Consider the following 57671-nt stretch of genomic DNA (forward strand, 5'->3'; position numbering starts at 1 on the left):
GTTGAGCTGGGAAACCACCCATCGGCCCGATGGAACCGGCCCACGATAACGGGCTCGGGCCAGCGTGCGCACCACCGAGCGCGCACGTATTACGGTGTGCGCCGTGACCGATCTCTTGAAACGCCTCGCCGCAGCCCCCGGCGTGTATCGCGGCCGCGGCGACGGGCTGGAGTCCGGCCCCTTCGTGGCCCGCATCAAGGTGACCTCCGTGGTGCGCGGCAACGCCATCACGCTGGACTACGAGGCGGTCAGCGACAGCAAGGGACTGCAGCACGTCGAGCACACGATCCTCACCGCAAGCGAGGCCGGTCGGCTGGAACTGCACGTCACGTGCCTCGAGCTGCCCGGCGTGACCCGGTTCGTGCAGAGCGAGCCGGGTGTGTTCAACGCCTACGAGGGCGCACTGCTCGCCAAGATCATTATCACGATGCCCAGCGACGGCGTGCTCACCTACGGCTGGTGGTGGTCCCGCGACGACGCGGAGCCGCGCGAGCAGTCGCGCGCCGAGGTGCGTCGCACGGGGTGATCGTCTCCAGGTGATCGCCCTTATGTCAGCGACAGTGCGATGCCGTCGAGGATGTCCGACTCGGAGGCGATCACCGAACCGGCGCCCGAGCGCTCGACGATGACCCGCAGGATCAGCGCCCCCGCGCCGATGACGTCGGCACGGCCGGGGTGCATGACGGCGCTGGCGAGCCGCTGCTCGGCGCTCTTCGCGAGCAGGTCGGCGGTGACCTTGGCCACGTCCTCCGCGGAGATCCGGGCGCGGTGGATGCGCTGCGGGTCGTACTCCGGCAGCCCCAGCGCCAGCGCGGCCACGGTCGTCACCGAGCCGGCCAGCCCGACCAGCGTGCGCGCCCGGCCACCGTCGACGGCGGCGAGCGCGCGCTCGACGGACGCGGCGATGTCGGCCTCGGCCGCGGCCACCTGCTCCGGCGTCGGCGGGTCGGCGCGCAGGTGCCGCTCGGTCATCCGCACGCACCCGATGTCCACGCTCAGCGCGGCGTCGACGTCGTTGGTTGTCGAGGGCGAGCCGACCACGAACTCGGTCGAGCCGCCGCCGATGTCCACCACCAGGAACGGCGCCTCGGCGTCCAGGCCGCGCACGGCGCCGGCGAAGGACAGCCGGGCCTCCTCGTCGCCGGTGATCACCTCGGGCGCGAACCCGAGCGTGTCGAACACCATGGCCTGGAAGTCGGCCGCGTTCTCGGCGTCGCGCGACGCACTGGTGGCGACCATGCGGGCCGCGTCGACGCCCGCCCGGGCGATGTCGCCGGCGTAGTCGGCCAGCGCGACCCGGGTGCGCTCGATGGCCGCCGGTGACAGCCGCCCGGTCCGGTCGACGCCCTCGCCGAGCCGGACGATGCGCATCTGCCGGGTGACGTCCACGACCCCCGCGGACTCGGACACGTCGGCGATGAGCAGCCGGACGGAGTTGGTGCCGCAGTCGATGGCCGCCACACGTTTCGCGGGATGTTCGCGGTTCACGGTGTGGAGCCTACAAATGCAGCAGCATGCGGTGGTTGCCGAGGGTGTTGGGCTTGACCCGCTCGAGGTCGAGGAACTCCGCGACGCCCTCGTCGTAGGAGCGCAGCAGCTCCTCGTACACCTGATGGGTGACCGGCGTGCCGTCGATGGGCACGAAGCCGAAGGAGCCGAAGAACTTCGTCTCGAACGTGAGCACGAAGACCCGGCGCACGCCGATCTGCCGCGCCGCGTCGAGCAGCTCGGCGACGATCCGGTGGCCGATCTTGTGCCCGCGCAGCAGCGGGTCGACGGCGACCGTGCGCACCTCGGCGAGGTCCTCCCACATCACGTGCAGGGCGCCGCAGCCCACGATCGTGCGGTCGCTGTCGCGCTCGGCCACCCAGAACTCCTGGACCGCCTCGTACAGCGCCACGGTCGGCTTGGACAGCAGCCGGCGGTCCGCGACGTACATCGCGACGAGCCGCCGGATACCCCGCACGTCGGCGGTTCGCGCCCGCCGAACGGTTACCTCCATGGGCGTAAGGGTAGTGGCGCGCGGATGTGGCATCTGACACGCGACCGGGTGCTGATGATCACCGCAGCGGTGATGACGGTGGTGGCCGGCACGATGACCGTTCTCTACGTGACCAAGGGTGACGACTCCAGCCGGCCGATGACGACGATGGCCGGGACGAGTGGGCCGCCCGCGTCGCCGCGGGGAGGGCCGAGCGCGAAGGGTACCGCACCGCCGGGCACGGTGAAGGCGGCCTACGCGGTGCGCAGCAAGTGGAAGGACGGCTTCAACGCCGAGGTGACGCTCACCAACCTGGGCAGCCAGCCGTTGACGGGCTGGATGGTCCAGCTCGAGCTGCCCAAGGGCGTCGACGTCACCTCGACGTGGGGCGCGAAGGCCGAGTCGCAGCCGGGCAGGCTCGTCCTGCGGTCCCAGGCGTACAACACCTATCTCGAGGCCGGTGGTGCGATACGGATGGGGTTCGAGGCCAAGGGCGACGCGGCCCAGCCGACGAGTTGCTCGGTGAACGGGTCGCCCTGCTGACAGATCGTTGCCGTGGCCGGCGGGCGGCCCCACATTGTGTCGCATGTCTCGAACCGCATCCCGGCTGCTCGCCACGGCCACCGCTCTCGTGCTCGGCGCCGGCGCGCTGGGCTGCGGCCTCATCGGCCAGGTCAAGCAGGCCGCCGACAACGTCGCCGCGATCAGCAACCTGGCCGACCGTCTGGGCAAGTCCGGCCAGCTCACGTTCACCGCCGACTACAAGGACGTCTCCGGTTCCAAGGACGACGGCAAGACCACCACGGTCGTACAGCAGCCGCCCAAGGCCGCCTACCTCGGCACTGACGGGCGGTTCATCCTCACCGAGGACACGCTCTACCAGTGCACTGGCAAGGCCGGCGCCAAGGTCGTGTGCCACAAGAGCCCGGTGCAGACCGGGCAGCTGTCGCAGGCGGACCAGTCGGCGTACGTGTCGGCGGTCGCCGGCGGCGGGTTCATCAGCGCGGAGATGGCGCTCGCGCTCATGACCGCCGCCGCCGTGGTACCCGGCGTGAAAATCGCCGAGAGCACCGCGACGATCGCGGGTCAGAAAAGCGACTGTCTCGACGTGACCGGCATCCCTCGCGACCAGGACCCCAACGCGGTCACCGCGAAGGAGTTCCACGTCTGCGTCTCCGAGAACGGCCTGCTCACGCGCTTCAAGGGGGTCGGGACGGACGACAAGGCGCTCGGCGTGGAGCTCACGAAGTACAGCGAGAAGGTCGACCCGCAGGCGTTCGTGCCGCCGAAGGGTGCCCAGATCATCGAGGACGCCGCCCCGCCGACTCCGGGCAACTGACGTACCTTGTCGGGGTGCTGACGCCACCCGCCGGGCTGCCCGAGGAGACCCTCGAGCAGGTTCTCGCGCGGGAGTGGGGCATTCCGGTCAAGTCACTCACCTACCGGCCGGTCGGCTTCGGCAGTCACCACTGGGAGCTCGTGGACACCGCGGGCTCCCGGTGGTTCGTCACCGTCGACGAGCCGGCCGACGCGGGGAAGCTGGACGCCTCGCTCCGCGTCGCGGCCGACCTCTACGCCACCGGCCACACCTTCGTCGTCGCACCGGTGCCGTCGCTGTCCACCGGGACCACGGTGCGCAGCGGGCCGTTCACGATCGCCGTCTATCCGTTCGTCGACGGCACGAGCTTCGAGTGGAACGCGTTCGCCGGGCCGGTCCATCGCCAGGCCACGCTCGACATGATCATCCGGCTGCACACCGCGCCGCCGATCGCCCGCCGGCATGCCCGGGTCGACGACTTCGCGGTGCCGCACCGCGACGAGGTCGAGGCGGCGCTGCGCCGGCCGGGCGAGCAGTGCGGGCCTTATGCCGTACCGGCGGCGGATCTCCTCGCCGAACACCGGCGCCCGCTGCAACGGGTCCTCGCCCGCTACGACGAGCTGGTGCTGCAGAGCCGCGGCGAGCCGGTGCGGGCGGTGCTCACACACGGCGAGCCGCACTCCGGCAACACCATGCGCACCCCGACCGGGTGGCGGCTCATCGACTGGGACACGGTGCTCGTCTCGCCGCCGGAGCGGGACCTGTGGCTGATCGAGCCCGGCGACGGGTCGATCTTCGCCGCCTACGCCGAGGCGACCGGCGTGCTGGTGCGCCCGTCGACGATCATGCTGTTCCAGCTGCGGTGGGCGCTGTCGGACATCGCCGTGGAGGTGCGCCGCTTCCGCCGCCCGCACACCGGCACCCAGGACGACGCCGACGGCTGGGAGATCCTACGGTCGGTCGTCACCAGCATCGAGTGAGACGCACGGCCCGCCGGCCCACCACTCGCCGGCCTTCTGCAGCGTCTCGTCGCCGAACGGGTTGACGCCCGGCCCGACCGCCAGTGCGTGGCCGAGGTGCACGTGCAGGCACTTCACGCGGGTCGGCATGCCGCCGGCCGACACCCCGTCGATCTCCTCGACGTGCCCGACCCGCTCGCGGCGCTCGAGGTAGTCCTCGTGCGCCCGCAGGTAGGCGGCGGCGAGCTCGGGGTCCTCGGCCAGCCGGGCGCCCATCTCGCGCATGAGGCCCGACGACTCGAGCCGGCTGCACTCGTGCACCGCGCGCGGGCAGGTGAGGTAGAACAGCGTCGGGAACGGTGTGCCGTCGGGCAGCCGCGGCGTGGTCTCCACGACGTCGGGCAGGCCGCAGGGGCAGCGGTGCGCTACCGCGCGGGTGCCCCGGGGCGTGCGGCCGAGCTGCGCCGCGACCACCGCGAGATCCTCGTCGGTGGCCTTCTGGAATTCGGTCACTGCTTGTCAGCCGCCTCGACGCTCGACCAGAGCTTGCCGTACCAGGGCCGCGGCGGCTTGGGCGCGCCCGGTACCTCGGTGGGGTCGGTCTCCTCGCGATTGGCCGGGTCGACCACCACGACCGGCTTCTCGCCCGGCAGCACCATGTGCAGCCGCTGGCGGGCCTGCGAGATCACATACTCCGGGTCGTCCCACTTCTTGGCCCGCGCCTGCATCTCGGCCACCTTCTCGGCCTGCCGCTGCTGGCTGGCCTCCATCGCCTCGATCTCCGCCTGTTGCGCGAGGTAGACCCGCACCGGGTAGGCGTAGGCGAGCAGGAGCACCAGCAGCACGAGGCTGAGCAGGATCGCCCGGCTGGTGAACCGGCGCGGCTGCGGCGCGCGGGTGCGCATCGCGGCCCCGCCGGGCGAGACCGCCCGGCGGGCCACAGTGGGACGGGAGGGGGCGCGGCCGGCCCCGGCGCGCTGGCCTCGCGGCGAAGAGCCGCGGCCTGCACCGGCGCGCCCGCCTGGGCGCGTGCGTGGCTGCATTGCCCCCTCCCCCCGCTATGAAATCGATTAACGGTACCGCGGGAAGGCGCCGCGCCCGGCGTAGCGCGCCGCGTCGTCGAGCTCGTCCTCGATGCGCAGCAGCTGGTTGTACTTCGCGACCCGCTCGGAGCGGGCCGGCGCACCGGTCTTGATCTGGCCGCTGCCCACGGCGACGGCGAGGTCGGCGATCGTGGTGTCCTCGGTCTCGCCCGAGCGGTGGCTCATCATCGTGCGGAACCCGGCGCGGTGGGCCAGGTCGACGGCGTCGAGCGTCTCGGTGAGCGAGCCGATCTGGTTCACCTTGACCAGCACCGCGTTCGCGGTCTGGGTGGCGATGCCCCGGGCGATGCGCTGCGGGTTGGTGACGAACAGGTCGTCGCCGACGATCTGGATGCGGCTGCCGAGCGCGTCGGTCATCGCCTTCCAGCCGTCCCAGTCCTCCTCGGACAGCGGGTCCTCGATCGACACGATCGGGTAGGCGTCCACGAGCTGCGTGTAGTACGCGATCATCTCGTCGGACGACTTGGCGGCGCCCTCGAAGCCGTAGGCGCCGTCCTTGAAGAACTCGGTGGCGGCCACGTCGAGCGCGAGCACGACGTCGCTGCCGAGCGAGTAGCCGGCCTTCTCGACGGCCTCGGCGATCAGGTCGAGCGCCGCGGCGTTGGTGGGCAGGCTCGGGGCGAAGCCGCCCTCGTCGCCCAGGCCGGTGGCCAGGCCCTTCTTCTTCAGCACCGACTTGAGGGTGTGGTACACCTCGGCGCCGGTGCGCAGCGCCTCGCGGAACGTCGGGGCACCGATCGGGGCGACCATGAACTCCTGGATGTCCACGTTGGAGTCCGCGTGCGCGCCGCCGTTGAGGATGTTCATCATCGGCACCGGCAGGACGTGCGCGTTGGGGCCGCCCAGGTACTTGAACAGGCTCAGCCCGGCCGAGTCGGCGGCCGCCTTGGCCACGGCGAGCGAGACGCCGAGGATGGCGTTGGCGCCCAGCTCCGACTTCTCCGGGGTGCCGTCGAGGTCGAGCATCGCCTGGTCGACCAGGCGCTGCTCGGTGGCGTCGAAGCCGCGCACGGCCTCGGCGATGCGCTCGTTGACGTTCTCGACGGCCTTCTCGACGCCCTTGCCCAGGTAGCGCTTGCTGTCGCCGTCGCGCAGCTCGTTGGCCTCGAAGGCGCCGGTGGAGGCGCCCGAGGGCACCGCCGCCCGGGCCAGGGTGCCGTCGTCGAGAACGACCTCGACCTCAACCGTCGGGTTGCCCCGCGAGTCGAGGATCTCCCGCGCGCCGATTGCTTCGATAGTGGCCACTGTCGTGTCACTCCTTGCCGAAAAAGGTTGGTCGGCCGCCACGGTGCGGCACCCTGAGCCTATCGCTCGTGCGGATCTTGCTTGCGCTTCGGGTTAAAGATCCAGCAGCGTGCGCAGGTGGCGCGGGGGCGGCGAGCCGTGTGCGAGCATGCGGTCGTGCCAGTCGCGGAGCGTGATGTTCGCCGGGCGTTCATCCGCGATCTGCCGCACCTCGGTGTAGCCCACGAAGTAGGTCGACAGCTGCGTCGAGCTGAGCAGTGCGCGCCGCCACTTGCCGGCCGCCTCACCCTCCTCCTGGAAGCCGCGCTCCATCATGAGCGCCATCGCCTCCTCCTCGCTCATCCCGTCGCAGTGCACCCGCTGGTCGATGATCGCGTTGATGCTCATCCGCAGCTGCATCTTCAGCTGCTGTAGGCGCACCGGCAGGCCGCCGAAGCCGCGCCCGGCCATCAGCTCCTCGGCGTAGACGGCCCACCCTTCCACGAACGGCCCCGACCACCCGATCGCCCGGGCGCGCGTGCGGCCGCGGAAGCGCCGCGCGTGCGCCAGCTGCAGGAAGTGCCCCGGCGTCGCCTCGTGCACGGTGAGGTCGCGCAGCATGTGGCTGTTGTACTCGCGGTAGAACGAGGCCACCCGCTCGTCCGACCAGTCCGCCGGCGTGGGCGAGATGCAGAAGAACGTCGGCAGCTCGGCCGGCTCCAGCAGCCCCGGCGGGTCGCAGTATGCGACGGCGACACCGCGCGCGAACTCGGGCATCTCCATGATGACCAGCGGGTCGTCGATGAGGGTGACGAGGTCGTGCTCCCGCACGAACGCCGTCGCCTCGTCCAGCGACACCTTGGCCAGCTCGACGATCGTGTCGTTGTCCGGCACGTCCGCCGCGGCCCGCGCGAGCGCCTCCCGCACCGTCCCGTCTTTCGTGAGCTCGGCCGCGACGGCCTTCAGCTCCTCACCCACCCGCTCGAGGTTGGCCTCGGCCCGCTCCAGCACGGTCCGCGCGCCGAGCTCGGTGTCCAGGGTGTGCCAGAGCCGCGCCTCCCACAGCCGCCGCCCGAGCCGCGGGTCGCGCTCGGCCCCGTCGAGCCGCCCGCGCAGCCACTCGGCGAACGCGTCGAGCTCGGCCGCGGCCCGCTCCTGCACCGGCGCGACCAGCTCGGCCATGCCCGGCGCCTCCTTGAACAGCTCCCCCAGCTCGTCGCGCACCAGCCGCGAAGTGCCGCCGAACTGCCCGATCGCCGTCTCAATATGCACCCGCGGCGCGTCACCGAGCACCTCGCGCGCCGTGGCGAGAGCATCGGGAACCGCGGCCAGCCGCGCGGCGATCGACACGAGCCGCTCCTCGGCCGGCGCGAAGGGCCGCGAGATCAGCCCGTGCAGCAGCCCGCCGGGGTTGTGCACCAGCGGGTTCCACTCGTGCTCGCGGATCTCGGTGCGCTCGAACAGCATCCGCTCGACCCGCGCGAGCAGCACGGCATGGTCGACCTGGTCCTGGACGTCGAGCTCGTCGACGTCGACCTGGCTGAGCGCCGCGGAGGCGTCGCGCAGCATGTCGACGTCGGCCGCCACACCCTCCGCGGAGTAGTCGGGCAGCCGATCGTCGAACCGGTGATCGCCCGCACTGGCGGCGAGGCCGGGCGCACACTCGAGCAGCGCGTCGGCGATGTGCTCGGCAAGTGGCACGAAATCCTGCGACATGCCGTCGACGTTATCCCGTGCCCACGCCTCCCCTTCGCCGCACCACGACGAACACGGCCCCTTTCTTCGCACCCTTCGCCGCAGGAGGTGCCGTCAGATCAGCGTGGCCAGTTTGCGGACCGCCGTCGTGAGCTCGTGCGGGGTGTGTGCGGCGTAGCCCAGCACCAGGCCGCAGGAGCCGCCCTTTCGCATGCGCAGCGTCGACAGGGCCAAGGGGCCCAGACCCGCCGTTGCCGCGCGCTCCGCCACCGCCACGTCGTCCGTGCCCGGCGGGAGCTCGATCACCAGGTGCAGGCCGGCCGCGATGCCGCCGATCCGCGCCCTCGGCAGGTGACGGCGCAGGGCGGCGACCACGGCGTCGCGGCGCTCGCGGTGCAGGCGGCGAGCCCTGCGCAGGTGACGGTCGTAGCCGCCGCCGGCCAGGAACTCCGCGAACGCGAGCTGCTGCAGGGCGGGGCCGCCGTTGTCGGCGTCGTGCTTCGCGGCGCACAGGTCGGGGGTCCACTGCGTGGGTGCCGCCAGCCAGCCCAGGCGGAGGCCGGGGGCCAGGACCTTGCTGACCGAGCCGACCAGGGCGACGTGGTCGGGTGCCAGGCCCTGCAGGCAGGCCACGGGCTCACGGTCGTAGCGGTACTCCGCGTCGTAGTCGTCCTCGACCACCAGGCCGTCGACGCGGCGGGCCCAGGCAATCACCTCGGCCCGGCGGGCCGGCGCCAGGACCACGCCCGTCGGGAACTGGTGTGCGGGGGTGAGCACGACCGCGCGGGCGCGCGTGCGGGACAACGCGCCGACGTCCACCCCGTCGGCGTCGACCGGGACGGGGACCACGTCCAGGCCCAGGCGATGCAGGTGGTCGCGCAGGGCCGCGGGGCCAGGGTCCTCCAGGGCGATGCGGCGGGTGCCCCGGGCCAGGAGCACCCGGGCCAGCAGGGCCAGGGCCTGCGTCACGCCGGCGGTGACGATGAGGCCCTCGGGCGGGACGAGGGCGGCGCGGACGCGGCCCAGATAGCCGGCCAGCTCCGAGCGCAGCCTGGGCACGCCCGTGGCGTCGCCGTAGTCGAAGTCGGCGTCCAGGGCGCTGGTCAACGCGGTCTCGTAGGCACGGCGCCACGCGGTGCGCGGGAAGGCGCCCAGGTCGGGGACGCCGGGCCGCAACGGCGCCACGGCGGTCCGGCGCTCGACGAGGTCGCCCCGCTGGCGGGGCACCGCCGCGACGACCTCGGCGACCACGGTGCCGGAGCCGCGGCGCGACACCAGGCGGCCCTCGGCGGCGAGCTGCTCGTAGGCGCCGACCACCAGGCCGCGGGACACACCCAGGTCGGCGGCGAGGTCGCGGGTGGAGGGCAGGCGGGTGCCGGGAGCGAGGCGGCCGGCCGTGATCGCCTCGCGCAGCGCGCCGACGAGCTGGTCGCCCACCCGTGGGCGGGTCCGGTCAAGCTCGACCAACGCCTCCCAAACCGACAAAAGTGGCCCCCTAAAAGCAGCGTCCGGTGGCACTGTAGCGTGGACCACTGGCGCTCGTAAGTTCCTGAACATGAACCGCCGCTACGCGTTGTACTGCGTGCTGACCTGCGCGATCCTCGGCGCCTCCTTCACCGTGAGCCGTTCGATCGTCGACTACCCGGTCCTCACCGGGCAGGCCGTTCGCTACGCGCTCGCCGCGCTGGCGTTGTTCGCACTCGCAAGCCGTCAGCCGAAACTGCGGCCGACCCGGCGGGAGCTCGCGCGGCTGGCGCTCGTCGCCGCCACCGGGCTCGTGACGTTCAACGTCCTGCTGCTCTTCGCGCTGCGGCACGCCGAGCCCGCGGTCATCGGAACCATCGTCGGGGTGAGCCCGCTGCTGCTGGCGCTGCTGGGGCCGCTGCAGGAGCGGCGGCGTCCGGCGCCGCGGCTGCTCGCCGCCGCCGGCGTGGTCGTGGGCGGTGCGGCGCTGGTGGAAGGGTTCGGCGACGCGGACGGCGCGGGGCTGGCCGCGGCCGTCGGGGTGCTGTGCTGCGAGGCGGCGTTCTCGCTGCTGGCCGCGCCCCTGCTGCCGCGGCTCGGTCCGGTGCGCGTCTCGGCGTGGAGCACGGCTCTTGCGGTACCGATGCTGCTGCTGCTTTTGCCCCTCGGCACGGAACGTCCGCGGTTGCCCGACGCTGCCGAGGCGGCGGCGCTGGTCTTCCTCGGGCTGGTGCTCACCGTGGTCGCGTTCGTCTGCTGGTACACCGGGGTCGCCGGCCTCGGCGTGGACCGCGCCGGGCTCTTCGTCGCCCTTGTGCCCGTATTCGCCCTCGTCACCACCGCCGTCGTGGACCGGCAGGCGCCTGGACTGCCGAAGGTGGCCGGCGTGCTGCTCGTCGGCGCGGGACTGGCATTGGCGGCGGCGCGTGTTAAGCAGGATGCATGCAACGCTCCGCGCTCGTCCTCGGCGCCGGTGGCATCACCGGCGTCGCCTGGCAACTCGGCATCCTTGTCGGACTGCACGACCGGGGCGTCGACCTCGGCCGCGCCGACCTGATCCTCGGCACCTCGGCCGGCGCGATGACCGGCGCGCTCGTCGCCGCGTTCGGCGACCCGCGCGCCGCCGCCGCGATCGAGGCGCCGCTCGGGCCCGGCGACCCGCCCATCAACGCCGACTGGGACCGCGGCATGGTCGCGTTCGGCCTGTTGCAGGACGAGTCCCTGGACCCGGGCGAGATGCGCCGGCGCATCGGCGAGATCGCGCTCGTGGCCGAGGTCGGGCCGCCGGAGCCGTGGGTCGCGGCGTTCGGGCGCCGGCTGCCGATCGAGGGCTGGCCGGCGCGGCTGGTGGTCACCGCCGTGGACGCCGCTTCCGGCGAGCCGGTGGCCTGGGACGAGCATTCCGGTGTACCCCTGGTGCCCGCCGTCGCCGCCAGCTGCGCCGTCCCGTGCATCTTCCCGCCCGTGCCCGTCAACGGCTCGCGCTACATGGACGGCGGCGTGCGCTCGCGCACCAACGCCGACCTGGCCGCCGAGTACGACAAGGTGTACGTGCTGGCGCCGCGCATGCCGCTGCTGCAGCGCGACGCGCTCGACCAGCGGTTCGCGCTGATCGAGCCGGACGACGCGGCCATGGAGGCGATCGGGGGCAACGTGTTCGACGCCGGGCGCTGGGTCCCGGTGCTCGCCGCGGCCGAGCGTCAGGGCCGGGAGCTCGCCATGGCCTTATAGCGGGCCCGCGTCAGGGTATTGGGCGGGGATCCAGCCAGCCGTTGCTGCCGAGGTACCGCAACACCCTCGTCACGGCCTCGCCCTGCGACAGGTTGGTCGTGTCGATCGTCAGCTCCGCGTCCCGCGGCTCCTCGTAGGGGTCGTCGATGCCGGTCATGCCCCTGATGATCCCGGCGCGCGCCTTCGCGTAGAGCCCCTTGCGGTCGCGCCGCTCGCACTCGGCCAGCGGCGTGGAGACGTGCACCAGCACGAAGCCCGCACCCGCGTTGTGCGCGAACTGGCGTGCGGCGGCGCGGGAGTCGCGATAGGGGGCGATGGGGCAGCAGATCGCGACCCCGCCATGGCGGCCGACCTCGGCGGCGACCCAGCCGATGCGCCGGATGTTGGTGTCGCGGTCCTCGGCGGAGAAGCCGAGCCCCGCCGAGAGGTGCCGGCGCACGATGTCGCCGTCGAGCAGGGTCACGGTGCGCTCGCCGGTCTCCAGCAGCGAGTCGGCCAGGCCGGTCGCCATCGTGGACTTGCCGGAGCCGGACAGGCCGGTGAAGAAGACGACCAGGCCGCGCTGCCGGCGCGGCGGCCGGGAGCGGGTGAGCTCGCGGGCCACGGCCGGCGGCGTGTGCCACTCGGGCAGGATCGTGCCCCGGTCGAGGTGGTCCTGGATCTCCGCGACGGTCAGCGGGAGGCGCCGGTGCCGGGGCGGGATGTCGTCCAGCGACCGCCACTGGCCGTCGCGGCCGTCGTAGGCCAGCTCCCGCGGTACCAACACCCGCAGACCGCCGCCGGAGAGCATGGACTCGCTGGAGGCCAGCAGGTGCGTGACCCCGTAGGCGGCGGCGACCCGGGTCCGCAGCATCGCGTCGCGGATGTCGTCGCCCTCGTGGTTGGGCAGCGGCAGGGCCACGATCGTCGACTCCGGCATCCGGTCGCGGGCGGCCAGCACGCAGCGCACCAGCGCCTCGGGGGCCAGCCCGTCGGGCCCGGGCCCGTCGACCGGCACCAGGACCACGAGGTGTGCGGCGAGCGTGCGGGCGGCGCGGGCGATCTGGGCCAGCTGCGGTCGGTGCAGCGGCCGTTCGGCGATCACGCCGAGGATGCGACCGGACGGCAGCGACCCGCGCACCTCCGCCGGGGTGCGGCGCATGCGGCGGAACGCGCCGTGGCCGCCGTCGCCGAGCCGTCGGACCCGCCCGGCGGCGCCGAGCGTGGTCTTGCGGGCCGGGTAGAGCTCGGTCGCGTCCAGCGCCGCGACGGGCGCGCCCTCGAGGTCGGCGAGGATCAGCACCCGCCGCAGCGGGTTGGTCACATCCAGCTGCTCCGCGAGCGCGCGCGGTATCTCCAGCGTCACCGGCACCGGCCAGCCGGTGCCGTCGGCCAGCCGGCCGGTCCGGCGCAGCGCGATGAGATCGGCCGAGCCGAGGAAGCCGGTCAGGGGCGAATACGCCCCTGACAGCAGCAACTCCAGGTCCGCGAGCTCGGACGGTTTCGGCGTGTAAGTCGGCGCGTCTCGCAAGACATCGTCCGGCAGAACCCATCCATCCACTGACACGCCCGCAAGCCTGCCACAGCCCTCATCCGGTGTTGCGCATGCCCGCCGCGATGCCGTTGATCGTCGTCAGCAGCGCCCGCTCCAGCGCCGGGTCCGGCGAGGAGCGCCGGCCGCCGGGCCAGGCTCCGCTGTCGGCGGTCTTGCTGGCGCGGTACTGGTCCAGCAGCGTCACCTGCAGATGGTGCAGCGGCTGCAGGTAGCTGTCGCGGACCCCGAGGGTGCGCTGCAGCACCGGCTGGCGGTCCAGCAGATGCGCCTCGCCGGTGACGGCAAGCACCTCGGCCACGGTCCGCTCGTACTCTTCGCTGATCTCTTCGAAGATCGGGTGCAGCGGGGCCGGCACGAGCGTCTCGACGTAGCGCGACGCGATCTCCAGGTCGGTCTTGGCCAGCATCATCTCGACGTTGGACAGGAACGTGGCGAAGAAGTGCCACTTCTCGTGCATCTCGCGCAGCACGTCGCCGAGGCCGGCCTCGCGGGCCGCCTTCAGGCCGCTGCCGACGCCGAACCAGCCCGGCACGATCTGGCGCGACTGCGTCCAGCCGAACACCCACGGGATCGCCCGCAGCCCCGACAGGCCGGCGTCGGCGTTGGGCCGCTTCGCCGGGCGGGAGCCGATGTTGAGGGCGCCGAGCAGCTCGGTGGGCGTGGCCGCCCAGAAGTACGCCGGGAGGTCCGGGTTCTCCACCAGCGCCCGGTAGTTGGCGAACGCGGCGGAGGAGACGGTCTCCATGGCGGAGTCCCAGCGCGCCAGCGCATCGGCGGGCTGACGGGGCTCGGTGTGCAGCAGCGCGCTCTGCAGCACCGCGGCCAGCGTCAGCTCGAGGTTCTCCCGGGCCAGGGCCGGCAGCGTGTACTTGTCGGAGATGACCTCGCCCTGCTCGGTCACCTTGATCGCGCCGTCCAGCGTGCCCCACGGCTGGGCCAGGATCGCCTCGTGGGTGGGGCCGCCGCCGCGGCCGACGGTGCCGCCGCGGCCGTGGAAGAGCCGCAGGCGCACGCCGTGGCGGGCCGCGACGTCGCGCAGCTGCCGCTGCGCCTTGTGGATCATCCACTGGGAGGTGGTGATGCCGGCGTCCTTGTTGGAGTCGGAGTAGCCGAGCATGACCTCCTGCACGTCGTTGCGGGCGCGCACGATCGCGCGGTACACCGGGATCGACAGCAGGTCGTCCAGCAGCTCGCCGGCCATCTCCAGCTCGCGCGCCTGCTCCAGCAGCGGCGCGAAGCCGACCCGGGCGCGCGCCGACTCCATCGAGGCGCCGCCGAAGCCCGCGCCCGCGCTGACCTCGACCAGGCCCCACTCGCGGGCCAGCACGACCGCGGCCAGCACGTCGTCGATGCCCTGGGTCATGGAGATGATGTACGTCTCGACGACCTCGGGGCCGAAGCGCTCCTGCACCTCGCGGATCGCCGCGAACACCTCGAACGTCTTGCGGGCGCTGTCGCTCAGGCCGGTGTCGCGGGTGGCCAGCGGCCGGCGGCCGTTGAGCTCGTCGATGAGCAGCTGGCGGCGCGCGTCGCGGTCCAGCGACGGGTAGTCGACCTCGCCGACCCTGCGGTACAGCTGCGAAAGGACCTCGTGGTGCGCGTCGGCGTGCTCGCGCACGTCCAGCGTGGCCAGCTGCAGGCCGAAGGCGGACAGCGTGCGGATCGCCGAGGCGAGCTTGCCGGTGGCGGCGAGCTGGCCGCCGTTGCGGGCCAGCGACGCGCGCATCAGCTCGAGGTCGGCGATCAGCTCGCTGGTGCCGAGGTAGTCGCGGCCGGGCTTGTGCGGGGTGCCGGTCGCCAGGCGCGCCCGGGTGTGTCCCAGCTTGAGCCGGATGCAGCGCAGCTTGAGCCGGTAGGACTCCTCCAGGTTGACCCGACGGTACCGCGCGGGCAGCTCTGGCAGGTTGTCCAGGTCGGCGGCGAGGCTCGCGGAGAGGTCCAGCGACACGCCGCGCAGGCGCTTGGAGACCGAGATCTCGTCGATCAGGGTGTCGATCACGCCCTCGGCCATGCGGATGCCGTACTCGTGCTGGATGAGCAGCACGTCCCGGGTCACCGCCGGGGTGACGAACGGGTTGCCGTCGCGGTCGCCGCCGATCCACGAGCCGAAGCTGAGCGGCCGGGCGGTCGGCGGCAGCTGTACGCCGAGGTCGCGCAGCGTCTCGTAGAGGTCGTCGAGGACCTGCGGCGCGGCGCCCTCGGCCAGGTCGGCGAGGTAGTAGACGGCGTTGCGGGCCTCGTCGCTGGGCTCGGGCCGCTCCAGGCGCAGCTCGTCGGTCTGCCACAGCAGGTCGAGCAGCTCGGCCAGGCGGCGGTCGGTGCGCGCGGTGCGGGTCTTGTCCGGCTCGAGCGAGCCGTCCAGCGCGGTGGCGACGGCCTCGGCGTCGAGCTCGTCGCCGACGGCGCGCAGCTTGGTCAGGATCGAGCGGCGGGCCGCCTCGGTGGGGTGCGCGGTGAAGACCGGGCGCACGGCCAGCTTGGAGGCGACCGAGCCGATCTCGCGCACGCCGACGCCGCGGTCGGCGATCAGCTTCGCGGCGCGCTCCAGCCAGCCGCCCTCGCGCACACGGATGCGACGCAGCTCACGGGCGCGGTGGACCTGCTCGGTGATGTTGGCGAGGTGGAAGTACGTCGAGAACGCGCGCGCCAGCTGCGTGCCAGTGACCACGTCGAGGCCGTGCAGGCGCTCGGCGGCGGCCTCCGGGTCGGAGCGGACCAGCGCGCGGACCTCCTCGACGAGGTCCAGCAGCTGCTGGCCGTCCTGGCGCACCAGGCTCTGCCCGAGCAGCGAGCCGAGCCGGCGGATGTCGGCGCGCAGCGCGGCGTCAGCGGTTGACGCTTCGGTGGCTTCTGCAGACATTGTTCTAGTCCCCTCCGGACGTGTAATCGGCTCGGCTGGGGGACGGCGCTGTCCGTTTTCTGATCGTTGCTGGCATCGTATCGGCTCTCGCGACGGCCGGTGGCGCTGCGGTGAGTCATGTAACAGCAACTGCCCCCGTCTTTTTTGTCATACCCGCCGGATACGCTGGTAACGACTTCGACCACCCCGGCCCTGTCTGGGCGCGGGGCGCTTTGCCGTGCAGATTGGGTGCATTTCACCATGAAGCTCGCCGGTCTATCCGCCGCAGCCCTCGACGATCCCGCTCTCACCCGCGCGCGTGACCTTGCCCGCGCCGGGCACACCGACCAGGTCGACCTGACCGGGCCGCCCGCCCTGCGCGCCTTCGTCACCGCCGCCATCGCCGCCGAGCGGCCCGTCCTCGCCGTCACCGCCACCGGCCGCGAGGCCGAGGACCTGGCCGCGGCGCTGACCTGCCTGCTCGAGCCGGACTCGGTCGCCGTCTACCCGGCCTGGGAGACGCTGCCCCACGAGCGGCTCTCACCCCGCTCCGACACCGTCGGGCGGCGCCTGTCCGTCCTGCGCCGCCTCGCGCACCCGACCGCCGAGGCACCCCGCCCGCGGGTCGTCGTCGCACCGGTCCGCTCGGTGCTCCAGCCGCAGCTCAAGGGCCTCGGCGACCTCGAGCCGATCGAGCTGCGCCCCGGAGGCTCGGCCGACCTCGACGCGCTCACCGCGCGGCTGGCCGAGCTCGCCTACACCCGCGTCGACCTGGTCACCAAGCGCGGCGAGTTCGCGGTGCGCGGCGGCATCCTCGACGTGTTCCCGCCGACGGAGGAGCACCCCCTGCGGGTGGAGTTCTGGGGCGACGAGGTCGAGGAGATCCGCTCCTTCGCCGTCGCCGACCAGCGCACGATCGAGAAGGTCGACCGGCTGTGGGCGCCGCCGTGCCGGGAGCTGCTGCTCACCGACGAGGTGCGGGCCCGGGCCGCGGCCCTGTCCACCGACCACCCGCAGCTGGCGGAGCTGCTCGACAAGCTCGCCGGCGGCATCCCGGTGGAGGGCATGGAGTCCCTCGCCCCGGCGCTGCTGGGCGGCACCGACTCGCTGGAGCTGGTGCTGCACACCATGCCGCCCGGCACCCACGTGCTGCTGTGCGACCCCGAGCGCATCCGCACCCGCGCGCACGACCTGGTCCGCACCAGCGACGAGTTCCTGGAGGCCAGCTGGGCGGCGGCCGCAGTCGGCGGCAAGGCGCCCATCGACCTCGGCGCTGCGGCATTCCGCCACCTGGGCGACGTCCGGGCCGCGGCGGCGCAGCTCGGACAGCCGTGGTGGTCGCTCAGCCCGTTCGCCGCCGCTCTGGATTCCGTTGCTCCCGTCGAGCCTTGGCTGGTCGGCGAGGAACCGGCACCGGTCGTGGTCTCGGACGACGCCGTGACGATCACGCTTTCCGCGCAGGCGGTCCCGCTGTATCACGGGGAGACCGCCCGCGTCGTGGACGACCTCAAGCGGCTCACCGGCGACGGCTGGCGGGTCGCGCTGGTCTTCGAGGGCACCGGGCCGGCGCAGCGCGCCGCCGAGGTGCTGCGCGGCTCCGACCTCGGCGTCTCGCTGGTCGAGTCGATCGAGCGGGCGCCCGAGCCCGGCGTCGTCGTGGTCGCCACCGGCTCGCTCGAGCTCGGGTTCCTCGACGAGGACGCCCGGCTGGCCGTCATCACCGGGACCGACATCTCCGGCGGCCGGGGCGCGTCCACCAAGGACATGCGCAAGATGCCGAGCCGCCGGCGCAACCAGATCGACCCGCTGGAGCTGCGCACCGGCGACTACGTGGTGCACGAGCAGCACGGCATCGGCCGCTACGTGGAGATGGTGCAGCGCACCGTCAACGGCGCCGACCGCGAATACCTGGTGATCGAATACGCGGCCTCCAAGCGCGGCCAGCCCGGCGACCGGCTCTTCGTGCCGACCGACCAGCTCGACCAGCTCTCCCGCTACGTCGGCGGCGAGGCACCCACGCTGCACAAGATGGGCGGCTCGGACTGGCAGAAGGCGAAGTCGCGGGCGCGCAAGGCGGTCCGCGAGATCGCCGCGCAGCTCATCCAGCTCTACGCCGTCCGGCAGAACTCGCAGGGCCACGCCTTCGGCCCCGACACGCCCTGGCAGCGCGAGCTGGAGGACGCCTTCCCCTACCACGAGACCCCCGACCAGCTGGCCGCGATCGAGGAGGTCAAGGCCGACATGGAGAAGGCGGTCCCGATGGACCGGCTCATCTGCGGCGACGTCGGCTACGGCAAGACCGAGATCGCGGTGCGGGCGGCGTTCAAGGCGGTGCAGGACGGCAAGCAGGTCGCCGTGCTGGTGCCGACCACGCTGCTGGCCCAGCAGCATTTCAACACGTTCTCCGAGCGGGTCGCGCAGTTCCCGGTCGAGGTGCGGCAGCTGTCGCGCTTCCAGACCCCGACCGAGACGAAGGTGACCATGGAGAAGGTCACCGACGGCACCGTCGACATCGTCATCGGCACGCACCGGCTGCTGCAGACCGCGACCCGGTTCAAGCAGCTCGGCCTCGTGATCGTCGACGAGGAGCAGCGCTTCGGCGTCGAGCACAAGGAGTTCCTCAAGCAGCTGCGGGCCTCGGTCGACGTGCTGACCATGTCGGCCACCCCGATCCCCCGCACCCTGGAGATGGCGATCACCGGCATCCGCGAGATGTCGACCATCGCCACGCCGCCGGAGGAGCGCCACCCGGTGCTCACGTTCGTCGGCGCGCAGGACGACAAGCAGGTCGCCGCGGCCATCCACCGCGAGCTGCTGCGCGACGGCCAGGTCTTCTACCTGCACAACCGGGTCGAGTCGATCGAGCGCGCCGCGCGGCGGCTGCGCGAGCTGGTGCCCGAGGCCCGCATCGCGGTCGCACACGGCCAGATGGGCGAGGAGGCCCTCGAGAAGATCATGGTGGGCTTCTGGGAGAAGGAGTACGACGTCCTCGTCTGCACCACGATCGTGGAGAGCGGCATCGACATCCCCAACGCCAACACCCTGATCGTCGAGCGCGCCGACCTGCTCGGCCTGGCACAGCTGCACCAGATCCGCGGCCGGGTGGGCCGTGGCCGCGAGCGGGCCTACGCCTACTTCCTCTACCCGCCGGAGAAGCCGCTGACCGAGCACGCGCACGAGCGGCTGGCCACGATCGCCCAGCACACCGAGCTCGGCGCCGGCATGTATGTGGCGATGAAGGACCTGGAGATCCGCGGCGCCGGCAACCTGCTCGGCGGCGAGCAGTCCGGCCACATCGAGGGCGTCGGCTTCGACCTCTACGTGCGCATGGTCGGCGAGGCGGTCCAGCAGTTCAAGGGCGAGCGCCCCGAGGAGGAGGAGCCCGACGTCAAGATCGACCTGCCGGTCGACGCCCACCTCCCGCTGGAGTACATCTCGGCCGAGCGCCTCCGCCTGGAGATCTACCGCAAGATCGCCGGGGCCAAGGACAACGCCGCCCTCGACGAGATCGTCGCCGAGATGCGCGACCGCTACGGCGAGCCGCCCCTGCCGGTGGCCAACCTGCTCGCGGTCGCCCGCTTCCGCTTCCTGGCCCGCGCCTACGGCCTGACGGACGTGTCCCTGCAGGGCAAGCACGTCCGCTTCGGCCCGCTGCCGCTGCCCGACTCCAAGCAGATGCGCCTGAAGCGCCTCTACCCGGAGGCCGTGTACAAGGCCGCGGCCGACACGGTCTCCCTGCCGCGCCCGTCGACCCGCCGCGTCGGCGGCGAGCCGATGCGCGACACCCAGCTCCTCGACTGGGCCGCCGAGCTCCTCACCACGGTCCTCGGCGACCCCGTCCCCGCCAGCAAGTAGTGCCCGCACGTTTCTTCGTCTCTGGGAGGGCCGACGGTTTGGGCCGAGCGGTGCTACTCGTAACGTCGCCCCGGTTGCCGGCCGGGGTTCTGACCGCGCAGGCATGGGACCTGGTGCGCGCGCACCCGGTGCTCACCGCGGCCGAGTCCGACCAGACCGCCGCCCTGCGCGCCGCGGGCGCCTCGGTCGCGCTGCTGGACGTCCCGGCCGGCTCTACTGCCGTCGAGGCCCTGCTGGCCGCGATCGCCGAGCACGGCACCATTGTCTGGCTGGCCGCACCCGACGGCGACGAGGACCTGGCCCGCGAGCTCGGCCTGCGCCTGGCCCGCGAGCCCGGATTGGCCGAGCTCGAGCTGCTGTACGGCTCGTGGGACCCACCGGGCGCCCGCCTCCTCGACGTCGTGACGGTGATGGACCGCCTCATGCACCCCGAGGCCGGCGACCCGTGGAAGCGCGCGCAGACACACGAGACCTTGGCCCCCTTCCTGCTGGAGGAGGCCTACGAGCTCTACGACGCCATCCGCGACGACGACGCCGAGGCCGTCCGCGAGGAACTGGGCGACGTCCTCCTCCAGGTCGTCCTGCACGCCCGCCTGGGCGAGGAAACCGCCGCCTTCACCATCGACGACGTGGCTGGCGACCTGGTCGCCAAGCTCATCCGCCGCAACCCACACGTCTTCGCCGGCACCGCGGTCGGCGGCATCGACGAGATCATCGCCAACTGGGAACAGATCAAGAAAACCGAGAAGTCCCGCGCCTCAGCCGTCGACGGCGTCGCCTTGTCCCAGCCCGCCCTGTCCCTGGCCGCCAAGCTTCTGCAGCGCGTCGAGCGCGCCGGCCTGACCGCCCCTCTCCCCCCGCCGGACTCCCTGGGCGCCGAACTCCTCGCCACGGTGGCCCGCGCCCGCGAGTCCGGCACGGACGCCGAGGCCGCTCTGCGCGAGACCGCCCTCGCCTACATGGACGCGGTCCGCACCATCGAACGCACCACCGACCACTAACCCTCGCGCCGCTCCCCGGCACATTCTGTTACGTGCCATCACGTTAAGTGAATACCAAGATCAATAATTTGGCAGCGTGGGCTACGGTGGTCTAAACGGCCCGGCCACCGCCGAACTCCGCAACCAGGTCCTTCAACGTCATCACCCGTCCACAGGCATTCGCCGATCGCCGGCCACTTCCGACCTCGCCCCACAGCCACGCGCCCGCGGGCGCGCGAACTCCAGCGCGACGCTCCTCGGCCCGGCCCTGGGCTTCGGACCCCGCGGATGCTCTGCGCGGTGGGTCGCGTCCTGCGACGACGTCGCGGGCGCGTGTACGGGCAGCTCGGGTGCCGGTCGGCGGCGACGGGCAACCGCCGCGACGCGTAGCGGTGGACGAAGGCGGCGACGCGCTCGAACTGCCGCGAGCCGTGCGCCGCGATCGCGCCGGCCGCCATGACCGGCGCCGTCAAGGTCGAAAGCGTGCTCGGGGCACTGCACCGCAGGGGCCGCGGGATCTAGGCTCGTCTTCATGAGGCTTCACGTTCGCGTGCACGGGGACGGCCTCGCGGGGGTGCCGTTCCTGCTCGTGCACGGGCTGTCGTCCAACGCTCGCCTGTGGGACGGCGTGGCCGGCCACCTGACGGCGGCGGGCCACCCGGCGTACGCGGTCGACCTGCGCTCGCACGGCGAGTCGCCGAGCCCGCCGGACGGGTACGACACCGCGACCGCCGCCGACGATCTCGACGCGCTGCTGGCCGACCTCGCCCTGGCCCCGGCCGTCGTCGCCGGTCAGTCCTGGGGCGGCAATGTCGTGGTACAGCTGGCGGCTCGTCATCCCGAACGCGTGCGAGCCCTCGGGCTCGTCGACGGCGGCTGGATCAACCTCGCCGCGCAGTTCCCCGACTGGGAGTCCTGCGCCGCCCGGCTGCGCCCGCCGGACGTGAACGGCCTGACCGCCGCCAACCTGCGCGAGCGGCTGCGCGCCGGCCATCCGGACTGGGAGCCCTGGGCGATCGAGGCGACGATCTTCAACCTCGCCACCGGCCCCGGGGACACCCTCACCCGCCGGCTGCCGATCCCGCAGCACATGCAGATCGTGCGCAGCATGTGGGACGACCCGCCGCAGCGGTACTTCGGCCGGATCAACGTCCCGGTGCTCGCGATCCCCGCCGGGAACAAGACGCCCGACCTGGCCGGCCTGCGCGAGGTGAAGATCCGCCCGTACCCCGGCGGCGACCACGACCTGCACGCCCAGCATCCCGCGTCCGTCGCGGCCGACCTGCTGAGCCTCGCATGAGCGGGCTGCTCGTGATCATGGGCTCCGGCGAGACCGCGCCCACGATGGTCAAGCCGCACCGCGAGATCTTCGAGCGCTGCGGCGACCGCCCGGCCGTGCTGCTCGACACGCCGTACGGCTTCCAGGAGAACGCCGACGACATCTCCGCCAAGGCCGTCAAGTACTTCGCCGACAGCACGGGCCGCCGACTCTCCGTCGTGGGCTGGCGCAGCACGCCCGAGCCCGGCCTGCCGCGGGAGCGCGCGCTGGCCGCCCTGCGCGAGGCCGGCTGGCTGTTCGCCGGTCCGGGCAGCCCGACCTATGCCCTGCGCCAGTGGACGGACACAGAATTTCCGTCGGTACTCGCCGAGGCCCTCCAAACCGGAAAGGTCGTCTGTTTCGCCAGCGCCGCCGCCCTGACCCTCGGCTCGCACACGATCCCCGTCTACGAGATCTACAAGGCCGGCATCGATCCGCACTGGGTGCCCGGCCTCAACCTGTTCCACCAGGTCACCGGCCTGCCAGCGGTGCTCATCCCGCACTACGACAACGCCGAGGGCGGCCACCACGACACGCGGTTCTGCTACCTCGGCGAGCGGCGCCTGTCCATGCTGGAGCCCACGCTGCCGGCCGACGCCTTCATCATCGGCATCGACGAGCACACCGCGGCCCTGTTCGACCTGGCCACCCGCACGGTCCGCGTCATCGGCAACGGCGGCCTGACGCTGCGCCGCGCCGGCGTCTCGCAGTGGTGGCCGGCCGGCACCACGCTGCCGTTCGCCGCCTTCACCGACGGATCGTCCTTCGCGGAGAGCTCGTTGCCGCCCGCAGCGCCGGCCGAGGACCAGGCGGACGCCGACCCGCCCCCGCTCACGTCGCTGGCCGCCTCGACGCAGGAGACGACGGCGCGCTTCGACACCTGCTACGAGTCGCGCGACGCGGACGGCTGCGTGGCCGCCGCGCTCGACCTGGAGCAGGCCCTGCAGGACTGGATCGCCGACACGGACGTGTCGGACGAGCGCGAGCAGGCCCGCTCCGCGTTGCGCCAGATGTTGGTACGCCTCGGCTCCTTCGCCGGCCCGGACCGCTTCACGCCGTTGGTGTCCGCGCTGGTGGACCTGCGCACGTCGGCCCGCACGGCGAAGGACTGGGCCCTGAGCGACTCCCTCCGCGACGTCCTGTCCTCCTCCGGCGTCGAGATCCGCGACACTCCGGCGGGTCCTTCCTGGTCCAGCTGATCGGTTCTCGTTCCGTGTGTCGCGAAATATCCGTCCACTCCGTGGCCGAATATTTCGGACATTTCATGATTCTGTGTGATCGTCGGCACCGACGCTCCTTGCCAGGGGGTCCGGGCGGGCCGGCCGGAGGATGCAGTACGCTCGTACTGCTAAGCGATGCCGACGACTCTTCCGCGTCCGTCCGGTGGAGCGCGGCGAAGAGTGCTGGAATCAGCGAGGACTGCCCACGGCGGCGGCGGAGACCCCCGTCAGGCAGCGCGAGAGGAGCGCCCGGCCGATGGCGAAGATCAAGGTAAACAACCCTGTCGTCGAGCTCGACGGCGACGAGATGACCCGGATCATCTGGAAGCAGATCCGCGAGCAGCTGATCCTGCCCTACCTCGACGTCGATCTGAAGTACTACGACCTGTCGATCGAGTACCGCGACCAGACCGACGACCAGGTCACGGTCGACGCCGCGAACGCCATCAAGCAGTACGGCGTCGGGGTCAAGTGCGCGACGATCACGCCCGACGAGGCGCGCGTCGAGGAGTTCTCGCTCAAGAAGATGTGGCGCTCGCCGAACGGCACGATCCGCAACATCCTCGGCGGCGTGGTCTTCCGCGAGCCGATCATCATGTCGAACGTGCCGCGGCTCGTTCCCGGCTGGACCAAGCCGATCATCATCGGCCGCCACGCCCACGGCGACCAGTACAAGGCGACCGACTTCGTGGTGCCCGGCCCCGGCAAGGTCACGGTGACGTACACCCCGGCCGACGGCGGCGCCCCGATGGAGTTCGAGATCGCCAACTTCCCCGGCGGCGGCGTCGCGATGGGCATGTACAACTTCGACGACTCGATCCGCGACTTCGCTCGCGCGTCGTTCCGGTACGGCCTGGACCGCGGCTACCCGGTGTACCTGTCGACCAAGAACACGATCCTGAAGGCCTACGACGGCCGCTTCAAGGACCTGTTCGCCGAGGTCTTCGAGAACGAGTTCAAGAACGAGTTCGCGCAGGCCGGCCTGACCTACGAGCACCGCCTCATCGACGACATGGTCGCCGCCGCCCTGAAGTGGGAGGGCGGCTTCGTCTGGGCCGCGAAGAACTACGACGGCGACGTGCAGTCGGACACCGTGGCGCAGGGCTTCGGCTCGCTCGGCCTCATGACCAGCGTGCTGATGACCCCGGACGGCAAGACGGTCGAGGCCGAGGCCGCGCACGGCACTGTCACGCGTCACTACCGCCAGTGGCAGAAGGGCGAGAAGACGTCGACGAACCCGATCGCGTCGATCTTCGCCTGGACGCGCGGCCTCGCCCACCGCGGCAAGGTCGACGGCACCCCCGAGGTCACGAACTTCGCGAACACCCTCGAGCAGGTCTGCATCGACACCGTCGAGGCCGGCCAGATGACAAAGGACCTGGCCCTGCTCATCTCCCGCGACGCCCCGTGGCTGACGACGGACGAGTTCATGAACGCCCTGGACCAGAACCTGGCCAAGCGCCTCGGCGCCTGATCACCGCGACTCCCGGCCCCGCCCTCACCCGAGGACGGGGCCGAAGTCGTCTTAGCCAGTCAGTCGCCTTGACTTGGGCTTGGGCTTGGCCGCGAGCCGGGCACGCGCGCCGCCTACGCTTACGCCAGGCCGCCGCAGCTACACGCCTGACGCTGCCCTAGTGTGCCGCCGCCGGTCGCCCGCCGGCCGCGCGTCGCCCGCCGGTCGCCGGCTGGTCGCGACGGCGCCGCGGCAGCCCCGACCGGTCGCGGCAGTCCCGTCAGTCGCGGCACCGCCGTGGCGTCGTCACCGCCGCGTCCACGGCGCGGGGTCGGCCAACTCGTCAGGACTCCGACGCCAGGGCTCAGGGCGCTCGCCGTCCGGTCGCGGCAGCGCCGCGGCGTTGTCACCGCCGCGTCCACGGCGCGGGGTCGGTCAGCTCGTCAGGACTCCGATACCGAGGCTCAGGGCGCCCGCCGCCAGGCAGGCCGCGCCGATCCAGACCATGATGATCGCGCCGTTGGGGGTCGTCCGGTTCTTGCCGGCGGACGAGGCGAAGAAGCCGCCCGGCATCAGGATCGCGGCCGCCAGGATGCCGACCCTGGAGAGCCAGCCGACCGCGCCGTCGAGGCGGGCCAGGTCCGCGTAGAGGACGCCGACCAGGCCCAGCGTGACCAGGACGCCCGCGTGGGCGTGGCCGGCGCGGGCGAAGGCCTGCTGGAACGGGGTCATCGGGACTGCGCCACGCACGATCTTGGTCATGAAGTAGCCGCCGAACTCGATCGTGACGATCGACAGCAATGCGATCCCGGCCAGGATGCGGCCGGCGTCGGTGAACTCGAACTGCATTTTCGGACCTCCCCCGTCACTGCCTTGTTAGGCTATGGCAGTGACGATAGGCGCTGGGGGCATCACCGGTCAAGCCGAGATAGACAGTTACGTGTCGGCGTATGTCGAACTGTGCCTGACCCTCGTCAACGACCTCGCCATCGAGTCCAGACAGGGGCGGCGGACGTCCGGCGACGCGCGGCTCGGTGACGCCTTCGCCGACCTGGCCGCCAACGCGCTGATGCGCCATCACGAGCTGTCCTCGGCCGACGTCGACGATCTGATGTCGGTGGCGCGGCGCCTGCTGATCGCCGTGGACGCGTGCATCGCCGGCGACCTGCTCACCGCCTCGTTTGCGTTGAACACGGTGCTTGCGGAGTTTGGTGCGGTACCGAATCTGCACGCGGAACCCGGCGGACCGCCGCAACTGGCGTTTCACGCCGCCGAGGCGCCGATCGTCGACGCATGGGCCGCGGAGTCGGCGACGGCGCTGGCGTTCCTGGTCGGCACGCGGCAGACGCACCGGCTCGGCCAGTGTTCGGCGGACGCCTGCGACGCCTACTACCTCGACTCGACAAAGAACGCAAGCCGCCGCTTCTGCTCGCTCGCCTGTCAGAACAGAGCGAAGTCAGCCGCCTACCGTCAGAAGCGACGCCACCGGCCCGAATGAAAACCGTCGCACCCACCCGTCATCCTGTCCTCGTGAATCTCCTCGCACGCGCCGCAGGCTTCGTCGTCATCGGGCTCGGCATGGTCGCCACCATCGCCGGGCTGGCGCTGCCGTGGACCGTGGTCGGCGCCCGGCATCCGGACCTGGTCACGATCGCCGGGATCGCGTTCCTCGGGCCGCTGCTGAGCGCGCTGTGCATGGCGTATGCGCGCACGGAGCCGCGACGATCTCGACACATCGCCACGGTGGCGGGGGTGGCGGGCGCGGCCGCGGCGGTGATCGCGACGGCGCTCGCGCGGCTGGTCGAGCCGAGCGCCGGCATCGGGCTCGGCGGGCCGCTCACGGTCGTCGGGTCGGTCGCGCTCGTGCTGGGCTGGGCGGCGCTCGTGGTCACCGGCGCCGGCGCGCTGCCGGGCCGCGGTTGGCGGGCGTGGACCGCGGTCGCCGCAGTGGTGGTCGTGCTGATGCTCGCCGGCGGACTCGCCGTCGACTGGGCGCGGGAGGGGCGCTTCGTCGACGCGACGACGGCCGGGGCCGCGCCCGCGACGCAGGCCGTCGTCACGTCGATGCCGTTCACCGGCGTCGAGCTGGTCGGCGTGCGGGGCGATCTGGCGGTGCTCCGGGCGAGCGACGGGATTCGGGCGATTTGGCTCGGCAGCGGTGCCACGGCCTGGCAGTACCTGCGCTCCGACCTGCCCAGCCAGGCGGCCGGGCTGGTCGACGACGGCGTCGTGGTCGCATTCGCCACCGATGACGGGGTCCTGGTGACCGGGCTGGAGACGGCTACGGGGGCGCAGCGGTTCTCCCAGCGGTACCAGTCGGGGAAGATCGCCACCGTGCACGCCGCGGGGCGGACGGCGGTGCTGTCCGGGGTGGGCGCCGGCGCCGGAGATCTGCTCGGGATCGACGCGCGCAACGGCGCGCAGCGCTGGCGCTGGACGCCGGCCCGCGACGGCGCGGCGTGCGACGTGACCGACCTGGCCGGATCCGCCGAGACCGTCGCGGTCGCGCTGCGCTGCCGGGCACAGGGCGTCGACGACGTGGCCGTCGGGCTGGCCGCGGAGTCGGGGGTGGAGCGGTGGTCGTGGCACGCCATCCAGCGCGGGAACACGGAGCTTCGGGTGTACTTCACGGAGTCCGGCTTCGTCACGCTGACCGGCCCGGCGCCGCAGCGGGCGACGTACATGGACGCGGGCACGGGCTCGGTCGGCGCCCGCCACGATGCCGCCGGGGCGCTCGCTGTGCCCGCCGGCGCGAGCCTGATCTACGCCAGCTCCGACGGTGACCAGCCGCACCTGGCCGCGGTCGAGGCCCGGACGGGGGCCTCGAAGTGGAAGGTCGGACTGGCGGGCCTCGGCGGCTACCAGCCGATCGCGGGCGCCGCGGCGGACGGCCAGGCGTACGTGCTGTGGCGCAACCCGGGCGGCGCCCTGCGGCTGCTCACCGTCTCGGCGGCGGACGGCTCGACGAAGGAGGAGCGCGCGGTCGCCTGCGCCACGCGTTGCCCGCAGGCGTCGATCGCCGCCTCGGGCTCACACGCCGTCATCGCGACGAGGGAGGAGAAGGCCACGCAGCTGTACCTGAGCATCACCTGACGGCTCGTCCACGACCAGGTGCGCGGCGACCGCCCGGGCCTCGGCAAAAAAGACACCACAGGCATGCCGCCCCGGCCCCCATAGAGGCGACACGGCCGCTTTGCATCGCCCCGCGGTGGCGCAGGCCTGCAGCGTCGGACCTGGTGGGGTGGTCGGCCGTCGGGACGAGTCTGTGCGGGCGGACTGCAAATGCCGCGGCGGCGGGTTCGAGGTGAGCACCGCGTCACGCCTGCCCGGTCGGCCCGAGGACCCAGGTGCACCGGTTGCGGTCTGATCGAGACCGGCTTCGGGTCCGCGATGCGCAGGTCAGGTTGATCGTGCATGGGCGCTTGGACTTTCGACGTGCGCCGGCCACCGGATGAGCACAGAGCGCCTGCTCGTGTCCGGGCACGACGCCGTGGGTTTGAGGGGGTCCGGGTGGCGCGGCGCGGGCGCGGGCGCGGGATGACATCGGCCGACGGTACGAGCGTCCGGCACGATCGGCCGGGCAGGATGGGCTAGCGGGAGGACCCGCGTTCAGCTAGTTCCACGACGTTGGTCAGGAGCATTGCCCTGGTCATGGGGCCCACGCCGCCGGGCATGGGGGCCAGGTAGCCGGCGACCTCGGCCACGTCGGGGGCGACGTCGCCGACCAGGCGGGGCTTGCCCGACTCGTCGACGGCACGGCTGATGCCGACGTCGAGGACCGCGGCGCCCGGCTTCACCATGTCGCGGGTGAGTAGGCCGGGCGAGCCGGCGGCGACGATCACGATGTCGGCGTTGCGGGTGTGGGCGGGCAGGTCGCGGGTGCCGGTGTGGCAGAGGGTGACCGTCGCGTTCTCCGACTTGCGGGTGAAGATCAGGCCCAGTGGGCGGCCGGCCGTTGTGCCGCGGCCGATTGCCGTCAGTTCGGCGCCGTTGATGGGGATGTAGTAGCGGCGCAGGAGTTGGACGATGCCGTTCGGGGTGCACGGGAGAGGGGCCGGGATGTTCAGGACCAGGCGGCCCAGGTTCGTGGGGTGCAGGCCGTCGGCGTCCTTGTCGGGGTCGATCTGCTGCAGGATGCGCTGCTCGTCCAGGCCCTTCGGGAGGGGCAACTGCACGATGTAGCCCGTGCAGGCGGGGTCGGCGTTCAGCTCCGCCACGGCGGCCTCGACCTCGGACTGGGTGGCGGCGGCGGAGAGGTCGCGGCGGATGGAGGCGATGCCGACCTCGGCGCAGTCGCGGTGCTTGCCGGCGACGTAGGCGTGGCTGCCGGGGTCGTCGCCGACCAGAATGGTGCCCAGGCCGGGGACGACGCCGGCGTCGGTCAAGGCTTTCACGCGGGCCCGCAGTTCGTCCTTTATGGCGGTCGCGGTTGCCTTACCGTCGAGAATCGTTGCCGTCACGGCTTCCGATCCTGCCATTAGAGTGCAGGGCGTGCTGGTCCGGCGCTGCGTTGTCGCCCTCTTCACCCTGATCGCATTGTCTGGTTGTGGCCATGAGGCCCCTCAGGACACTCAGCAGCCTGTCGTGGCCGGGAGTCAGGGGCGGCAGGTTGAGGAGCAGCCGGGGGCCGTTGCCGGGCTCGGGAGTCGCGGTGCGTCGCCGGGGCCCAGTGCGAAGAATCAGAGTGCGCAGGCCACTGCGTTCGTGCAGAAGCTGTCGGGGACGTTCGGGATCATCGTGCGGGACCGGGTCACGGGGGCCGTGTGGAAGGCCGGGGACACCAAGGCCACCACCTGGACGGCGTCGACGATCAAGCTGGCCATCGCGACCGATCTGCTCGAACGCAACCAGGGTAAGCAGATCACGCTCGACGCCACCGACAAGGCGAACCTGGACAAGGCGCTGATCAACTCGGACAACGACGCGGCCACGGCGTTGTGGAACAAGTATGACGGGCCGGGGATGCTCGATCGGTTCCGGTCGAAGTTCGGGATGGGCAGTCTCGCGGTCATCGACGGGTACGAGACGTTCTGGCGCAACCTGCGGTGCAGCGCCGAGGATCTGCAGAATCTCATGACGTACGTGCTGGAGAAGACGGATGCGACCAGCCGGTCGTATCTGGTCAGCACGCTGCGGAAGGTCGCCAGCAACCAGCACTGGGGGGTCTGGGCGGCCGGGTCCGGGTTCAAGCCGGGGAACAAGGACGGGTGGGCGGAGAAGCCCGTCGACGGCAAGAACGTCTGGGTGACGCACACGGTCGGGTTCGCCGGCGACGGGGAGCGCTACGTGGTCTCGGCCATGTACGAGCAGCAGCCGGGCGGGACGCTCGAGAAGGGCGCGCACGCGGTCAGCGACGCGGTCGCGACGTACTTCGGGGCGAAGGTGCCCGCCCCGGTCACGTTGCCGTAGACCGGGGCGGTAACGCCCGGGGCTAGTGGAAGAAGTGGCGGGTGCCGGTGAAGTACATCGTGACGCCCGCCGCCCGCGCGGCCTCGATGGTCAGCTCGTCGCGGATCGAGCCGCCGGGCTGCACGATCGCCCGGATGCCGGCGTCGATCAGGGTCTGCGGGCCGTCCGGGAACGGGAAGTAGGCGTCGGAGGCGCACACCGAGCCGGCGGCGCGCTCGCCCGCGCGGGTGATCGCCAGGCGGACCGAGTCGACGCGGTTGACCTGGCCCATGCCCACGCCGACCGTCGCGCCGTCCGAGGCGAGCAGGATGGCGTTGGACTTCACGGCGCGCACGGCCCGCCAGGCGAACTCGAGGTCGCGCAGCGTGTCGGCGTCGGCGGGCTCTCCGGTGACGAGCTTCCAGTGCTTCGGCCCGTCGCCCTCGGCGTCGATGCGGTCGGGGGCCTGTACGAGCACCCCGCCGGAGATCTGGCGCCGCTCGATCGACTCCGGCTTCCACGCGGGCGCGCGCAGGACCCGCAGGTTTTTCTTCGCGGTGAGCAGCTCGAGGGCGTCGTCGGCGTAGGACGGCGCGACCACGACCTCGGTGAAGATCTCGGCGATCTGCGCGGCCAGCTCGGCGGTGACCGGGCCGTTGACGGCGATCACGCCGCCGAACGCGCTGACCGGGTCGCAGGCGTGCGCCTTGCGGTGCGCGTCGGCGACGTCGGCGCCGATCGCGATGCCGCAGGGGTTGGCGTGCTTGATGACCGCCACGCACGGGTCGGTGAAGTCGTGCACGGCGCGCCAGGCGGCGTCGGCGTCGACGTAGTTGTTGTAGGACATCTCCTTGCCGCCGAGCTGCTCGGCCTGCGCCAGGCCGGGCGCGGCGGCGGGGTCGACGTAGAGGGCGGCGGCCTGGTGCGGGTTCTCGCCGTAGCGCAGCGTCGCCGCCTGGCGCAGTGCCGTGCCGGCGAACTGCTGGTCGTCGCGGGCGAACCAGGCGGCGACGGCGACGTCGTACTCCGCGATGTGCGCGAACGCCTGGCCGGCCAGGGTGCGCCGCTCGTCCAGCGTGAAGCCGCCGTCGGCCATGGCCTGCAGTACCGAATCGTAGGAAGCGGGCGACGTGACCACCGCGACGCTCGGGAAGTTCTTGGCCGCGGCGCGGACCATGGCCGGGCCGCCGATGTCGATCTGCTCGACGCACTCGTCGTCGGAGGCGCCGGAGGCGACCGTCTCGGTGAACGGGTACAGGTTGGACACCAGCAGCTCGAACGGCTCGATGCCCAGCTCGGCCAGCTGCGCGACGTGCGACTCCAGCCGCAGGTCGGCGAGCAGGCCCGCGTGCACCCGCGGGTGGAGGGTCTTGACCCGCCCGTCCAGCGTCTCCGGGAAGCCGGTCAGCTGCTCGACCCGCGTCACGTTCAGCCCGAGCGCCTCGATGCGGCCCGCGGTGGTGCCGGTGGAGACCAGCTCGACGCCCGCGCCGGCCAGCGCCCGCGCCAGCTCCTCGAGCCCGGTCTTGTCGTACACGCTGATGAGCGCGCGCCTGATAGGACGGCGGTTAGCCACGGCCCAGCCTGACCTTTCGTTCGTTGACGGTCCAGCCTTCGCGCGCCATCCGCCCGACCGTGTCGACCAGCTGGCGGCGCTCGGCTACTTTGATCCGCTCCAGGAGCGAGTCCTCGGTGTCGTCGTCGAGGACCGGCACCGCGACCTGCGCGATGATCGCCCCGGTGTCGACGCCGCTGTCGACGAAGTGCAGCGTCGCACCGGCGAGCTTGACGCCGTAGGCGAGCGCGTCGCGCGGGCCGTGCATACCCGCAAACGCCGGGAGCAAAGCGTTGTGTGTGTTGATGTAGCGGCCTTCGTACCGCCCGAGGAAGCGCGGCCCGACGAGCTTCATGAACCCGGCCGACACCACCAGGTCCGGCTCGAACCGCGACACCTGCTCCAGCAGTGACTCGTCCCAGGCGTCGCGCGAGGCGAAGTCACCCACCCGGGCGACGAACGTCGGCACGCCGCGGCGCTCGGCACGTGCGAGGCCCTCGATGCCGGGGCGGTCGGCGCCGACCGCGACGACCTCGGCGCCGTACGCCGGGTCCTCGGCGGCATCGAGCAGAGCCTGCAGATTCGACCCGGATCCGGACACGAGCACGACAAGCCGAACTGTCACCACGAAACTGTATCGACCGGGTCGGCCCTGCTCAGCGGCGGGCCGACACCCAACAGCGGATGAACCCGGACAAATGCCAGGAGAATGCGGTCCAGTTATCGATACTCCACCCGTTAAGCAGTGCAGAGACTTGATCGGGGCAAGTAGGCTGCCGTGGTTCCGTATCCCCTCGGGACTACCCTGGTGCGAACCACCACGTAACCTGAGTCGTCCCCAGCCTTAGGAGCCATTGCCATGGGCTACCCACCACCGGGCCAGGATCCGTACGGGCAGCAGCCCGGCCAGGACCCCTACGGTCAGCCTCAGTACGGCCAGCCGCAGCAGCCGCAGTACGGTCAGCCGCAGCAGCCGCAGTACCAGGACCCCTACGCCCAGCCGCAGCAGCCGGCGTACCAGGACCCCTACGCCCAGCCGCAGCAGCCCGCCTACCAGGACCCGTACGCGCAGCCGCAGCAGCCGCCGGTCTCCGGCCAGCCGTACCCGACCTCGGGCGGGGGCTACCCCACGTCCGGCGGGGCATACCCGACCTCGGGCGGCGCCTACCCGGCCGCCGGCTACCCCCAGCAGGGCTACGCGGGCGCGCAGCCGCAGAACACGCTCGGCCTCGTCGGCATGATCCTGGGCATCGCGGCCATCCCGCTGCTGTGCTGCTTCTCGATCGGCCTGCCGCTGGGCATCGCCGCCGTGGTCGTGAGCTACCTGGGCCTCAACAAGGTCAAGCAGGGCGTCGCGAACAACCGCGGCCAGGCGATGGCCGGCATCATCTGCGGCGGCGTGGCCGTCGGCCTGTGGCTCATCATCCTGATCGCGTCGCTGGCCTTCAACCTGAGCGTCGGGTCGTACTCGTACCCGTGATCGGGGCCTGAGCCCGTCGACAAAGGGCGCGCGAGCTACTCGCGCGCCCTTTTCGCGCGCAGTGCGAGCTTGGTCGCGGTCGTGGACAGCAGCGCGCCGATCGAGATCATGAACATGGCGACGAACCCGACGGCGCCGGAGTGCGGCCCGATGTCGGCCAGGCCTCCGGCGCCGAGCGAGCCGCTGGCGGCGGCGCACACGAGCCCGAGCAGCACCCCGGCGACCGGCCCGGCCAGCACGGCGGCGCCGAGCAGCGGGAACCACGGGCGGTCGGGGTCGTTGCGCAGGGACCGCCGGGCCAGCAGCCAGCCGGCGACGAGGGCGGCGAGCAGGGGCAGCCCGAGCAGCAGCGGCGCATAGCCGGTCGCCGGAGTCGAAGGAAGACCGGCCAGCAGTGGTACGGCGGGCAGGGGCCCCACCGTCACGTGCGCGGCGCTGATGAACGTCTCCGACCCGATGGTGAAGCCGGGCCCGACGAGGTAGCTGGACGTCCACGCGGTGACGTCGGGCGCGAAGAACCCGCACACCACCACGAGGCCGACCTGCCCGGCGATGCCGGTGTGGTAGTCGTCGAGGATCTGGCTCGCGTCGCCGCCGCTGAACGCGACCGCCATGCCGGTCGTGGCCGCGCCCGCCCCGAGCACGAGCAGCGCGGCGACGGCGCCGGTGCGGGTCGCGTCGCGGATCACCCGGGGCGTACGCGCGGCCAGCCGGGCGATCCCGCGGGCCTCGGCGAAGGCGCCGAGCGAGCCGGCGACGAGGCCGAACGCGGCGAACGTGAACGCGGCGCGGACCGTGGAGACCTCGATGCCCTTGCGCCCGGCGATGAGGGCCGCGGCGGCGCCGAGCAGGGCGTAGACGACCCCGACGGCAAGCCCGGCGCGCGCGGCCGGCCACGGCGACCAGTGCGCGCCGCGCGGGCGGGCCCGGGCGCCGATGGCGCGCGCGGTGTGCACGCCGGCGCGGTACACCCGCCAGGCGGCGATCAGGGTGAGCCCCAGCGGGGCGAGGCTGACCGGGCCGATGCCGGTCAGCAGCGGCACCCAGTGCGCGAGCAGCCAGCCGGCCAGGCCGAGGCGCAGCACCTGCCCCACCGGGGTGCCGGAGCTGTCGAGGGCGAAGAGCAGCCAGGCCACGGCGAGGGTCGGCACCAGCGAGACGAGGGCCGCCCACAGCGAGTTGACCACGGCGGCGAGCGCCAGCGGTGCGCGCCGGGCGGGGCGGCGCGACGGGGCCTTGCCGCGGACCGAGCGCCGCTGCATGGGCAGGCGGACGGCCTCGCGGTCGGCGAGCCTGGTCTGCGCTCCCTCGTCCGGTTCGTCTGGGGTGGTCGGCATCGGCCTTTACTCTGCCAAAGTCCGGACGGCCGGTCACTAACCCCGGCCGTCCGGACTTGCACTCACAACGCGGTGACGATGTCCCGCATGAGGTTGGCGGTCTCGGTCGGCGTCTTGCCGACGGCGACGCCGGCCGCCTCCAGCGCGAGCTTCTTGGCGTCGGCGGTGCCCGCCGAGCCGGAGATGATCGCGCCGGCGTGGCCCATGGTCTTGCCGGGCGGTGCGGTGAAACCGGCGATGTAGCCGACCACCGGCTTGCGCACGTTGGCCTTGATGAACTCGGCGGCCCGCTCCTCGGCGTCGCCGCCGATCTCGCCGATCATGACGATCGCGGCGGTCTCCGGGTCGGCCTCGAACGCGGCGAGCGCGTCGATGTGCGTCGTGCCGATGACCGGGTCGCCGCCGATGCCGATGGCCGTCGAGAAGCCGATGTCACGCAGCTCGTACATCATCTGGTACGTCAGCGTGCCCGACTTGCTCACCAGGCCGATCTTGCCGGGGCCGGTGATGTCGGCGGGGATGATGCCGGCGTTGGACTTGCCGGGGCTCGCGATGCCCGGGCAGTTGGGGCCGATGATCCGCGTCTTGTTGCCGGTGGCCCGGGCGTGCGCCCAGAACGCGGCGGTGTCGTGCACCGGCACGCCCTCGGTGATGACCACGGCGAGCGGGATCTGCGCGTCGATCGCCTCCAGCGCGGCCGACTTGGTGCCGGCCGGCGGGACGAAGATGACGCTGGTGTCGGCGCCGGTCTGCTCCATCGCCTCCTGGACGCTGGCGAAGACGGGCAGCTTCGTGCCGTCGAAGTCGACCTGCTGGCCCGCCTTGCGCGGGTTGACGCCGCCGACGATGTCGGTGCCCGCGGCGAGCATGCGCCGGGTGTGCTTGGAGCCCTCGGCGCCGGTCATGCCCTGGACGATGACCTTGCTGGACTCGGTCAGCCATACCGCCATGGTCGTTACACCCCACTCGCTGCGAGCTCGGCGGCCCGGCGGGCCGCGCCGTCCATCGTGTCCACCCGCTCGATCAGCGGGTTGGCGGCCTCGTCGAGGATCCGGCGGCCCTCTTCGGCGTTGTTGCCGTCGAGGCGGACCACGAGCGGCTTGGTGACCGCCTCGCCGCGGTCCGACAGCAGCTGCAGCGCCTGCACGATGCCGTTGGCGACCGCGTCGCAGGCGGTGATGCCGCCGAAGACGTTGACGAAGACGCTCTTCACGTCGGGGTCGCCGAGCACGATCTCCAGGCCGTTGGCCATGACCTGCGCGCTGGCGCCGCCGCCGATGTCGAGGAAGTTGGCGGGCTTGCTGCCCAGCCCCTCGCCGGCGTAGGCGACCACGTCGAGGGTCGACATGACCAGGCCGGCGCCGTTGCCGATGATGCCGACGTTGCCGTCGAGCTTCACGTAGTTGAGGTTCTTCTCCTTGGCCGCCTGCTCGAGCGGGTCGGCCGCGGCCTTGTCCTCCAGCGCCTCGTGGTCGGGCTGGCGGAAGTCGGCGTTCGCGTCGAGGGTCACCTTGGCGTCGAGGCAGAGCACGGTGCCGTCGGTGGTCTTCGCGAGCGGGTTGACCTCGACGAGCGTGGCGTCCTCGGCGAGAAACGCCTGCCACAGCTGGACGGCGATCGCCACGACCTGGTCGGCGACGTCGGCCGGGAACTGGGCCTGCTCGACGATCCGGCGCGCGGTCGCCTCGTCGACGCCCTGCACGGCGTCGATGGCGACCTTGGCCACCTTCTCCGGCGCGTCGTGCGCGACGGTCTCGATCTCCATGCCGCCGGCGACGCTGGCGATGCACAGGAACGTGCGGTTCGCGCGGTCGAGCAGGTAGGAGAAGTAGTACTCCTCGGCGATGTCGGCCGTGGTGGTGACCATGACCTTGTGGACCGTGTGGCCCTTGATGTCCATGCCGAGGATGTTGGTCGCGTGCGCGGTCGCCTCGTCGGCGTTCTCCGCCAGCTTGACGCCGCCCGCCTTGCCGCGGCCGCCGACCTTCACCTGAGCTTTGATGACGACCCGGCCGCCGAGTTCTTCGGCGATCGCCCGGGCCTCTTCAGGGGTCTCGGCGACACCGCCGCCAAGCACGGGCAAGCCGTGCTTCGCGAAGAGGGCGCGCCCCTGGTACTCGTACAGGTCCACAGTTGGTCCCGTTCCGTCAACCGTGCCGCCTGCCCCATCGCGAGGACGGCTCAACGATCGCAGCCTAGCCGCGCCGGCACCGGCGAGCTTCGCGCGGGTTCGGCGATGTGCCCGATTCCACTCGCCCTCGAGTTCTCACTTCCGGGGGACAAGGCTGTGAGCGCGTAACCGCTTCGGCGGGGCGTCGTTGAAAGCAGTGTCGGCCCGCCCACGAGGAAAGCCCCGCGGGTAGGGCCGACCCCAAAACGGCCTTTGCCCTGTCGGCCGAGGGGTGGCGGCGGGGCATTGCGCGATAGAGGGGCCGGACGTGTGAGGGGTGCGTCCGGCCCCTACCCTTTGTATTTTCTGATGGCGGTCGCGATCGGCCGCTACCAATTAGTTTTTGAGGTTTTCCTGAGCCCATTCGACGATCGACTGCGTGGTGGCGCCCGGCGTGAAGATCCGGGCGACGCCGAGCCTCTGCAGCTCGGGCAGGTCCTCGTCGGGGATGATGCCGCCGCCGAAGACGGTCACGTCGGCGGCGCCGCGCTCGGCGAGCAGCTCGATGACCCGGCGGAACAGCGTCATGTGCGCTCCGGAGAGCACTGAGAGCCCCACCGCGTCCGCGTCCTCCTGGATCGCGGTCTCGACGATCTGCTCGGGCGTCTGGTGCAGCCCGGTGTAGATGACCTCCATGCCGGCGTCCCGCAGCGCGCGGGCGACGATCTTCACGCCTCGATCGTGTCCGTCGAGGCCAGGCTTGGCGATGACGACGCGGGTCCGCGCGCTCATCCTCACGTCCCTTCCCGGCCGTTCGTGGCGGCCATTGGGCTCGGACTCGCACCGTCGCGGGTCCGATCCGAAGGTACCGCAGCAAGGAACCACGACGACGTGACCACCCGTTCGGGGTTTGTCCTTGGCACCGCGGAGGTGGCAGGGAGATGCGCCAGCATCGACCGGTGTCTGGTGGGAACAACGGTCAGATAGTGACGCGGCCCGAGTCCCGCTTAGATCTTTTCTACCGCGGCATGGCGCAGGACGATCCACATCACCTGGTCGCCGAAGTCGATCTGGGCCTGTGCCCGAGGGCCGGCGCCCTCGACCGCCAGGACGCGGCCGAGGCCGTAGCGCTGGTGGTTGACGCGGTCGCCCACCGACAGCGACGGCACGTCGCGCTGCAGCTCGCTCGCCGTCGACAGCTTCGACGCGTCCAGGCCCAGCTTCGCGGCCAGCTGCGACGCCTTCGGCGTGCCGCCGACGAACGACGACGTGCGGGTCTGGGTGGCGCCGGAGCCGCGGCCGCCGACGCCCGCGCGGCCGGACCAGCTCGTGTACGCCGCGTCGGTGCGTTCCCACCGCACGAGCTCCGGCGGCAGCTCCTCCAGGAATCGCGACGGCGGGTTGTAGGACGGCTGGCCCCAGGCCGAGCGGGTCACCGCCCGGGAGATGTAGAGGCGCTGGCGGGCGCGGGTGATGCCGACATACGCCAGGCGGCGCTCCTCCTCGAGCTCCTTGCGGTCGCTCATGGCCCGCTGGTGCGGGAAGACGCTGTCCTCCAGGCCGGTGAGGAACACGACCGGGAACTCGAGGCCCTTCGCGGTGTGCAGGGTCATCAGCGTGACGACCCCGGTGTGGTCGGGGTCGTCGGAGGGGATCTGGTCGGCGTCGGCGACGAGCGAGACCTGCTCCAGGAAGCCGGCGACGCTCGGGCCGGGCACCGCGGTCGCGTCGCCCTGCTCGGCCGCGACGGCGACGTTGGCCTCGGTGCGTTCCGTGTACTCCCGGGCGACGCTCACGAGCTCCTGCAGGTTCTCGACGCGGCCCGCCTCCTGCGGGTCGGTGCTCTCCTCGATCTCGCCGAGGTAGCCGGAGCGCTCCAGCGCGGCCTCCAGCACCTCCTCGGGCATCGCCGTCTCGGCCATGGCCCGCAGCTCGTCGAGCAGGGACACGAAGTCGCCGATGGCGTTGACGGCGCGGGTGGAGATGCCGGGCGCCTCGCCGGCTCGGCGCAGCGCGGCGCCGAAGGAAATCTTCTCCCGGCCGGCGAGGGCCTCGATGCACGCCTCGGCGCGCTCGCCGATCCCGCGGCGCGGGGTGTTGAGCACGCGGCGGATGCTGACCGTGTCGTCCTCGTTGACCACCGAGCGCAGGTACGCGAGGGCGTCGCGGACCTCCTTGCGCTCGTAGAAGCGCACGCCGCCGACGACCTTGTAGGGCAGGCCGAAGCGGATGAACATCTCCTCGAACACGCGGGACTGCGCGTTGGTCCGGTAGAACACGGCCACGTCCGCGGGGCGCACGCCGTCGTTGTCGGAGAGCCGGTCGATCTCGCGGGCGACCCAGTCGGCCTCGGCGTGCTCGGTGTCGGCGACGTAGCCGACGATCTGCTCGCCGGCGCCCTGGTCGCTCCACAGCCGCTTGGGCTTGCGGTCGCTGTTGCGCCCGATGACGGCGTTGGCCGCGTTGAGGATCGTCTGCGTGGAGCGGTAGTTCTGCTCGAGCAGGATCGTGTGCGCGTTGGGGTAGTCGCGCTGGAACTCGAGGATGTTGCGGATCGTGGCGCCGCGGAACGCGTAGATCGACTGGTCGGCGTCGCCCACCACGCAGAGCTCGCCGGTGTCCCCGACCAGCTCCTTCACCAGCATGTACTGCGCGTGGTTGGTGTCCTGGTACTCGTCGACGAGGACGTGGCGGAACCGGCGGCGGTAGCTCTCGGCGACCTCGGGGTGGCTCTGCAGCAGGTGCACCACGCGCATGATCAGGTCGTCGAAGTCGAGCGCGTGCGCCTCGGTGAGCCGCTGCTGGTACAGCGTGTAGGCCTCCGCCAGCGCCCGCTCCGCCGGCCCTTTCGCGGTGCCGGCGAACGCCTCGGGGTCGATGAGCTCGTTCTTGAGGTTGGACACCTGGGTGGCGAGGCCGCGGGCCGGGTACTTCTTCGGGTCGAGGTCGAGCTCGCGCGCGACGAGCTGCATGAGCCGGCGCGAGTCGTCGGCGTCGTAGATCGAGAAGGTCGACTTGAGCCCGGCGTGGTCGTGCTCGGCGCGCAGGATCCGCACGCAGGCCGAGTGGAAGGTGGACACCCACATCAGCCGGGCGCGGTTGCCGACCAGGTTGGCGACCCGCTCCTTCATCTCGCCGGCGGCCTTGTTGGTGAACGTGATGGCGATGATCTCGCCCGGGTGCACGTTGCGCGCCGCCAGCAGGTAGGCGATGCGGCTCGTGAGCACCTTCGTTTTGCCGGATCCGGCGCCGGCCACGATGAGCAGGGGCTGCCCCTCGTGGGTCACCGCATCGCGCTGGGGGCCGTTGAGCCCGTCCAGCAGGTCGCGCTTGGGCGGACGGGGCTGCGCCGCCGGGGCCTCGGGCTGCGGCGGGCGGGACTGGGGTACCTCGAAGAGAGCATGCATCGCAGAGGCGAGTCTATGCCCGGTCGTACTGGTGGCCGAAAACCGACGCGTCCCAACTTCCGGAAGCTCTTTCCGCTCCGCGGGGGCGCGTGCCATACTCGGCTACGTGATCGAGCGGGTGCGCTACTACTTTTTTTACGGCTACCGGAGTCCGGCAGCCGTAGGTCGCGCCTGATCGCTGAACCTACCGACGCCCCGGGCTCCGAGCCCGGGGCGTTCGCGTTCCCGGGGGCCGGAGCCGACCCGACCGAAGAGGAACGAAGAGAGATGGCCGCCGTCACCATGGAACAGACCACGCCCGACGAGCACATCGCCGGTCTTCGCAACCGCATCGACGAGATCGACGCGGCAATCGTCGCGCTCTGGAAGGAGCGTGCGTCGATCTCGCAGGAGGTCGGCAAGACCCGTGTGGCCGCCGGCGGCACCCGCCTAGTGCTGTCGCGCGAGCGCGAGATCCTGGAGCGCTTCAGCTCGGAGCTCGGTGCGGACGGCACGCAGCTCGCGCTGCTGATCCTGCGCGCGGGTCGCGGCCCTCTGTAGGGTGCGCTCCCCGGCCGCATGCTTCTCGGCCGCCGACGGCCTGCGCCGATCGAAGGCACACGACTTACTGTGACTGTCGACTTACTTTCGGTGCTCGTGCCGCTACAGCCCCCGCGGCCACGGCGCCCAACGGGCGAGGGCCGGCGTGCTTTGGCGCGCCGGGCGGTACAAATAGGAACATGACCTTTCCTCCATCGGCCGCCCCGCTGACCGACGTCCAGCGCGTGCTCTGCGTGTTCGCGCACCCCGACGACGTCGACTTCGGCTCGGCCGGCACGGTCGCGACCTGGGTCGACGCCGGCCTCGAGGTCGCGTACACCCTCGTGACCAGGGGCGACGCCGGCGGCTTCGACGACACGCCCCGCGAGCAGATGCCCCTGCTGCGCGAGGCCGAGCAGCGCGCGGCCGCGGCCGCCGTGGGCGTGAAGCAGGTGGAGTTCCTGGAGGGGTACCGCGACGGCGTCCTGGAGCCGACGATCGCGCTGCGCCGCGACATCACCGCGGCGATCCGCCGTTTCCGCCCCGACCGGGTCCTGACCAGCTCGCCCCTGCGCCGCTGGGACCGCCTGGCCGGCCCGAGCCACCCGGACCACCTGGCCGCGGGCGAGGCCACCACCTGCGCCGTCTACCCCGACGCGCGCAACCCGTTCACGTTCACCGACATCGGGCTGGACGCGTGGACCGTCCGCGAGATCTGGTACAGCGGGGGCCCGAACCCCGACCACCTCGTCGACGTCACCGACGTCTTTGCCCGCAAGGTCGCGGCGCTGCGGGCGCACGAGTCGCAGACGTCGCACCTGGACGGCTTCGAGGAGATGCTCCGCGAGCGGCACGCGATGGTCGCGAGGGCCGGCGGGCTGCCGGATGGACGGCTCGCCGAGGGCTACTCGGTGTTCCGGACCGCCTGACGTCCCACGCCCGCACGGACGCGACCACTTGACCGCCGTATGCGCACGTCCGGATCGCCCGCTCCGAGCGAACACGGGTCGCGGTGTCGGTTGCCGGCCGATTACATCAACAACCTTACCATCCGGCAAAAAAGCGGATCTTGTAGCGATCACCCAGCGGAACCGGACCGTCACACCAAGCGGCGGTCCGCGGCCCAGCGGGAGAGCTCGTACCGGTTCGACATCTGGAGCTTGCGCAGGACGTTCGAGACGTGCGTTTCGACCGTTTTGATCGAGATGAACAGTTCCTTCGCGATCTCCTTGTACGCGTAGCCGCGGGCCAGCAGGCGCAGGACCTCGCGCTCGCGGTTCGTCAGCTGGTCCAGCTCCGGGTCGGCGACCGGGGCGTCCGGGCGGGCCGCGAAAGCGTCCAGGACGAAGCCGGCCAGGCGCGGGCTGAAGACGGCGTCGCCGTCGGCCACGCGACGGATCGCCTGGGCCAGCTCGTCCGGGGAGATCGTCTTGGTGACGTAGCCGCGGGCGCCGGCGCGGATCAGGCCGATCACGTCCTCGGCGGCGTCGGAGACCGACAGGGCGAGGAAGCGCACGTGCGGGTGGGAGCGGCGCATCGCCTCGAGGACGGCGCGGCCGCCGCCGTCGGGCATGTGGACGTCGAGGAGCACGACGTCGGGCTCCAGCGCGGAGATCTTCTGCACCGCCTCGGCCACCGCGCTCGCCTCACCGACGACGTCGACGTGCAGGCCTAGCTCGGCACGGACGCCGGCGCGGAACATCGCGTGGTCGTCGACCAGGAATACGCGCAGCCGCTGGGTCTCTTCGGTGCTCATCGCTCTCCGCTTTCACTCGCGCTCTTGCGCCGACGGGCCTCGGCGTCGATCGGCATGCTGAGGCGCACCTCGGTGCCCTCGCCGGTGGTACTGCGAATCTCGGCCTTACCACCGTGCCGCTGCATGCGCAGGATGATCGAGCCGCGCACGCCGTGGCGGTCGTCGTCCACCGCGGCGAGGTCGAAGCCGGCGCCGCGGTCGCGGACGAAGACGCTGACGCAGTCGGGTTCGACCTCGGCGTACAGCGAGATCGTCTGCACCTTCGCGTGCTTGGCCGCGTTGACCAGGGCCTCGCGGGCGGCGGCGACGATCGCGCCGACCTTCTCGTCGACGTCCACGTCGCCGACGACCACCGTCTCGACGGCGACCGCGAACGTGTCCTCGACCTCGGCCGACGCCTCCTCCAGCGCCGCGCTGAACTTCTCCATCGGCGAGGCGGTCGGCTTGTACAGCCAGTTACGCAGCGTCCGCTCCTGGCCGCGGGCCAGGCGCTGGACCTCCTTGACGTCGCCCGCGTTGCGCTGGATCAGCGCCAGTGTGTGCAGCACCTGGTCGTGGATCATGGCGGCCAGCTCGGCGCGCTCCTGTTCGCGCACCCGGGCCTCGCGCTCGGCGCTGAGCTGGGTGAACATGCGGTACAGCAGCGGCGCCAGCGCCAGGCCGACGCCGGCGAGGGCCACGGCGGCGAAGGCGAGGCCGTAGCCGATCGAGGAGAACGGCACGCCGCGCAGGGGCACGACGCCGACCACGAACACGCCGATGATCCCGGCGATGACCAGCAGGCCGCCGCCGACGAAGCGCACGAGGTACGACTTGCGGTTGTTGTCCATGACCGCGCCCAGCCACGGCATGCCGGGCACGATCGCGGAGCCCTGCGGACGGCGGCGCGGGTCGGCCTGGTGCCAGATGATGCCGGCGCCGAGCGCGATGAGCGCGGCGAGCCAGCCGACGACGGAGCTGACGCCGCCGTTCTTGTCGTCGGGCTCGAGCATCACGCGCAGGATCACGACGCCGACGGCGAGCGCGAGGAACGCGAAGAACTGGCTGACGTTGCGCCCGCCCGGGCGGCCGTGCGGCTGTGCGGGCAGGACCGCCCAGAAGGCGGCGTAGAGCAGCGCGCCGATCCCGTTGAACGCGATGAGCACCACGAACGCCACCCGCACCAGCAGCACCGACGCGCCCACGTGGGCGGCGATGCCGGCCGCGACGCCCCCGACGACCCGATCTGCGGGCTCGCGGTAGAGGCGGCGGGCGGGGACTGGGCTGCTCATTGGGCTCGTTTCTGCGAAAGTTCCGAATTCGGTACCTCAGATCGTCACACGAATGGCGACGGCTGGACCACTCCGAACGCCCCGGAGCCGCAGAATCAGGGTGGCGTCAGGGTCGATGCCGGAGGCGACTCGCGCGCGGGTCCGCGAGCATTGGAGGCATGACGAACCCGCCTGCCGCCGACGAGCCGGCCGCCGACGCCGCCGCGGCACGGTCCGGCGCCGGCGACGAAAGCCCCACGAAGAACGCGGACATTTCGCAAGACTCCGGCACCACGGCCGAACTCCCCGCCAAGGCCGAAAAGTCCGAACAACCCGAATCGGGCAGCGACGACGCTCCGCGCCTCGAGGCCGACTACACGACCGGCACGGCCAGCACGGACGACCTGTCCAACTGGCCGGCCGACGAGCCCGAGGCGCCGAAGACGGCCGAGGCACCCCCGACCGATCAGCCCCCGCCGCCCGGGGGCACGCCGCCGCCGGGAGCAATGCCCCCGCCGTACGGCAACCAGCCGCCCTTCGGCAACCCGCCGCCTTTCGGCAACCCGCCGCCCTTCCGGGCCGGGTTCAACCGGAACATGCTCGTCCGGCCGCAGCAGGGCCGCTATGTGGCGGGCGTCTGTGCGGCCATCGGCCGGGCCACCAACACCGACCCCACGCTCTGGCGCGTCATCTTCGCAGTCCTGACGCTGGCCGGCGGCGTGAGCATCGTCGCGTACCTGCTCGGCTGGCTCCTGCTGCCCGCCGAGGGCGACACCGGCTCCCCGCTGGAGGCGCTGCTCGGCCGCGGCCGTTCGACCACGTCCGCACCGCTGGCGATCGTCATCGGCGTCGGCGCGGTGCTCGCGTTCCTGCTGGTCATGTCGCAGAACTTCGGCGCCGCCGTGGTCGGGCTGCTGGTCGTGGTCGGCGTGGTCGCGCTCGTCGTGCGCGGGCAGGGCAACCAGCAGCAGCAACAGCCGCCGGCCGGGCCGTACGTGCCGCCCGCGGTGCCCAACCCGCCGCAGGCGGGGCCGTACGCGACCGCCGGCGCGCCGTACGGTGCCGCGCCCTTCGAGGCGCAGCAGACCGCGCCGCGCGCGTTCGGGCCGCCCTCGTTCGGGTCTCCGTCGTTCGGGCCGATGCAGTTCGGCACCCCGGCGGTGAGCGGCACGACCGCGGAGAACGCCCCCGCGGAGGCGACGTCGGCCCAGGCGTTCCCGGTGGCACCGCCCGAGCCGAAGGCGGCTCCCCTCCCGCCGGCAGCGCCGATCCCGCCGCTGCCGCCGATGCCGCCGATGCCGCCGATGCCCGGCGCCGGACCGGGCTACCGGCCGCCGTTCGCGCCGCACGGGCCCTACGTGAGCAACAGCCCCTACGCGGCGAGCCTCGGCATGCCCCCCGGTGTCCCGGTCTCGCCCTACCCGGGGCTCGCGCCGATGTCGCCGAAGCCGAAGCCGCCCAAGGAGCGCTCGAAGCTGGGCCGGATCACGTTGTCGCTGATCGTGATCTCGCTGGGGATCCTGGCCGCGCTCGAGGTCACCGTGGCCGACTTCAAGGCGAGCACCTATTTCGCCGTACCGCTGGCCATCACCGCCCTCGGCCTGATCACGGGCGCGTGGCTCGGCCGGGCGCGGGTGCTGATCCTGCTCGGCGCCCTGCTGAGCATCGCGCTGGCGATCGCGACCGCGGCGAGCGCGCCCGTGCCGCACCGCACCGATAACATCAACATCATTCCGACCTCGGTGAACTCCCTGGCCCCGCGCTACGACACCGACTTCGGCAACATCAACGCCGACCTGACGCAGATCGACTTCGTCGACCAGGAGGTGTCGGTGGCGTTCCGGGCCGGCGCCGGCAACATCGAGGTCACGGTGCCGGAGAAGGTGGACGTGACGGTCAACGTGCACATCCAGGGCGGCGACTGCAAGGTGTTCGGCAACGACTGCAGCGGTTTCCGCCAGACCAGCTCGTACACGGACTATGGCACCGACGGCCCGGGCGGCGGCAAGCTGCACCTGGACCTGGACCTGCAATGGGGCAATGTGAAGGTGACCCGATGAAGCCACACCGTCTGGACGGCGTCTCGCTGACGTTCGGCCTGATCTTTCTGGGAATCGTGGTGGTCTGGCTGTTCAACCAGGCCGTCTCGGTGCACCTCAACGCCGGCTGGATCGTGGCCGTCGGGCTGATCCTGTTCGGGGGGCTCGGCCTGCTCGGGGCCCTGCGCTCGGACAAGTCGTCCGAGCGCGGCAAGGCGGCGCAGGCGGCGAAGAACTCGGATCCCTACGACTACGACCTGGACGCCGACTGACCGATCGCGCCACGGAATATGCTGGCCGGCGGGGACCGTGTTCCCCGCCGGCCAGCGGCCTGTTTCCGTCTCTTTCCCGAGGAGCCCTTCGAAGATGACCCAGTTTCCCGTTGGCGGCCCGTCCGGCGCATCGCGGCGCCCGATCCAGATCGGTGACCGAGCCGCCCGGGTTCTCGCCTCCGAGCTCGCCCGGCACGGTGGCCCCAAGACCGGCCTGGTGATCGGCGCCTCCGCCGGCTCGGCCGCCCTGGCCGCGGCGATCGACGCGCTGCTGCCCGACGACCGGCTCACCGTGATCGGCGCCGGGCCCGGCGCCGCGGCCGCCCTGCGCGAGCACGTGGAGCGGCAGGGTCGCTGGGTCGCCGAGCGCACCCAGGTGCTCGAGTCGGTCGACGCCGCCGAACCGGCCGATGTGGTGATCCAGGCCGAGGCCCTCACCGGCAGCGCCGAGGACGCCCGCGAGGTCCTTGCCGGCCTCGCCAAGCTCGTCACCGCCGGCGGCGTGCTGACCGTGGTCGTGCCGGCCACCCGGATGCCCAGCGGCGCGGCCGACGAGGTCGAGCGGCAGGCCGCCCTCTACGGCGTCGGCAGCGACCTGGTCCTGCGCAACGTGCCGCCGGTGCGCATCCACCGGCTGCGCCACACCCCGGCCGACCACGGCACGGCGGCCAACCTGCTACCCGCCCTGCGGCCCTCCAGCGTCCCGCTGACCCGCGGCATGAACATCGACTCCAACGGCGTGGCCGCGGCCGGCATCGCGCTCGGCCTGGCGGCGCTGGCGAAGGCGGCCCGGCCGAAGTCGAAGCTGTGGCTCGTCCCGGCGCTGGCCGCCGCCCCGGTGGCGTTGTTCTTCCGCGACCCGCAGCGCGACGTGCCGGAGGACCCGCGGGCCGTGGTGGCCGCGAGCGACGGCAAGGTGCTCGGCGTGGAGCGGATGCACGACAAGCGCTTCGGCGACATGGAGTTCCTGCGCGTCGCGGTGTTCCTGTCGGTGCTCGACGTGCACGTCAACCGGGCCCCGGTGGCCGGCAAGGTCGTCGACTACTTCGTCGAGGACGGCGGGTATGCGGCCGCGATGAAGCCGGAGGCCGAGCACAACGTAGCGGCCTACACGCTGCTGGAGACCGCGCACGGCCCGGTCGCGGTCGTGCAGCGCACCGGGCTGATCGCCCGGCGGATCGTGCAGCGCGCCCCGATCGGCTCGCTGCTGGCCAAGGGCGAGCGGTTCGGGCTGATCCGGTTCGGCTCGCGCACCGACGTGTACCTGCCGGCCGACAAGGCCACGCCGGCCGTGGCGCCGGGGGACCGGGTCGTCGGCGGCCAGACGGTCATCGCCACCTGGAACTAGCCAGACCAAACCTTTCAAGATCCGAGCTACCGCGACGTCCGCCGTGGGCGCGGTCCGTGACTCCCGGGCCCGCGGCGTCCGCGTTCAGAGACACGAAAGGGCCCCCACCGCGTCGCGGTGGGGGCCCTTTGCCGTGCGAAGCGTCAGGCGTGCTTGTTGCGCTGGCGCAGCCAGATCAGCGGGCCGCTGACCAGGTAGGCCAGCACGACCACGACGAACGTGACCCGGAAGTCGACCAGCGCGCCGACCAGCGGCAGCACCAGCAGCCACGGCGGCAACTTCACCAGCCGGGCGAGCTTGGCGTAGGGGAAGCTCGAGACCATCGCGAGGCCGAGCAGCGCCACCCCGGCCACCCGCAGCACGGGCGGCATCTCCGGCGCGATCAGCGTGCCCAGGGCCAGCACCGCCGCGCACATCGTGGTCGGCACGCCGCAGAAGAAGCGGCCGTCCTTCGGCGAGACGTTGAACCGGGCGAGCCGGATCGCCGCGGCGGCGGCGACGAGGGCGCAGGCCGGCACGAGCAGGGCGGCCGGCGCCGAGCCGTTGAGCCAGGCGTACACCACGACCGGCGCGGCCAGGCCGAACGAGCACATGTCGGCGAGCGAGTCCATCTGGGCGCCGAACGGGCTGGCGACGCCCAGGCGGCGGGCCAGGAAGCCGTCGAGGCCGTCGAAGACGACGCAGGCGATCAGCAGGGAGGCCGCGAGCCGCACGTCGCCGTGGTTGACGGCGATGAAGATCGCCGACAGGCCCAGCATCAGGCTGCTCAGCGTGCAGGCGTTCACCAGCCCGAAGCGGATCCGGCGGGCGACGGTGCGCTCGCCGGGCAGCAGCGGGATGGCCAGCGGCGCCGGCTCCTCCTCGCGGACCCCTCCGGCGTGGCCGGCGACGGCCGGGCTGACCGGGGCGATCGACATGGCCTCGGCGGCCAGATCCCGTGACAGTCCGTCACGGCGGCGCATCCGCAGCCGCGGCAGCCGGACCTTGCCGGTGCGGGTGTCGGTCTCGGCGGGGGGCACCAGCAGCGAGGTCGCGCCGGCGACATTGCCGTCACCCCGGCGGCCGGCGCGTCCGGCGAAGAGCACCTGGCGGGCGAGCGAGCCGCTACGCCGCAGCCGTCCTGCCCATTGCCGGCCCCCTCCGGGGCGCGGGCTGTCCGTGGTGCGTCGTCGCTGCCAAGGTGTGCTCGGCACTGATCCTCCATGCAGGAACAAGGTTCCCACGGTCGCGTTTTCGGGGTCTTCTGACCCTTGGTGTCCGTTTCGCGAGACCGTCTCGCGATCTACACGATCCCATATCAGATCGCGGTTGGCGATGCCTCAGAAAGGAAACCGCCATCTAAGGCGAGCCACCGAACTACTCAGTGTAGTTTTTCGTTAACCTCTAGTCCATTTTAGCGAGGCCGGTCACTCCCCCGTCGCGGGCAGTGAGAGGGCCCATTGCACCACCTCGGTCGTGGCCATACCCGCCACGTCCGCGGGGTCGAACCAGGCCGCGCTGGCGGTCGACCCGCCGACGGCCTCCGTCACGCTGGGTGCCGACGGCTCGGGCACGAGCACCCGGTAGAGCGCCCGGACGGCGTGCCAGTTCATCGGGTACCCCTCCGGGCCCACGAGCCCGAGGCTGCGCCGATGTGTCACCCCGAGCAGCTCGACGATCTCGCCCCGCTGGCCGGTCTCCTCGTACAGCTCGCGCAGCAGCGCGTCGGCCGGCTGCTCGCCGACGTCCGTGCCGCCACCCGGCAGGTGCCAGCGCCCGGCGCCGGGGAAGCCGCGGGCGATCTCGGTCAGCAGCACCCGGCCGGCCGGGTCGGTGGCGAGCCCGTATGCGGCGAAGCGCTGCCCCTTCGGCAGCTGCGACTCCTCGGCCGCGCCCGCCGCGACGCCCGCCGCCGGCTCGGTGGCCGGCGACACCTTCCCGGCCGCGGGCACCACGTCGTAGACGACTCGGTCCTCGTGGAGGCTGGGGGCGATCAGGGCGCGCACTTCGCGTACCGACGAAACCGCCACCGGAAGCCCGGCGCCCTCCCGGAACAGCCGGACCACCGCGGAGGCGGGGTTTTCCCCGTGCCGGATCGGCCCGCCGATCTCGTCGGTCGCGCCGGGCAGCCGGCCGTAGACGGTGATCACCCGTGTCTGCGTCATGGCGATCAGCGTAGGCCGACGCCGCGCAGCGCCTCCTCGGTCACCTCGGTCAATGGCAGCTCGCCCAGCTCGTCCGGGTCGAACCAGCGCGCCTCGGCGGTCGAGCCGCCGACGTCGTGGATGGTCGGGCGGCTGGAGCGCGCCACGTGGACGCGGTAGAAGGCGCGCACGCCGTGCCAGTCGATCGGGTAGCCCTCGGGGCCGAGCTGGGCCGCGTCGCGGTGGCTGGCCACGCCGAGCAGCTCGACGATCCTGCCCTCCTGGCCGGTCTCCTCGACGAGCTCGCGGATGAGCGCCACGCCGGGCTGCTCGCCGAAGTCCGTGCCGCCGCCGGGCAGGTGCCAGCAGCCGCCGCCCGGATACCCGTCGGCGATGCGGGTGAGCAGCACCCGGCTGCGCCGGTCGGTGCACACGGCGTATGCGGCGAAGCGCTGCGCGCGGTGCAGCCCGTCGGGGCCGGGCACGGCATAGAAGGAAGGGACCTCGGGCACGCCGTCGGGGCGGACGTCGGCCGCGGCGTCGGGCAGGCCGAGCGCGTCGGCGGTGAACCGGCGCAGCGGCAGCGCCTGGGCCTCCTCGAGCGTGACCCAGCGGGCGAGGTCGGTGGGCTGGCCTACGCGGTCGCGCAATGCGCCGCCGCGCACGGAGACCTCGTAGATCAGCCGGTCGGTGTGGATGGTGAGCCCGCGCGCCGCCAGCGCCCGCATGTCGGCGAGCACGTCGCGCAGCTTCACCACGGCGACGGACAGGCCGGTCTCGGCCGCGGTCTCCCGCACGACGGTGTCGACCGGGTTCTCACCGTGGTCGACGGCGCCGCCGGGCAGCGACCAGACGCCGGGCGTCCCCGACTTCGTCGAGGCCCGGACCAGCAGGAAGGTGTCGCCGTCGGCGCACACGCAGTAGGCCGCGATGCGCCGCAGCGGCTGTAACGCAGGAGTCACGTCGATAAATTTTCCGGCTTTTCCGACCAGGTGCAAGGGAAGGGCGCACCTGAAAGGAGATTCACTCCCATTCAATAGTGCCCGGCGGCTTCGACGTAACGTCCACGACCACGCGGTTGATCTCGCGGACCTCGTTGGTTATCCGGGTCGAAATCTTCGCGATCAGCTCGTGCGGCAGCCGCGACCAGTCGGCGGTCATCGCGTCGTCGCTGGACACCGGCCGCAGCACGATCGGGTGACCGTAGGTGCGCCCGTCGCCCTGCACCCCGACGCTGCGCACGTCGGCGAGCAGCACCACCGGGAACTGCCAGACACTGCGGTCCAGCCCGGCCGCGGTGAGCTCCTCGCGGGCGATGAGGTCGGCGGCGCGCAGGATGGCCAGCCGCTCCTCGTCGACGGCGCCGATGATGCGGATCGACAGCCCCGGCCCCGGGAAGGGGTGGCGCATGACGATCTCCTCGGGCAGGCCGAGGGCGGCGCCGATCTGACGTACCTCGTCCTTGAACAGCGTCCGCAGCGGCTCGACCAACTCGAACTGCAGGTCGTCGGGGAGGCCGCCGACGTTGTGGTGCGACTTGATGTTGGCGGTGCCGGTGCCGCCGCCGGACTCGACGACGTCCGGGTAGAGGGTGCCCTGCACGAGGTATTCCACGTGCCCCTCGGCGTCGATCTCGCGCGCGGCGCGCTCGAAGACGCGGATGAACTCGCGCCCGACGATCTTGCGCTTCTGCTCCGGGTCGGTCACGCCGGCCAGCGCACCGAGGAACTGCTCGGAGGCGTCGACGACCTTGAGGTTGATGCCGGTCGCGGCGACGTAGTCCTTCTCGACCTGCTCGGCCTCGCCCGCGCGCAGCAGCCCGTGGTCGACGAAGACACAGGTCAGCTGGTCGCCGACGGCCCGGTGGACGAGCGCCGCGGCGACCGCGGAGTCCACGCCGCCGGACAGCGCGCAGAGCACCCGCTTGCTGCCGACGCGCGCGCGGACCGCCTCGACCTGCTCCTCGATGATGTTGTTCGAGGTCCAGGTCGGCTCGATGCCGGCGATGTCGTAGAGGAAGCGGCGCAGCACCTCCTGGCCGTGCGGCGTGTGCGCGACCTCGGGGTGGAACTGCACGCCGGCCAGGCGGCGTCCGGTGTCCTCGAAGGCGGCGACCGGCGCGCCCGGCGAGGCGGCGGTGACGACGAAGCCGGCGGGCGCCGCGGTGACGCAGTCGCCATGGCTCATCCACACCGACTGCTCGGCCGGCAGGTCGCGCAGCAGCACGCCACCGCCTGCGGCCACGGTGATCGGGGTGCCGCCGAACTCGCGCTGCCCGGTGTGGCTGGCCTCGCCGGCCAGGGCGACGGCCATCGCCTGGAAGCCGTAGCAGATGCCAAAGACCGGCACGCCGGCGCCGAACAGGCCCGGGTCGACCTGGGGCGCGCCGGCCTCGTAGACCGACGACGGCCCGCCGGAGAGGATGATCGCGGCAGGGCGTTTGGCCAGCATGTCGGAGACCGGCATCGAGCTGGGCACGATCTCGGAGTAGACGTGTGCCTCGCGCACGCGGCGGGCGATCAGCTGCGCATACTGCGCGCCGAAGTCGACGACGAGAACCGGCGGCGGCGTGGTCATGTCGAAAAGCCTAGTCGGAGCGCGGCCGGGGCCTCCGCCGGGACCGCCGGACGTGACGGAGCTATCGGCGCCACGGGGGCGTAGGGCGCGCCCAGGTCCGGGCGCGGATCGGCCTCGCCCTTGTTGGGCCACATCGACATCGCCCGCTCGGCCTGCGCGGTGATCGTCAGCGAGGGGTTGACACCCAGGTTGGCCGAGACGGCCGCGCCGTCGACCACGTGCAGCCCCGGGTGGCCGAAGACACGGTGGTACGCGTCGACGACCCCGTTCGCCGCGCTGTCCCCGATCGCGGCGCCGCCGAGGATGTGCGCGGTCACCGGGATGTTGAACACCTCCGACCAGCTGCCGCCGGGCAGCCCGCCGATCTCCTCGGCCAGCAGGCGGACCGCCTCGTTGCCGGCCGGGATCCACGCCGGGCTGGGCTCGCCGTGGCCCTGCCGCGTGGTCAGCCGGCGGCGGCCGGTCCATGAGCGGCGGTACTGCACGTCGAGCGAGTTGTCCAGCGACTGCATGACGAGCGCGATCACCGTCTTGTGCGACCAGCGGTGCACCGAGAGCACCCGCACGTGCTTGAGCGGATGGCGGAGGAACGCGCCGAGCCAACGCAGCGGCCGCCACGGCCCGCCGTCGGTCAGCACCGTCTGCAGCAGGCCCATCGCGTTGGAGCCCGGCCCGTAGCGGACCGGCTCGATGTGCGTGTTCGCGTCCGGGTGGAACGAGCTGGTGATCGCGACGCCGTCGGTGAAGTCGGTGCCCTTGCGCAGGGAGCGGGCCCCGACGATGGACTCCGAGTTGGTGCGGGTGAGGGTGCCCAGGCGCGGCGAGAGGCCGGGCAGGACGCCGTCGGCGCGCATGCGGTGCAGCAGCCGCTGAGTGCCCAGCGCACCGGCGGCGAAGACGACCTGGCCGGCCTCGAAGGTCCGACGGCGGCCGCGGCGGCCGGTCCCGCGGGTCTGTACGACGTAGCCGCCGCCCTCGGCCGGGCGCACCGCCGTGACCGTCGTGAGCGGGATGACCTCGGCGCCGAGGCGCTCGGCGAGGTACAGGTAGTTCTTGACCAGCGTGTTCTTGGCGCCGATGCGGCAGCCGGTCATGCAGGCGCCGCAGTGCTCGCAGGACCGGCGCGCCGGGCCGGCGCCGCCGAAGTAGGGGTCGACGCCGGACTCGCCGAAGTAGACGCCGACCGGCGTGGCGTGAAAGGTGTCGCCGACGCCCATCCGCTCCGCGACCGCCCGGAACGCGCGGTCGGCGCTGGTGGTGCGGGCGTAGGTGGCCACGCCCAGCATCCGCTCGGCCTGGTCGTAGAACGGCTCGAGCTCGGCCCGCCAGTCGGTGATGCCCCGCCACTGCGGGTCGTCGTAGAAGGGCTGCATCGGGCGGTACAGCGTGTTGGCGTACACCAGCGAACCGCCCCCGACGCCGGCCCCGGCCAGCACGAGCACGTTGCGCAGCATGGTGATGCGCTGGATGCCGTAGCAGCCCAGCGCCGGCGCCCACAGGAAGCGCCGCGCGTCCCAGGAGGTCTTCGGGAACTCGTCGTCGGCGAAGCGCCGACCGGCCTCGAGGACCGCGACCGAGTACCCCTTCTCGGCCAGGCGCAACGCGCTCACGCTGCCGCCGAAGCCGGAGCCGATCACCACAACGTCGTAGCGCACGCCCCATAGTGACTCACGAGTAACTTATGCGGAAGACCCTTCGGTTTCGCCCCGGTTCTTTCGCCTGGGTTCTTGCGGCAGACTGGTCAACTATGGCGAGACTTCCCGGCGGGCTGGCCGTCTGGCGTGGCCGCCGGCTGCTGGGCAGCCCGGCCGCGGCGTCGCCCCCCGCCCTTCCGAGCGTCGATGCCGGCCATCACGCGGCGCTGCATTCGCTGGTCCTCGACGCGCTGAAGTTCGCCGATGTCCCGCCGCCGCATTCGGTGCACCTGGGCGGCGCCGCCACGCTCCGCCTCGCCGGCGGCGCGCTCGTCGTCGGACTGCCCCTGGCCTGGGGCCTGTCCGCCGACCAGCTGCGGGTGCTGATCACCCACCAGCTCGCGCTGCCGCCCTCGCGCCACCCCGAGCTGGTCCGCGGCCTGCTCAACGCCCGGCTGCGCAAACCCGCCTCGGAGAAGGCCGCCACCCGCCACGCCCGGCTGCTGGCCGCCACCGACGGGCTGCTGGCCGAGGCCAAACAGGTCCGGGACGCCGCGGCCATCACCGCGGCCGGCGGCGGGCTCTCCGCGGTCGAGGACGCGGCCGGCGCCCTGCTGCGCGCCGCGGCGATCGAGCGGTCCTTCACCGCCTTCGCCGCCGCGCCGCTCGCCTCCGGCACGATGTCGGCGTTCGCGACCGGCTCGCTGCCCACCGCCGGGCCGATCCGGGCCGAGGACCTGCACGACGGCTGGCGGCTGCGGCTGGCCCGCTGGGGCGCGCCGGCGCACGACGTCACCGCCCTGCGCGAGGAGCTCGCCGCCGAGCATCCCGGCCTCGCCGAGGAGCTGCGCTCGCCGGCCTCCGGGCCGCTGGTCGCGCTCGACCCGGACGCCGTCGCCCTCGACGAGCTGGGGGCGGCCGCCTGGCGGGCACTGGCCGCCGAGGCGCTGCCGGCCGCGGTGCAGGGGCCGGACAAGCCCTGGGTGCGCCTGGCCGAGCTGCCGGTCGAGGCCTACCTGCCCGACGTCGAGCGGCGGGCCCGGCAGTACGTGGAGGCCGTCAACGCCGTGCTGGGCCGGGCGCCGGACGGGCGCGACGAGCTGGCCGGCACGCTGCTGCGCCGGCCCGTCGACGTGGAGCGGGCCCGGCGGGGGCTGCCGCCGGACGGTGACGAGGACGCCGAGGCGCCGCCCTGGATGGGAGCGGCGCTGCTGGCGGTCGTGGTGGAGTACGCGCTGCTGCGCCAGGGCTGGAAGCGCGAGCACCCGCTGCTGCCTCGGCGCCTGGCCGGCCCGGACGGCGTGATCGACCTCAACGAGCTCGTGCGCAGCGACCCGGCGGCGCTGCGGGCGCACCTGGGTTAGCTACGGCGCACCTGGGCTAGAGGCTCAGGCTCGAGTTCGTCGCGAGCTCCGCCGGCTGCACGATCAGGTACCCGTTCTGCGAGCGCTGCTCGACGACGCCCGCCGCGAGCTGGTTGACGCCGTTGCCGTCGAAGCGCACGCCGTTCCACGGCATGATCGTCTGCGTGACCGGCAGCGTCAGCGCCTGTACCGCGTTGCGCACCGACTGCTTGGAGTAGTCGGTCGACTGGTCCATCGCCATCGCCATGACGAGCGTGGCCATGAACGCGTCGGCCGCGACCTCGGTCAGCTTGGTGTGGAACGCCTGCTCGTACATCGCCCCGATGACCTGCGCGATCGGGTTGCGCGCGGCGAACTCGTTGGACCAGCCGGACACCCGCAGCGCGGTCGGGTTCTTCACCTGGTCCAGCGCCGTGACGGCCGGCCCGATCGCGATGACCGGTGCAGTGCCCTTGAGCCGGACCGCGAGGTCGTTGGCCGCGCTCGCCTCGGCGGCGCTGGTCACGATCGCGAGCACCGCGTCTTCCTTGCCGACCAGGTTGCCGGGCTCCCCCGCGTCGGCGCCCGACAGCGGCACGACGTGGTCCTTGCCGGCCACGGCGTAGCCGGCGGCCTGGCTGAGGTCCTCGATCGAGTTCTTGAGGCTCGTGGCCTCGTCGCCGAGCGGGCCGGACGGCGTGCCGGCGGCGGTGACGATCCGCCGGAACCGGTCGGTGTCGCGCTGCCGGTAGAGCATGTCGAGCGCCGCGCTGACCATCCGCCGGTCGCTCGGCTGGATCCGGAAGTGCCCGACGCGGTTGAGCTCGCCGAACGTGTCGGAGGTGCTCATAGCGTCGACCAGTGCGATGCCGAGGAAGTCGGTGACCCGGCCGGTCGTCAGCGCCACGTCGATCGTGTCGGCCACGATCAGGCCGGCCGCGCCGTCGTGGACGAGCCGGTTGGCCTCCTTGTCGACCTTCTCCGGCGCGCTCTCGGTGTTGCCGCTGATGAGCGTCAGCTTGGTGCCGTTGCGCAGGCCAGCGCCGGGGCCGAGCGGCAGGGGCAGCGGCTGGGCCGGCACGTCGCGGTTGACCAGCTCGATCGCGAGCCTCGCGCCCAGCGTGGCCTGCTGGCCGATCTGGGCGTTGGCGCCGCTCGTCGGCACCAGCAGCCCGATCGCCACGGTTGCCGGCGTGGTCGCGGCGGGCTTGTCGCCGCCGGTGCAGGCCGACATGAGCAACGCCGATGCCAGCACCAGAGCGGTGGCTGCGGGCCGGAAGCCCCGGTTGAGCACGGCGAATGACTCCTTGCGGCGCGCGGGAGGTCGGACGGCCGTATCCTTCCTCTCTGGTCTATGCGTAGCAACCCCAGTGTCCGGCTTCGAGTATTGTGACCTGCGCCACTATGACGCGGTTGGACAGCGCTCGCAACCCTGGTTTGATAAGGGCCGCACGCTGCTCAGGCAGCGCGATGACGCATGCGAAAGGTGTGAAGGGGTGCAGACCTTCGCTTCGCCGCCTTCCACGAGGGCTCCCGCCGTCGTGATGAAGGTGAACAGCCATCGCCGCAGGCGGCCGGGGGAGCCGCCGCGGCGCAGCGCATCGCTGTTCCGGGTGCGCGACTGGCGCGTGCCCACGAAGCTCGCGGCCGTGCTCGTGCTGCCCGCCGTGGCCTTCCTGGTCATCGCCGGCGTGCAGATCAACTTATCAGTACAGGACGCGACGAAGCTGGATCAGTTCGCCCAAGGGGTCAAGGTCGGCCGCCAACTGACCGATCTCATCTACCAGTTGCAGCTGGAAAGGGACCGAACGGCCGGAGTTCTCGCCAAGTCGAACACGGCCGCCGCGACGGCCGGCCCGAATTCGGCGGCCGAGGAGCTCGCCGCCAGCTACGCCGCGACCGACGCCGCCCTGCAGGCCTTCTCCACCCAGGCCCGCCCGCTGCTGAGCAACCCGGTGTTCAACCAGACCCAGAACCGCGTCACCGCCGACTTCCAGGACCTGGCCCTCGTGCGGGCCGGGGTGAAGTCGCGCTGGCTGCGCGAGGAGGCGGTCTTCGACCAGTACTCCGTGACGATCCAGCACCTGTTCGACCTGGTGCCGGACCGCCCGGACATCGGCGGCGACTCCCAGTCGGTCGCCGAGGTCTCCTCGCTCATGGACCTCGCGCAGGCCAAGGAGCTCAAGGACCAGCTGCGCGGGCGGATCTTCGCCGCGGCCAGCGCCGGCAAGTTCGCGCCCGACGACTTCGAGACGTTCTCGGAGATCCAGGCGCGGCAGGTCGCGGCCGTCGAGCGGTTCCGCGCCTCGGCGAGCCCGCGGCACATCGCGCTCTACGACCGCAACCTGCGCCAGTCGGCGGTCTCCACCGTCGCCCGCCTGCAGCAGGACATCATCTCGCGGGCCCGCGGCGCCGCCGTCAACCTCTCCGCCGAGGACTGGTGGCGCGCCAGCACCCAGGAGCTGGACTACCTGCGCAGCATCGAGAAGGAGATGCTGGAGGACGCCATCAAGGGCGCCGGCGACCGCAGCGCCACCCAGCGCACCAACGCGATCGTCGCCACCTCGGCGATCGTGCTGGTCATGCTGCTGGCCCTGCTGCTGTCCTGGCTGATCGGCCGGTCGATGGCCCGCTCGCTGCGCCAGCTGCGGGCGCAGGCGCTCGACGTGGCCCAGCACCGCCTGCCCGAGGCGATCCAGCGGCTGCGCACGCTGCCGCGCGGCGAGACCGTCACGGTCGACACGACGACGAGGGTCCGCTCCTCCGACGAGATCGGCGAGGTGGCGGACGCCTTCACCGCCGTGCACCGCAGCGCGGTCAGCCTGGCCGTCGAGCAGGCGGTCATGCGGCGCAACGTCA

The 57671-nt window shown here is 72.2% G+C and carries 48 protein-coding genes (1 of these 48 running past the window's edge); 22 read left to right on the top strand and 26 right to left on the bottom strand.

Features of this window, described 5'->3' with window-relative positions; genetic code table 11:
• Positions 1-103: 103 nt before the first annotated feature.
• A complete protein-coding gene (locus tag ABD901_RS14305; RefSeq protein WP_345126066.1) occupies positions 104-526 on the top strand; it encodes a hypothetical protein in 423 nt (140 codons plus the stop codon).
• A 20-nt stretch (positions 527-546) separates the two neighbouring features.
• Here the strand turns inward: ABD901_RS14305 and ABD901_RS14310 are convergent, their stop codons facing one another.
• Both ABD901_RS14310 and ABD901_RS14315 read right to left on the bottom strand, forming a co-directional pair.
• A complete protein-coding gene (locus ABD901_RS14310) occupies positions 547-1461 on the bottom strand; it encodes a Ppx/GppA phosphatase family protein (protein WP_345126918.1) in 915 nt (304 codons plus the stop codon).
• A gap of 37 nt (positions 1462-1498) precedes the next feature.
• Positions 1499-2002, bottom strand: coding sequence for an amino-acid N-acetyltransferase (locus ABD901_RS14315; protein WP_345126069.1), 504 nt, complete (start codon positions 2000-2002; stop codon positions 1499-1501).
• Between the two features lie 24 nt (positions 2003-2026).
• Between ABD901_RS14315 and ABD901_RS14320 the strand changes: the two genes are divergently transcribed.
• Genes ABD901_RS14320 through ABD901_RS14330 form a run of 3 tightly spaced genes read left to right on the top strand, consistent with a single transcriptional unit; the run spans position 2027 to position 4279 of the window.
• Complete coding sequence (locus ABD901_RS14320) at positions 2027-2524, top strand: cellulose binding domain-containing protein (protein ID WP_345126071.1); 498 nt, start codon at positions 2027-2029, stop codon at positions 2522-2524.
• A 43-nt stretch (positions 2525-2567) separates the two neighbouring features.
• Positions 2568-3320, top strand: a complete 753-nt coding sequence (locus tag ABD901_RS14325; RefSeq protein ID WP_345126074.1) for a hypothetical protein — start codon at positions 2568-2570, stop codon at positions 3318-3320.
• 14 nt (positions 3321-3334) lie between these two features.
• Positions 3335-4279 carry a phosphotransferase gene (locus tag ABD901_RS14330; protein ID WP_345126078.1) on the top strand — a complete coding sequence of 315 codons (945 nt, stop codon included), beginning with the start codon at positions 3335-3337 and terminating at the stop codon, positions 4277-4279.
• Here ABD901_RS14330 and ABD901_RS14335 read toward each other — a convergent pair.
• From ABD901_RS14335 to pdxR, 5 genes are all read right to left on the bottom strand, one after another.
• Positions 4250-4771 carry a DUF501 domain-containing protein gene (locus ABD901_RS14335; protein WP_345126080.1) on the bottom strand — a complete coding sequence of 174 codons (522 nt, stop codon included), beginning with the start codon at positions 4769-4771 and terminating at the stop codon, positions 4250-4252. The genes ABD901_RS14330 and ABD901_RS14335 overlap by 30 nt on opposite strands.
• Entirely contained in the window at positions 4768-5199 is a 432-nt protein-coding gene (locus ABD901_RS14340) for an FtsB family cell division protein (RefSeq protein WP_345126083.1), read from the bottom strand. Before ABD901_RS14340 ends, ABD901_RS14335 begins: the two co-directional genes overlap by 4 nt.
• Positions 5200-5328: 129 nt before the next feature.
• Complete coding sequence (eno, locus tag ABD901_RS14345) at positions 5329-6606, bottom strand: phosphopyruvate hydratase (protein ID WP_345126085.1); 1278 nt, start codon at positions 6604-6606, stop codon at positions 5329-5331.
• Positions 6607-6699: 93 nt separating this feature from the next.
• A complete protein-coding gene (locus tag ABD901_RS14350) occupies positions 6700-8301 on the bottom strand; it encodes a DUF885 domain-containing protein (protein WP_345126088.1) in 1602 nt (533 codons plus the stop codon).
• Between the two features lie 93 nt (positions 8302-8394).
• Positions 8395-9717 (bottom strand): MocR-like pyridoxine biosynthesis transcription factor PdxR, encoded by a 1323-nt coding sequence (pdxR, locus tag ABD901_RS14355; RefSeq protein WP_345126091.1) that lies wholly within the window; start codon positions 9715-9717, stop codon positions 8395-8397.
• A 118-nt stretch (positions 9718-9835) separates the two neighbouring features.
• On the opposite strand from pdxR, the gene ABD901_RS14360 reads away from it, so the two are divergent.
• Both ABD901_RS14360 and ABD901_RS14365 read left to right on the top strand, forming a co-directional pair.
• Positions 9836-10801 (top strand): EamA family transporter, encoded by a 966-nt coding sequence (locus ABD901_RS14360; RefSeq protein WP_345126094.1) that lies wholly within the window; start codon positions 9836-9838, stop codon positions 10799-10801.
• Positions 10687-11475 (top strand): patatin-like phospholipase family protein, encoded by a 789-nt coding sequence (locus tag ABD901_RS14365; RefSeq protein ID WP_345126097.1) that lies wholly within the window; start codon positions 10687-10689, stop codon positions 11473-11475. The genes ABD901_RS14360 and ABD901_RS14365 overlap by 115 nt, the downstream gene beginning before the upstream one ends.
• Positions 11476-11485: 10 nt before the next feature.
• Here the strand turns inward: ABD901_RS14365 and cysC are convergent, their stop codons facing one another.
• Together cysC and ppc are read right to left on the bottom strand one after the other, a co-directional pair.
• The gene (cysC, locus tag ABD901_RS14370; RefSeq protein ID WP_345126921.1) at positions 11486-13015 is read right to left on the bottom strand and encodes an adenylyl-sulfate kinase; all 1530 of its coding nucleotides are present in this window, start codon (positions 13013-13015) and stop codon (positions 11486-11488) included.
• Between the two features lie 28 nt (positions 13016-13043).
• The gene (gene ppc / locus ABD901_RS14375) at positions 13044-15869 is read right to left on the bottom strand and encodes a phosphoenolpyruvate carboxylase (RefSeq protein ID WP_345126100.1); all 2826 of its coding nucleotides are present in this window, start codon (positions 15867-15869) and stop codon (positions 13044-13046) included.
• Between the two features lie 240 nt (positions 15870-16109).
• On the opposite strand from ppc, the gene mfd reads away from it, so the two are divergent.
• From mfd to ABD901_RS14400, 5 genes are all read left to right on the top strand, one after another.
• Entirely contained in the window at positions 16110-19703 is a 3594-nt protein-coding gene (gene mfd, locus ABD901_RS14380; protein WP_345126927.1) for a transcription-repair coupling factor, read from the top strand.
• Positions 19704-19741: 38 nt separating this feature from the next.
• On the top strand, positions 19742-20704 hold the full coding sequence (locus ABD901_RS14385; RefSeq protein ID WP_345126104.1) for a nucleoside triphosphate pyrophosphohydrolase: 963 nt from the start codon (positions 19742-19744) through the stop codon (positions 20702-20704).
• Positions 20705-21215: 511 nt separating this feature from the next.
• On the top strand, positions 21216-21983 hold the full coding sequence (locus ABD901_RS14390; protein ID WP_345126109.1) for an alpha/beta fold hydrolase: 768 nt from the start codon (positions 21216-21218) through the stop codon (positions 21981-21983).
• Entirely contained in the window at positions 21980-23200 is a 1221-nt protein-coding gene (locus ABD901_RS14395) for a hypothetical protein (protein ID WP_345126112.1), read from the top strand. Before ABD901_RS14390 ends, ABD901_RS14395 begins: the two co-directional genes overlap by 4 nt.
• Before the next feature lie 277 nt (positions 23201-23477).
• Entirely contained in the window at positions 23478-24695 is a 1218-nt protein-coding gene (locus ABD901_RS14400; RefSeq protein ID WP_345126115.1) for an NADP-dependent isocitrate dehydrogenase, read from the top strand.
• 414 nt (positions 24696-25109) lie between these two features.
• Here the strand turns inward: ABD901_RS14400 and ABD901_RS14405 are convergent, their stop codons facing one another.
• The gene (locus ABD901_RS14405; protein WP_345126117.1) at positions 25110-25523 is read right to left on the bottom strand and encodes a hypothetical protein; all 414 of its coding nucleotides are present in this window, start codon (positions 25521-25523) and stop codon (positions 25110-25112) included.
• 40 nt (positions 25524-25563) lie between these two features.
• Between ABD901_RS14405 and ABD901_RS14410 the strand changes: the two genes are divergently transcribed.
• Entirely contained in the window at positions 25564-26172 is a 609-nt protein-coding gene (locus tag ABD901_RS14410) for a CGNR zinc finger domain-containing protein (protein ID WP_345126120.1), read from the top strand.
• 32 nt (positions 26173-26204) lie between these two features.
• Positions 26205-27767 (top strand): PQQ-binding-like beta-propeller repeat protein, encoded by a 1563-nt coding sequence (locus tag ABD901_RS14415; RefSeq protein ID WP_345126123.1) that lies wholly within the window; start codon positions 26205-26207, stop codon positions 27765-27767.
• Positions 27768-28264: 497 nt separating this feature from the next.
• On the opposite strand, the gene ABD901_RS14420 is transcribed toward ABD901_RS14415, so the two are convergent.
• Positions 28265-29134 carry a bifunctional methylenetetrahydrofolate dehydrogenase/methenyltetrahydrofolate cyclohydrolase gene (locus tag ABD901_RS14420; protein WP_345126126.1) on the bottom strand — a complete coding sequence of 290 codons (870 nt, stop codon included), beginning with the start codon at positions 29132-29134 and terminating at the stop codon, positions 28265-28267.
• A gap of 244 nt (positions 29135-29378) precedes the next feature.
• Here ABD901_RS14420 and ABD901_RS14425 point away from each other — a divergent pair, with 244 nt between their 5' ends.
• Entirely contained in the window at positions 29379-30083 is a 705-nt protein-coding gene (locus tag ABD901_RS14425; protein WP_345126128.1) for a serine hydrolase, read from the top strand.
• 22 nt (positions 30084-30105) lie between these two features.
• Here the strand turns inward: ABD901_RS14425 and purH are convergent, their stop codons facing one another.
• On the bottom strand, positions 30106-31638 hold the full coding sequence (gene purH, locus ABD901_RS14430) for a bifunctional phosphoribosylaminoimidazolecarboxamide formyltransferase/IMP cyclohydrolase (RefSeq protein WP_345126132.1): 1533 nt from the start codon (positions 31636-31638) through the stop codon (positions 30106-30108).
• Entirely contained in the window at positions 31631-32245 is a 615-nt protein-coding gene (gene purN / locus ABD901_RS14435) for a phosphoribosylglycinamide formyltransferase (protein WP_345126135.1), read from the bottom strand. The genes purH and purN overlap by 8 nt, the downstream gene beginning before the upstream one ends.
• A gap of 231 nt (positions 32246-32476) precedes the next feature.
• On the opposite strand from purN, the gene ABD901_RS14440 reads away from it, so the two are divergent.
• On the top strand, positions 32477-33097 hold the full coding sequence (locus tag ABD901_RS14440; RefSeq protein ID WP_380137914.1) for a DUF4190 domain-containing protein: 621 nt from the start codon (positions 32477-32479) through the stop codon (positions 33095-33097).
• A 35-nt stretch (positions 33098-33132) separates the two neighbouring features.
• Here the strand turns inward: ABD901_RS14440 and ABD901_RS14445 are convergent, their stop codons facing one another.
• The 5 genes from ABD901_RS14445 to pcrA all read right to left on the bottom strand — a co-directional run bounded on the left by ABD901_RS14445 (position 33133) and on the right by pcrA (position 39951).
• Entirely contained in the window at positions 33133-34434 is a 1302-nt protein-coding gene (locus ABD901_RS14445) for a cell division protein PerM (RefSeq protein WP_345126138.1), read from the bottom strand.
• Positions 34435-34496: 62 nt separating this feature from the next.
• Positions 34497-35384 (bottom strand): succinate--CoA ligase subunit alpha, encoded by an 888-nt coding sequence (gene sucD / locus ABD901_RS14450; protein ID WP_345126140.1) that lies wholly within the window; start codon positions 35382-35384, stop codon positions 34497-34499.
• Positions 35385-35389: 5 nt separating this feature from the next.
• Positions 35390-36565: an ADP-forming succinate--CoA ligase subunit beta gene (gene sucC / locus ABD901_RS14455; protein WP_345126142.1), complete on the bottom strand. Its 1176-nt coding sequence runs from the start codon at positions 36563-36565 to the stop codon at positions 35390-35392.
• Positions 36566-36940: 375 nt separating this feature from the next.
• Entirely contained in the window at positions 36941-37336 is a 396-nt protein-coding gene (gene icmB / locus ABD901_RS14460) for a coenzyme B12-dependent isobutyryl CoA mutase small subunit (RefSeq protein WP_345126144.1), read from the bottom strand.
• Between the two features lie 215 nt (positions 37337-37551).
• Entirely contained in the window at positions 37552-39951 is a 2400-nt protein-coding gene (pcrA, locus tag ABD901_RS14465; RefSeq protein ID WP_345126147.1) for a DNA helicase PcrA, read from the bottom strand.
• Positions 39952-40218: 267 nt separating this feature from the next.
• Between pcrA and ABD901_RS14470 the strand changes: the two genes are divergently transcribed.
• Both ABD901_RS14470 and ABD901_RS14475 read left to right on the top strand, forming a co-directional pair.
• Positions 40219-40491, top strand: coding sequence for a chorismate mutase (locus ABD901_RS14470; RefSeq protein WP_345126150.1), 273 nt, complete (start codon positions 40219-40221; stop codon positions 40489-40491).
• Positions 40492-40670: 179 nt separating this feature from the next.
• On the top strand, positions 40671-41399 hold the full coding sequence (locus ABD901_RS14475) for a PIG-L deacetylase family protein (protein ID WP_345126153.1): 729 nt from the start codon (positions 40671-40673) through the stop codon (positions 41397-41399).
• A 170-nt stretch (positions 41400-41569) separates the two neighbouring features.
• Here the strand turns inward: ABD901_RS14475 and ABD901_RS14480 are convergent, their stop codons facing one another.
• Together ABD901_RS14480 and ABD901_RS14485 are read right to left on the bottom strand one after the other, a co-directional pair.
• Entirely contained in the window at positions 41570-42226 is a 657-nt protein-coding gene (locus tag ABD901_RS14480; protein ID WP_345126156.1) for a response regulator, read from the bottom strand.
• Entirely contained in the window at positions 42223-43497 is a 1275-nt protein-coding gene (locus tag ABD901_RS14485; protein WP_345126159.1) for a PspC domain-containing protein, read from the bottom strand. The genes ABD901_RS14480 and ABD901_RS14485 overlap by 4 nt, the downstream gene beginning before the upstream one ends.
• A gap of 158 nt (positions 43498-43655) precedes the next feature.
• Between ABD901_RS14485 and ABD901_RS14490 the strand changes: the two genes are divergently transcribed.
• From ABD901_RS14490 to ABD901_RS14500, 3 genes are all read left to right on the top strand, one after another.
• Positions 43656-45536 carry a PspC domain-containing protein gene (locus ABD901_RS14490; protein ID WP_345126161.1) on the top strand — a complete coding sequence of 627 codons (1881 nt, stop codon included), beginning with the start codon at positions 43656-43658 and terminating at the stop codon, positions 45534-45536.
• A complete protein-coding gene (locus ABD901_RS14495) occupies positions 45533-45787 on the top strand; it encodes a hypothetical protein (protein WP_345126163.1) in 255 nt (84 codons plus the stop codon). Before ABD901_RS14490 ends, ABD901_RS14495 begins: the two co-directional genes overlap by 4 nt.
• Positions 45788-45881: 94 nt before the next feature.
• Positions 45882-47135, top strand: coding sequence for a phosphatidylserine decarboxylase (locus tag ABD901_RS14500; protein WP_345126168.1), 1254 nt, complete (start codon positions 45882-45884; stop codon positions 47133-47135).
• A 143-nt stretch (positions 47136-47278) separates the two neighbouring features.
• On the opposite strand, the gene ABD901_RS14505 is transcribed toward ABD901_RS14500, so the two are convergent.
• The 5 genes from ABD901_RS14505 to ABD901_RS14525 form a co-directional block, all read right to left on the bottom strand.
• On the bottom strand, positions 47279-48250 hold the full coding sequence (locus ABD901_RS14505) for a CDP-alcohol phosphatidyltransferase family protein (protein WP_345126951.1): 972 nt from the start codon (positions 48248-48250) through the stop codon (positions 47279-47281).
• A 291-nt stretch (positions 48251-48541) separates the two neighbouring features.
• Positions 48542-49279: an NUDIX hydrolase gene (locus ABD901_RS14510; RefSeq protein WP_345126171.1), complete on the bottom strand. Its 738-nt coding sequence runs from the start codon at positions 49277-49279 to the stop codon at positions 48542-48544.
• A 5-nt stretch (positions 49280-49284) separates the two neighbouring features.
• Complete coding sequence (locus ABD901_RS14515) at positions 49285-50220, bottom strand: NUDIX domain-containing protein (protein ID WP_345126174.1); 936 nt, start codon at positions 50218-50220, stop codon at positions 49285-49287.
• Between the two features lie 61 nt (positions 50221-50281).
• Entirely contained in the window at positions 50282-51835 is a 1554-nt protein-coding gene (guaA, locus tag ABD901_RS14520; RefSeq protein WP_345126177.1) for a glutamine-hydrolyzing GMP synthase, read from the bottom strand.
• On the bottom strand, positions 51832-53490 hold the full coding sequence (locus ABD901_RS14525) for an FAD-dependent oxidoreductase (protein WP_345126180.1): 1659 nt from the start codon (positions 53488-53490) through the stop codon (positions 51832-51834). The genes guaA and ABD901_RS14525 overlap by 4 nt, the downstream gene beginning before the upstream one ends.
• 92 nt (positions 53491-53582) lie before the next feature.
• On the opposite strand from ABD901_RS14525, the gene ABD901_RS14530 reads away from it, so the two are divergent.
• A complete protein-coding gene (locus tag ABD901_RS14530; RefSeq protein WP_345126182.1) occupies positions 53583-54833 on the top strand; it encodes a hypothetical protein in 1251 nt (416 codons plus the stop codon).
• Between the two features lie 16 nt (positions 54834-54849).
• Here ABD901_RS14530 and ABD901_RS14535 read toward each other — a convergent pair whose 3' ends face one another.
• A complete protein-coding gene (locus ABD901_RS14535) occupies positions 54850-56106 on the bottom strand; it encodes an ABC transporter substrate-binding protein (protein ID WP_345126184.1) in 1257 nt (418 codons plus the stop codon).
• A 202-nt stretch (positions 56107-56308) separates the two neighbouring features.
• Here ABD901_RS14535 and ABD901_RS14540 point away from each other — a divergent pair, with 202 nt between their 5' ends.
• Positions 56309-57671, top strand: partial view of a sensor histidine kinase gene (locus tag ABD901_RS14540; protein ID WP_345126188.1) — the 5' portion only. 1739 nt of this gene lie beyond the right edge of the window; only the first 1363 of its 3102 coding nucleotides appear in the window; the start codon lies at positions 56309-56311; its stop codon lies off the right edge, out of view.

The sequence above is a fragment of the Dactylosporangium darangshiense genome (assembly GCF_039537565.1).
Lineage (GTDB): Bacteria > Actinomycetota > Actinomycetes > Mycobacteriales > Micromonosporaceae > Dactylosporangium > Dactylosporangium darangshiense.

Excerpts from the sequence above, each read along its gene's own strand:
- ABD901_RS14315 (WP_345126069.1), bottom strand. The coding sequence starts at position 2,002 with ATGGAGGTAACCGTTCGGCGGGCGCGAACCGCCGACGTGCGGGGTATC.
- ABD901_RS14320 (WP_345126071.1), top strand. The coding sequence starts at position 2,027 with ATGTGGCATCTGACACGCGACCGGGTGCTGATGATCACCGCAGCGGTG.
- ABD901_RS14325 (WP_345126074.1), top strand. The coding sequence starts at position 2,568 with ATGTCTCGAACCGCATCCCGGCTGCTCGCCACGGCCACCGCTCTCGTG.
- ABD901_RS14350 (WP_345126088.1), bottom strand. The coding sequence starts at position 8,301 with ATGTCGCAGGATTTCGTGCCACTTGCCGAGCACATCGCCGACGCGCTG.
- ABD901_RS14360 (WP_345126094.1), top strand. The coding sequence starts at position 9,836 with ATGAACCGCCGCTACGCGTTGTACTGCGTGCTGACCTGCGCGATCCTC.
- ABD901_RS14365 (WP_345126097.1), top strand. The coding sequence starts at position 10,687 with ATGCAACGCTCCGCGCTCGTCCTCGGCGCCGGTGGCATCACCGGCGTC.
- ppc (WP_345126100.1), bottom strand. The coding sequence starts at position 15,869 with ATGTCTGCAGAAGCCACCGAAGCGTCAACCGCTGACGCCGCGCTGCGC.
- mfd (WP_345126927.1), top strand. The coding sequence starts at position 16,110 with ATGAAGCTCGCCGGTCTATCCGCCGCAGCCCTCGACGATCCCGCTCTC.
- ABD901_RS14390 (WP_345126109.1), top strand. The coding sequence starts at position 21,216 with ATGAGGCTTCACGTTCGCGTGCACGGGGACGGCCTCGCGGGGGTGCCG.
- ABD901_RS14395 (WP_345126112.1), top strand. The coding sequence starts at position 21,980 with ATGAGCGGGCTGCTCGTGATCATGGGCTCCGGCGAGACCGCGCCCACG.
- ABD901_RS14400 (WP_345126115.1), top strand. The coding sequence starts at position 23,478 with ATGGCGAAGATCAAGGTAAACAACCCTGTCGTCGAGCTCGACGGCGAC.
- ABD901_RS14405 (WP_345126117.1), bottom strand. The coding sequence starts at position 25,523 with ATGCAGTTCGAGTTCACCGACGCCGGCCGCATCCTGGCCGGGATCGCA.
- ABD901_RS14440 (WP_380137914.1), top strand. The coding sequence starts at position 32,477 with ATGGGCTACCCACCACCGGGCCAGGATCCGTACGGGCAGCAGCCCGGC.
- ABD901_RS14445 (WP_345126138.1), bottom strand. The coding sequence starts at position 34,434 with ATGCCGACCACCCCAGACGAACCGGACGAGGGAGCGCAGACCAGGCTC.
- sucD (WP_345126140.1), bottom strand. The coding sequence starts at position 35,384 with ATGGCGGTATGGCTGACCGAGTCCAGCAAGGTCATCGTCCAGGGCATG.
- icmB (WP_345126144.1), bottom strand. The coding sequence starts at position 37,336 with ATGAGCGCGCGGACCCGCGTCGTCATCGCCAAGCCTGGCCTCGACGGA.
- pcrA (WP_345126147.1), bottom strand. The coding sequence starts at position 39,951 with ATGCATGCTCTCTTCGAGGTACCCCAGTCCCGCCCGCCGCAGCCCGAG.
- ABD901_RS14470 (WP_345126150.1), top strand. The coding sequence starts at position 40,219 with ATGGCCGCCGTCACCATGGAACAGACCACGCCCGACGAGCACATCGCC.
- ABD901_RS14475 (WP_345126153.1), top strand. The coding sequence starts at position 40,671 with ATGACCTTTCCTCCATCGGCCGCCCCGCTGACCGACGTCCAGCGCGTG.
- ABD901_RS14480 (WP_345126156.1), bottom strand. The coding sequence starts at position 42,226 with ATGAGCACCGAAGAGACCCAGCGGCTGCGCGTATTCCTGGTCGACGAC.
- ABD901_RS14485 (WP_345126159.1), bottom strand. The coding sequence starts at position 43,497 with ATGAGCAGCCCAGTCCCCGCCCGCCGCCTCTACCGCGAGCCCGCAGAT.
- ABD901_RS14490 (WP_345126161.1), top strand. The coding sequence starts at position 43,656 with ATGACGAACCCGCCTGCCGCCGACGAGCCGGCCGCCGACGCCGCCGCG.
- ABD901_RS14495 (WP_345126163.1), top strand. The coding sequence starts at position 45,533 with ATGAAGCCACACCGTCTGGACGGCGTCTCGCTGACGTTCGGCCTGATC.
- ABD901_RS14500 (WP_345126168.1), top strand. The coding sequence starts at position 45,882 with ATGACCCAGTTTCCCGTTGGCGGCCCGTCCGGCGCATCGCGGCGCCCG.
- ABD901_RS14510 (WP_345126171.1), bottom strand. The coding sequence starts at position 49,279 with ATGACGCAGACACGGGTGATCACCGTCTACGGCCGGCTGCCCGGCGCG.
- guaA (WP_345126177.1), bottom strand. The coding sequence starts at position 51,835 with ATGACCACGCCGCCGCCGGTTCTCGTCGTCGACTTCGGCGCGCAGTAT.
- ABD901_RS14530 (WP_345126182.1), top strand. The coding sequence starts at position 53,583 with ATGGCGAGACTTCCCGGCGGGCTGGCCGTCTGGCGTGGCCGCCGGCTG.